This is a genomic window from Streptomyces sp. NPDC001663 (genome assembly GCF_042893105.1).
Classification (GTDB): domain Bacteria; phylum Actinomycetota; class Actinomycetes; order Streptomycetales; family Streptomycetaceae; genus Streptomyces.
In genome coordinates this window covers 1-53839 of record NZ_JBIAUR010000023.1, presented here as the reverse complement: position 1 = coordinate 53839, position 53839 = coordinate 1, and the positions used below count along the sequence as shown (strand labels likewise).

The following is a 53839-nucleotide window of genomic DNA, read 5'->3' as shown; positions in this document are numbered from 1 at the left end:
GCCCAGCGGGGACATGCCGATGCCGCGGGCCGCCTCCAGCAGCGTCGGGTCGTTGGCCTTCAGGCCGGCGATGGTGTTCGACAGCACCGGCAGGATGGCGTAGATCGTGATGCCGATCAGGGCCGACTTCATGCCGGTGCCGAGCCAGATGACCAGCAGCGCCAGCAGGCCGATCGCCGGGGTCGCCTGGCCCATGTTGGCGATCGTCATCGCCAACGGGGTCGCCTTCCGGAAGGCCTTGCGGGTCAGCAGGATGCCCAGCGGGATCGCGATGATCAGCACGAAGAACGTGGAGATCACGGTCAGTTGGATCTGCTGCCACAGGGCCTTCGACACCTGGCCGTTGGACAGGGCGTTCTCGGAGATCGTGTCCAGGTCGGCCTGCTCGAACCACAGCCAGGTCGCGAGCAGCACGGCGACGAGAACGGAGGGGAGGATCGTCAGCCTCTGCCAGCTGATGCGCTGCTTCGGGGGGCTCGGCGGTGCCGGGGGCGCGGCTTCCTCCTCCTGCTGCTCCTCCTGTTTTGCCGGCTCGAGGACGGTCACGCCTTCTGCCCTCCTACGGCGCCCTCCTGCTCGGCGTGCGTCTGGGCGGACCGCAGCTCCTCCAGCTCGTGCTGGTGCTCCAATGCCTCGAGCCGGTCGGCCTCCAGGAGGTCGTGCACGGAGTTCATCAGCGTCTCCATGTCCACGACGCCGTCGTACTCGCCGCGCCGCCCGGTGACCGCGACCCGGCCCGCGTTGTCGGTGAGCACGGCCTCCAGGGCGTCCCGCAGGGTCGCGTCCCTGGTCACCGTGTCGCTCACCAGCGTCCCGGCCCGCGCCAGCGAGCCCCGGGCACGCATGAGGTCGCCGCGCCTGAGCCACTTGTAGGGCCGGCGGCGCTTGTCGAGCAGCAGGATCTCGTTGGTGCCGCTGCCCCGGAGGCTGTTGAAGATCTCCTGGAGCGGGTCGTCGATGGTCACGGTCGGGTAGTCGTTGATCTCGACGTCCCGTACGCGGGTGAGGTTCAGCCGTTTCAGGGCCGCCCCGGCGCCCACGAAACCGGACACGAAGTCGTCCGCCGGGTTGGTGAGGATCGCCTCCGGGGTGTCGAACTGCGCGATGTGCGAGCGCTCGCGCAGGACCGCGATGCGGTCGCCGAGCTTGATCGCCTCGTCGAAGTCGTGCGTGACGAACACGATCGTCTTGTGCAGCTCGTGCTGCAGCCTGATCAACTCGTCCTGGAGATGGTCGCGGGTGATCGGGTCGACCGCGCCGAACGGCTCGTCCATCAGCAGCACGGGCGGATCGGCGGCCAACGCCCGAGCCACACCGACGCGTTGCTGCTGGCCGCCGGACAGCTGGCGCGGATAGCGGCCGTGGAACTCGCCCGGGTCCAGGCCCACGAGGTCGAGCAGCTCCTCGACCCGGGACTGGATCCGCGCCTTGGGCCAGCCGATCATCTTCGGTACGAGGGAGACGTTCTGGGCGACCGTCATGTGCGGGAAGAGACCGGCCGACTGGATCGCATAGCCCACCTTGCGGCGCAACTTGACCGGATCAATGTCGGTCACGTCCTCACCGTTGATCCGGATACGGCCACCGGTCGGCTCGATCAACCTGTTGATCATCTTGAGCGTCGTCGACTTACCGCATCCGGATGGACCAACAAAGATGACGATCTCGCCCGCCTTGATCTCCATGTTGACGTTGTCGACGGCGGGGGCGTCACTGCCCGGGTAGCGCTTGGTGAGGTTGTCCAGCTCGATGGAAGCACCCGATGTGCTGGAGTCAGGCACGGATCCCCCTCGGAATGGTCAGCCGTCCGATCAGGACGTACGCCGCGTCGAACAGCAGCGCCAGGACGATGATCCCGAGCGTGCCCGCGAGCACCTGGTTGAGCGCGTTCCTGCTGCCCAGCGAGCCGATGCCGCGGAAGATCTCGTTGCCGAGCCCGGGCCCGGAGGCGTACGCGGCGATCGCGGCGATGCCCATCAGCATCTGTGTGGAGATCCGGATCCCGGTCAGGATCGGCGGCCAGGCCAGCGGCAGCTCGACCCGCACCAGCCGCGCCGGCCGGGACATCCCGATGCCGCGCGCCGCGTCCACCAGCGTCGGGTCGACCCCGCGCAGCCCGACGATCGCGTTGCGCACGATCGGCAGCAGCCCGTACAGCGTCAGTGCGATCACGGTGGGCGGCACGCCCAGACCCACGATCGGGATGAGCAGACCGATCATGGCGAGCGACGGCATGGTCAGGATGGTCGAGGTGGTCGTGGTCGCCAGGTTGCCGGCCCACTCGCTCCGGTAGGTGACGACCCCGATCAGCACGCCCAGCACCGTCGCCACCACCATGCACTGGAACACGGCGCTGGCGTGCTGGTAGGCATCCGTGAGCAGCTGCTGGTGCCGGGTGCTCAGGTACTCCCAGAAGCTCACACGCGCTCACCCCCGCCGGTAGGGCTAGGTCCTCTCGACGTCCTCGGCGGCCTGCTCCACGAGCGGGATGATCCGCAGCGGAACGGGGTTCTCCATCACGATCGCGGTGGCGGCCCGGACAATGCCATCAAAACCGACAACCAGGTCGATGACCCGCTGGAGATCCGCGTTGGACCGGGCGACCAGCCGGCACAGCATGTCCCCGTTGCCCGTGGTGGTGTGCAGCTCCAGCACCTCGGGCACGGTCGCCAAGTGCGCCCGGACGTCGGCCCCTTGGCCCTGCCGGATCTGGAGGGTGGCGAAGGCGGTGACGGGGTACCCGAGAGCCGCCGGGTCCACCTGCGGTCCGAACCCGCGGATGACGCCATTCGACTGAAGCCGGTCCAGCCGCGCCTGTGCCGTCCCGCGCGCCACCCCCAGCCGCCGGGACATCTCCAGCACCCCGATCCGCGGCTCCCGTGCCAGCAGCACGATGATCCGGCCGTCCAGATGGTCGATCGCCACAGCAGCCTCCCTGGTGTGGTGGTCATCCTGTACAGAAGGCTCGTAGATCCACGCCTTCCGCTGAACAAAATGCCCAGCAGAAAAGCAAACTATTGCGCACCTTGCCGTGCGAGGACCAGGCTGCCGCTATGACGCAGACCACACACCACACTCCCGACACCGCCCGGCAGGCCGACCCCTTCCCGGTCAAGGGAATGGACGCGGTCGTCTTCGCCGTGGGCAACGCCAAGCAGGCGGCGCACTACTACTCCACCGCCTTCGGCATGAAGCTGGTCGCCTACTCCGGTCCGGAGAACGGCAGCCGCGAGACCGCGAGCTACGTCCTGGAGAACGGCTCCGCCCGCTTCGTGCTCACCTCGGTGATCAGGCCCGCCACCACCTGGGGCCACTTCCTCGCCCAGCACGTGGCCGAGCACGGCGACGGCGTGATCGACCTCGCCATCGAGGTCCCGGACGCCCGCCGCGCGTACGCCTACGCGATCGAGCACGGCGCCCGCTCGGTGGCCGAGCCGTACGAGCTGAAGGACGAGCACGGCACGGTCGTCCTCGCCGCGATCGCCACGTACGGCGAGACCCGCCACACCCTCGTCGACCGCTCCGGCTACGACGGCCCCTACCTCCCCGGCTTCGTCGCCGCCGACCCGATGGTCGAGCCGCCGGCCCAGCGCACCTTCCAGGCCATCGACCACTGCGTCGGCAACGTCGAGCTCGGCCGTATGAACGAGTGGGTCGGCTTCTACAACAAGGTCATGGGCTTCACGAACATGAAGGAGTTCGTGGGCGACGACATCGCCACCGAGTACAGCGCGCTGATGTCGAAGGTGGTGGCCGACGGCACGCTCAAGGTCAAGTTCCCGATCAACGAGCCCGCCATCGCCAAGAAGAAGTCCCAGATCGACGAGTACCTGGAGTTCTACGGCGGCGCGGGCGTCCAGCACATCGCGCTCAACACCAACGACATCGTGCAGACGGTACGCACGATGCGGGCGGCCGGCGTGCAGTTCCTCAACACCCCGGACTCGTACTACGACACCCTCGGCGAGTGGGTCGGCGACACCCGCGTCCCCGTCGAGACCCTGCGCGAGCTGAAGATCCTCGCCGACCGCGACGAGGACGGCTACCTGCTGCAGATCTTCACCAAGCCGGTCCAGGACCGTCCGACCGTCTTCTTCGAGATCATCGAGCGGCACGGCTCCATGGGCTTCGGAAAAGGCAACTTCAAGGCCCTGTTCGAGGCCATCGAGCGGGAGCAGGCCAAGCGCGGAAACCTGTGAGTTGCGTAAATTCACAGAATAGTTGATCAGTGAACTTGCAACCGATGAACGCAGGTTGACACTCTCAAGTCCTGCGGGTGCCGAAGGGGCGCCCCCAGGACTCGGGGGAGAGAGTGACCACCCACATCAACCTCACCGTGCCGTCGGGCCGTTGGCTGTGGCAGAAGAGCACGCTCAAGGAGCCGACGGTGCTCCAGTCGTTCGCCTTCGACGAGGCGAACAAGCATCTGTACGTCCTCCAGGTCACCGCGACCGGACATGCGGCCGGCGACCTGTGCCTCAACAAGCTGGACTACAAGGGCAACCGGCTCGGCCACATGTACCTGAAGGGCTTCGGCCACGGGGTCAGCATGGGCATCCAGCGCGACGCCGCCGACGGCAGCACCTGGATCTGGACCGAGGCCGACGCCGAGAACGGCTACGGGCAGGGCGTCACCCGCTTCCACTTCAAGGACGGTGCCGTCCGCACCGGCGCGGACGTGAAGATACGCAAGCCCATAGCGGACTCCACGAACAACCAGCCGTCGGTCTGCATGGCGTCCAAGCGCATCGCCGTCCGCTACCGCGACAAGGCCAACAAGCCCCGCTACCGCATCTGGGACCTCGACGCCTTCACGGCCCGCGACTACGACAACCCGATCGCGGACGTCGCCCAGGTGGGCGCCCACCCCGACCCCAAGATCCCCTTCCAGGGCTACGCCCTGCACGGCGACGTCGTCTACCAGCTCGCGGGCACGGCCTACGAGGCCGAGACCAACCCGGTGACCAAGCGCGGCAACGCGTACGCGTCCAGCATCGACATCACCACCGGCAAGCTGCTCCAGCAGGAGCGCACGGAGGCCGGGTACACGCTCACCTACCGCGAGCCGGAGGGCGTCGCCGTGCGGGGCGGCTCGGACCCGAAGGTGTATCTCGGCTTCGCGTCGGGGGTGTTGGGCAACCGCAGCTTCTCGATCTTCGTCAAGGGCGACGAGTCGTAGGAAGGTCCCCGGCAGCAGTCGTAGTCTGACCGCATGGCCAGGATCAACGACGTGGGCGGCACCCAGGGCTTCGGCGCGATCGACGTCGCCGAGGACGCCGAGCCCTTCCACGCGGACTGGGAGGCCCGCGTCGTCGGGCTCTTCAACGCCCTGCGCGCACAAGGGATCTTCAACACGAACGAGTTCCGGGACGCCATCGAGTCGATGCCGCCGGCGGAGTACCTGTCGACGTCGTACTACGAGCGCTGGTTCCGGGCGATCTGCACCCTGCTGGAGCGCAAGGGCGTGATCAGGCCGGGCGAGTTGGAGGGCCTCGATGGCTGAGGACCGTTTCCCGCCGGGCACGCGCGTGCGTACCTTCCACCACGACCCGCCGCACCACACCCGCCTGCCGCGGTACGCACGCGGCAAGCGGGGCGTCGTGGTCGAACCGGAGGGACCGGCGCAGCTGGCCGACGTCAGCGCACAGGGCCGTACGGACGCGCCGGTCGAGCAGATCTACGCGGTCCGGTTCGCGGCCCGCGACCTGTGGGGCGAGGGCGACCACCACGTCGTACTGGACCTGTGGGAAAGCTACTTGGAAGAGGACCGTGACTCATGAGCGGTGACCACTCCGACGCGACGGTCGCACAGCGGGTACGGCGGCTGGAGACGCTGCTGGAGGAGAAGGGCGTGCTGTCCGGCGCACAGCTGGACGAGATCATCGACGCCTCCCTCTCCGGGGCTTCGCCGGCGAACGGGGCGCGGGTCGTGGCACGGGCATGGCTGGACCCGGCCTTCAAGTCCCGTCTGCTGGCCGACGGTACGGCGGCGGTGCGGGAGTTGGGCTACATGGAGGGCTCGTACCAGCGTCTGAGGGTGGTGGAGAACACGGACACGACACACAACGTCATCGTCTGCACCCTCTGCTCCTGCTATCCGCTCCGCCTGCTCGGACCGTCCCCCAGCTGGTACAAGTCCGAGGCGTACCGCTCGCGCGTGGTGCGCGAACCCCGGGCCGTGCTCGCCGAGTTCGGGCTGGAGCTGCCGCCGGCGACGGAGATCACGGTGTGGGACTCCAGCGCCGAGACGCGCTACATGGTGCTGCCGCGCCGCCCCGAGGGCACGGAGGACCTGGGGGAGGAGCGGCTGGCGGCGCGGGTGACGCGCAATGCGCTGATCGGGACGGCGGCGGTGTGAGTCAACCGGCGTCCTCCTCGTCGGGGGCGTCCTCGGTCTCCGTGGGGAGGGGCGCGTCGGGCGGCGGTTCACCCAGCGCGGCCAGGGCCTCCTTCGCGAGCGGAACCCGGAGCGGTGAGAAGTACGGGTTGATCCGCAGGGCTTCCTGCAGATGCCGCCGCGCGGGTGCGGTCCGCTCCAGGTCCCGTTCGATCATGCCCAGGTGGTAGGAGTACAGCGCGCTGCGTACGGCGCCGCCGTGCACCCGGTCCGTCGCAATCGTGGCGAACCGCAGTGCTCCCTTGTCGTCGCCGGCCCGGTGCAGCGCCCAGCCCAGGGCGTCGGCCACGGCGATCCCCGGCTGCCGCTGCCACTCGGCCCGCAGCCGCCGTACGGCGGAGTTCGGATCGCCGTGGTCGGCCTCGAACAGCCCGAGGACCAGCTCGTCGTCGACACCCCCGGCCGCGTCCTCCCGCACGCGGGCCTGCAGCAGGTCGTACTGCACCTGGGCGGCCTGTGTGAGCCCGAGCGACTCGTACAACTCGCCCAGTTCCAGGGCGTATTGAGGACAGGGCTGCTTCTCGAGTGCCACCCGATACTCATTGAGCGCCTCGGTGGTCCGGCCCAGTGCGGCCAGGGTCCGCCCCTGTCCGGCCTGCGCAGCCCGCTGATCGGGATCGATGCGTACGGCTTCCTGAAAGCGCCGCAGGGCGTCCTCGAGATCCCCGCGCTCCCAGCTCAACTCTCCGGCCCGCTCCAGCCAGGCGGCCTGTTCGGCGGGGGAGCGGGCGCCGGCGGCCGCGTCGGAGAGGGCGGCCGCGGCGTCCTCGCGCCAGCCGCGGTCGCGGTAGACGCCGGCGGCCCGGGCCTGCACGTCCGGACCGGAGTGCAGCTTCAGCAGCCGGTCCAGCGTGCGCTTGGCCGCCTTGTAGTCGCCGAGGCCGGTGTAGGCGTCGATCAGCAGCGGGTACGTCGTCCAGCGCTTGGGTTCGACCTTCAGCGCGGCCTCGCCCCAGGTCCGGGCGGCCCGGAAGTCCCGGCGGGCGTTGGCCAGGGCGACCATGCCGTCCAGCGCGGCGGCGTTGCGCTTCGGCCGCACTCTCAGGGAGGCGCGCAGCGCGCTCTCGGCCCGCGGATAGTTGGCGGCATCGGCGGTCCGCCGCCCCTGCTCCACGTACGCGGCTCCGAGCACCGCCCAAGACCGCGCGTCCTTGGGCTGCACCCGAACCCGCGCCTCACGCGCCACGATCAGCCCGGCGAGATCGGCGAGGGATGCCGGCACCCCGGCGGCAACAGCGGACACGGCCTGCGCCCCGGCGGCCGGCGCCACGGGCCGCGGACGGTGAACCTCCCGCTCCCGAGGCCACAAAACCAACACCCCACCAAGCACGACGGCCCCGAGCACCCCAGCCCCGACCACCTGCCGAGCGATTCGGATCACACGCTTCGGAACCGGGTTCTCCGCCTGCGCGACGACGGGGTCCGTTTGTCCGCCCCCTGCCGGCTTGTTCTGTGGCGCGGCGGGTGCCGGCCTGTTCTGTGGTGCGGCGGGCGGGGTCTTCTGCGTGTCCGCGGCCGGGGTCTCGTGCGCATCCTTGGGCGGGATCTTCTGCAGGTCGGCTGTGGGGGTCTCCTGCTTGCTCGCGGCCGGAGATTTCTGCACGTTGACTGCGGGGGGCTTCTGCTTGTCCGTGGGCGGGCTCTGCCGTTCTGCTGCCGCGCTGCCCTGGCGGCCCGCCCCCGAGCCCTCCAGCCGGTCCTCCGCGAGGCCGCTCTGCTCATCCTCCGCCGACGCGTCGTCCGGCTCCTCCGCTGACGCATCCTCCCCAAGCACTGCGGATACGTCCCGCCGCTCCTCCGCCGAGACGCCCTCCCCACTCACCCCCGACGCGCCCCCCGGCTCCTCCACCGCCGCACCCTCCGCGCCCCCAACCGGGTCATCCCGCTCGCCCCCCACAAGACCCCCCACCAGCGCGTCCTCCCCACGCCCCACCGCGCCCCCCGTCGCCCCAACCGCCCCACCGGCCCGTCCCGCCAACGCCCCCTGTTGTCCCGCCCCGTCCCCCAGGGCGGCATCGCGTAGCTCGTCCATGGCGATCACTGTGCGTCAATACGACGACCGCATCACGGGTTACGTCCGGTGCCGTAGACGGGGTTCACACCGATGGCCCCGGGTGCGAGGCTGTGATCATGAGCCGTATCGAAGCGCCTCGCGACGAAGCGACCGGCAACCTCGTCGACCGTCTGCTGAGCGGTCTGCCCGTCGAGGCCGTCCTGACCGACCCGGACGTCACGGCCTCCTACGCCAACGACATGGCCAGCTTCTGCCCGGCCGGTGCCCCCGCCGTCGTGGTCCTTCCGCGCACCGTCGAGCAGGTCCAGCACGTCATGCGCATCGCCACCGAGCTGCACGTGCCCGTCGTCCCGCAGGGCGCCCGTACCGGACTGTCCGGCGGCGCCAACGCCTCCGACGGCTGCATCGTGCTGTCACTGACGAAGATGGACCGGATTCTTGAGATCAACCCCGTTGATCGGATTGCCGTCGTCGAGCCCGGCGTCATCAACGCCGCCCTCTCGCGGGCGGTCGGCGAGCACGGCCTGTACTACCCTCCCGACCCCTCCAGCTGGGAGATGTGCACCATCGGCGGCAACATCGGCACCGCCTCCGGCGGCCTGTGCTGTGTGAAGTACGGCGTCACCGCCGAGTACGTCCTCGGACTGGACGTCGTCCTCGCCGACGGGCGGCTCATGTCCACCGGTCGCCGTACCGCGAAGGGCGTCGCCGGCTACGACCTCACCCGCCTCTTCGTCGGCTCCGAGGGCTCGCTCGGCATCGTCGTACGGGCGATCCTGGCCCTGCGCCCCCAGCCCCCGCAGCAGCTCGTGCTCGCCGCCGAGTTCGCCTCCGCGGCCGCCGCCTGCGACGCCGTGTGCCGGATCATGGCCGGCGGCCACGTGCCGTCGCTGCTCGAGCTCATGGACCGTACGACCGTCAAAGCCGTCAACGACCTCGCGCACATGGGGCTTCCGGAGACCACGGAAGCGCTGCTCCTGGCCGCCTTCGACACCCCCGACCCCGCCTCCGACCTCGCCGCCGTCGGTGCGCTCTGCGAGGCCGCCGGTGCCACCCAGGTCGTTCCCGCCGACGACTTCGCCGAGTCCGAGCTGCTGCTCCAGGCCCGGCGGCTCTCCCTCACCGCCCTCGAAGCGGTCAAGGGCACGACGATGATCGACGACGTGTGCGTGCCCCGGTCCCGGCTCGGCGACATGCTCGAAGGCGTCGATCGGATCGCCGAGAAGTACCAGCTCACCATCGGCGTCTGCGCGCACGCCGGCGACGGCAACACCCACCCCACCGTCTGCTTCGACGCCCAGGACCCCGACGAGTCCCGGCGCGCCCGCGAGTCCTTCGACGAGATCATGGCCCTCGGCCTGGAACTCGGCGGCACCATCACCGGCGAGCACGGCGTCGGCGTACTGAAGAAGGAGTGGCTGGCGCGCGAGATCGGCCCGGTGGGGGTGGAGATGCAGCGGCAGATCAAGCAGGTCTTCGATCCGCTCGGCCTCCTCAACCCCGGCAAGCTCTTCTGAGCCGCCGGCCGCCGAGGTCACTGGGCGAGCAGCTGGTCGAGCGCGTCGTCGATCCCCAGCTGCTCGCCCTCACTCCCCGGGGGCACCACCCGCAGCGTCCGCTCCAGCCAGGCGGACACCTGGGCGGCCGGTGCCTCGAGCAGGGCGTCGCCGTCGGGCGAAGTCAGCGCCATCAGCACGACGCTGCGGCCCTCCGACTTCGTCGGCCACACCCGCACGTCCCCGTGCCCGCACGCCCGGAACACCCCCTCCACCAGCAGGTCGCGGGAGAACGTCCAGTACACGGGCTGCTCGGAGTTGATGTGGAAGGCCACATGGACGGCGTACGGGTCGTCGGTGCGGTAGCTGAGCCGGGCCGGGACCGGGATGCTCCGCTCCGGGGACAGGATGAGCCGGAGCTCCAGCTCGCGTTCCACCACGGTGTAGTGCATGTCGTTCGGTTCCTCTCTCGGGCAGGTGTACGGGGCCCTGCGAGTGGGCCCGTACGAGTGGAGAGCGGAGAGAGGGCACGACCATTACGCGGGTTCGGAGAAGTTTTTTTCCGAAGGTGTGAAGCCGGTGCGCGAGCTTGCCCGGAAAGGGGTGGGTAGTAAGGGACTGGCGGTGGGGGTTGCGCACGTCTGATAGATGTGGAGACCCCCCTATTCACCCCCGAGCAGATACGGGACGACGGACATGAGCGCCCCAACCCCGGCCCCCGGTGACGACAGGCCCCGCGAAGGGTATTACCCGGACCCGTCCATTCCTGGATATGTCCGGTACTGGAACGGTGCCGCCTGGGTTCCGGGCACCAGCCGTCCGGCACCGACGGACGGCGAGCCGCTCGCCCCGCCGTCCGGCGCGGGCCCGGCTCCGGTCGAGGAGACGGGACCGCACTTCTTCGACGAGGACCCCGAACCCTCCCCGGCCCAGGCCCAGCACGGCAGCCGTCCCGAACCCGCCTCCGCCTGGGGTGCCGACCGCTCCCACCAGTCCGGCTTCGGCGGCGACCAGGACCGCCGCGTCTCGTGGGGCTCCCCGCAGGCCGCGGACCCGAGGGTGCCGTCCGACAACCCCGCCCGCCCCGCGCAGCCGGACGGCCGTGTGGCCGGCACGGACGGTACGGCGACGATCCCGCCGGCGGACGGCGACTCGGCCGACGTGGTCTCCGGCGGCACATTCGTCTTCCGCAGGCCCACGGCGAACCCCGGCGCAGCGGCCGCGGCGGGCCCGTCCACTCCCGGCATCCCCGGCCCCGGCGGCCCCACCGCCGACGAGGGCACCATGACGTTCCGCGCGCTGTCCCCGCGCACGGGTCAGCAGGGCCGGCAGGGCGGGGCGCAGCCCGGGAGCACGGGGGCGCCCGGCTTCGGCGCGGGCAAGGCGGCCGCCGACCGCGCCGCCGCGGCACAGGCGCAGCCCTCCGCGGCTTCCCCCGCCCCGGCCCCGCTCTCCGGCCCCCAGCAGCCCTCGCCCACGGTCCCGCCACAGTCCGCCGGCCCCCAGGCGATGGCGGCGGGCAGGCCGCCCGGAGGTCAGGCCCCCGCCGCACAGGCCCCGGTTGCCCAGGCGCCCGTCGGGCAACCCCCCGTCTCCGCCACCCCCGTGACCAGCGGCCCCGGCGGCGGTCAGCCGTCCTGGGCGCAGCAGGTGCACCGGCTCGCGGGCGCGCCCGGCGAGGAGCAGCCCGTCGCGCCCTGGAAGCCGCCCGTCGAGGACGTCTTCACGGCCGCCGCCCGGCGTCAGGCCGCCGCCCGCCCCGCGGGGCTCGGCAAGCGGCTCGCCGCACGGCTGCTGGACACGGTCGTCCTCGTCGGCGTCACCGCCGCTGCCGCCGTACCGCTCGGCACCAAGGCGATCGACCACGTCGACGAGAAGATCGACGCGGCCAAGCTCAGCGGCGAGACCGTCACCGTATGGCTGCTGGACGGCACGACCTCGGTCTACCTGGGCATCGTCCTCGCCGTCCTGCTGGTCTTCGGTGTCCTCTACGAGGCGCTGCCCACCGCCAAGTGGGGCCGCACCCTCGGCAAGAAGCTGCTCGGTCTGGAGGTGCGGGACATCGAGGCCCACGAGCCCCCGACCTTCGGCGCGGCCCTGCGCCGCTGGCTCGTCTACAGCGTGCCCGGCCTGCTCGGCATCGGGGTCGTGGGTGTCCTGTGGTGCCTGTTCGACCGCCCGTGGCACCAGTGCTGGCACGACAAGGCGGCCGGTACGTTCGTCGCGGGATGACCGTGTACGTCGTATGCACCAGCTGATTCGGTACTCCGGACGGCCGTTTGCCGGATGCGGAGTCGGGGGGTTCGCGGTCCACTCGGGCCATGAGCACCGATCCGCCCCCCGGCTCCGGCCAGCCGCCGGAAGACGACCCGTTCAGGAAGCAGCCCCCGCCCGGTGAGCCAGGAGCGGGCTCGGGCTCCCCGTACGACACCCCGCCCCAGGGCGGCCAGCAACCGCCGTACGGCCAGCCGCCCCCGTACGGTCAGCAACCCCCGCCCTACGGCGGTGGCGCCCCCTACGCCGGCGGCGCCCGCCCCGACGACCCCCTCGCCGGCATGCCCCCGCTCGCCGAAAGCGGCAAGCGGACACTGGCCCGGATCATCGACATGATCCTCGTCGGCATCGTCGTCTGGCTGCTCACCTGGGCCTTCAACGTGCACGAGTACGACGTGAACGCCGACAAGGTCTCCTACGCCAAGTCCTTCGGACAGTCGCTGATCGCGGCCGTGCTCTACATCGGCTACGACACCTTCATGATCAGCAAGTCGGGACAGACGCTCGGCAAGAAGTGGCTGAACATGCGGGTGGCCAACCTCAACGACGGCGCCACGCCCTCCGTGCAGACGACGCTGGCGCGCTCGGCGGTGCTCTGGCTGCCGTTCGCGTTCTGCTGCGCCTGCATCTGGACCGCGATCTCGGGCGGCTGGAGCTTCTTCGACCGGCCCTACAAGCAGGGCCTGCACGACAAGGCGGCCAAGACGGTGGTGGTCAGCACCAACTGACGTACGCCACCGACCGACTTGTGTCAGGCGGCCTTCGACGAGCCCGTGGCCGCGACCGGCACGGGCTCTTCGGCTTTCTGTGCCGCCGGTGTCTGCACCGCGACGACCCGTGCCTTCGGCAGCGGGACGGTCATGGCGACCAGGAGCCCGAGGGCGAGCGCCGCGACGGCGATGATCGCGATCCCCACGCCCGAACTCGTCTGTGACAGCAGCAGCATGGCAAGCGTTGAGAAGATCACGGTGCAGGAACCGTAAAGGAGCTGTGCGGCAGTCGGACGAGGCATGGCAATCGTGTCCTCGGAAGTGGGGGTCCACGGGGGTGTCGGCCTGGCTTTCCGCCGATTTTCGGGCGTGCCGCCAACCGACTCTATTCGCGTGCATGCCCGAGTGGAACGAACGGTAAGCGTGACCTAACCAACAGTGCCGGTGCACAGGGGGCGCACGGAGTCATGGCGTCCATCACGTGGACGTTCGAACGCGCCGGTCAGGGCGTCCGCAATGCGAACTCTGTCTCCGCATAGTGCAGTTGATGTGCTCAAGTCAAGGTCTGTTTTTTCTTACCGACCTCTAGTCAAATTGCGTCACTTGACTTACCACCTTGACCAAGAGGAACTCAAGTGACCCCAAAACCCTGGACGTTCAGAGCGACCGCGATCGGTGTCGCACTCGCGGCGGCCACCGCCTCGTTCTCGACGTTCGCCGTGGCGCAGGCCGCAGACAGCGCCAAGTCCGCCACAGTGCACCGCCACGACCCGGCGGCGGTCAAGAGCAATCAGGAGCACGACCTTGACGGTCCGCTCTCCAAGACCCAGGAGGCCCAGCGGCAGGAGGCGTTGAACCAGGTCATATCCGGCAAGGCCCAGGTCAAGGACCGCAATGGTTCGCAGGTCGTCCAGCTCAAGAGCAAGAAGGGCGACAGCAAGTACGTAGAACTGGGCCGGGAGAAGACCGACAAGATCTTCACGATCCTGGTCGAGTTCGGCGACAAGACGGACCCCGCCTACGGCGGCACGGCAGGCCCGGCGCACAACCAGATAGCCAAGCCCGACCGTACGAAGGACAACTCGACGGCCTGGCAGGCGGATTACAACCAGAAGCACTTCCAGGACCTCTACTTCGGCACCGGCAAGAACGTCGAGTCGATGAAGAAGTTCTACGAGAAGCAGTCCTCGGGCCGCTACTCGGTGGACGGCGAGGTCGCCGACTGGGTCAAGGTCCCCTACAACGAGGCCCGTTACGGCAACAACGCCTGCGGCTCGACCAACTGCCCGAGCGTGTGGAACGTCGTCAGCGACGGCGTCACCGCCTGGGTCGCCCAGCAGAAGGCGGCCGGCAAGTCGGACGCCGCCATCAAGGCGGACCTGGCCAACTTCGACCAGTGGGACCGCTACGACTACGACGGCGACGGCAACTTCAACGAGCCCGACGGCTACATCGACCACTTCCAGATCGTGCACGCCGGCGAGGACGAGTCCGCGGGCGGCGGCGTCCAGGGCACGGACGCGATCTGGGCCCACCGCTGGTACGCCTTCGGCACCGACGCGGGCGCCACGGGCCCCACGGGCAACAAGCTGGGCGGCGCGCAGATCGGCGACACCGGCATCTGGGTCGGCGACTACACCATCCAGCCGGAGAACGGCGGACTCGGCGTCTTCGCCCACGAGTACGGCCACGACCTCGGTCTGCCCGACCACTACGACACCACCGGCGCGGGCGAAAACTCCACCGGCTTCTGGACGTTGATGTCCTCCGGCTCCTGGCTCGGCCGGGGCAAGGACACCATCGGTGACCTGCCGGGCGACTTCAACGCCTGGGACAAGCTGCAGCTGGGCTGGCTGAACTACGACACGGCGAAGGCCGGCAAGCAGTCCACGCACAAGCTGGGCGTCGCCGAGTACAACACCTGGGACAAGCAGGCCCTCGTGGTCTCCCTGCCCGACAAGGCGGTCACCACCGAGGTCGTCACCCCGGCGCAGGGCTCGACCCAGTGGTGGAGCGGCAGCGGCAACGACCTCAAGAACTCGCTGACCCGCTCGGTGGACCTCACCGGCAAGTCCTCGGCGACGCTGACCCTCGACGGCTACTACGACATCGAGGCGAACTACGACTACCTCTACACCGAGGTGTCGACCGACGGCGGCGCCAACTGGACCGCGCTCGACGGCACGGTGGACGGCCAGGCCATCCCGCGCGACGGCAGCGACAAGCCGGCGCTCACGGGCACGGTCGACGGCTACAAGAAGCTGTCGTACTCGCTCGACGCCTACGCGGGCAAGAAGATCGACCTGCGCTTCCGCTACCAGACCGACAGCGGTGTGGCGCAGAAGGGCTTCGCGGCCGACGAGATCACGGTGACCGCGGACGGCTCGGCGGTCTTCTCCGACAACGCCGAGGCCGCTGACGCGAGTTGGACCGCTGCCGGCTTCTCCCGCATCGGTGCGTCCTTCACCAAGGACTACAAGCAGTACTACATCGCCGAGAACCGCCAGTACGTGTCGTACGACAAGACCCTGAAGGTCGGCCCGTACAACTTCGGCTTCTCGACGACCCGTCCGGACTGGGTGGAGCACTACCCGTACCAGAACGGCCTGTTGATCTGGAAGTGGGACACCTCCCAGCAGGACAACAACACCAGCCAGCACCCCGGTGTCGGCCTGGTCCTGCCGGTCGACTCGCACCCGACGGCGCTGAAGTGGGCCAACGGCACGTTCATGCGCAGCCGCATCCAGGCGTACGACTCGACGTTCAGCCTGTACCGCACGGACGGCATCACGCTGCACAACGCGGACGTCGCCACCAAGATCCCGTCGTCGAAGGGCGTGCCGGTCTTCAACGACCACACGAGCACGTACTACGACGCGAACACCCCGTTCGCGGGCGTCAAGATCACTGACACCAACACCAAGATCAAGATCGTCAAGGAGGCCAAGGATGGCTCGACGATCAAGCTCGAGGTCGGTCCCGCAGTGAAGTAGTTCTTAAAACTGCAGGTCAGAAGCGTATCGGCGGTGACCCCCTGGCGGGTCGCCGCCGATCGTGTTTAGGTGCGTCCTGTGCCCTGCTTATTGACAGTCTCATTGACGCCGACTCGCACGGGGGTGTGACCTGCATGGCCGCAGGAGGTTTCTGCAAGCTGCCGACCGGCAGCGTGGTGGTGGCTCTGAACCTGCCCAGACCCACCGCCGACGGCACGGGCTGCGTCCGTGTCCTCGTCCATGCCCGCAACCGGGCGCGCGCCCTGACCAGGCTGCGCAATCTGGGCATGCGTGCGGTCTATCTGCGGGGCAACGCGGCCCCGCCGACCCCGGACGAGATCACCGCGGTCCTGCACCACCCCGACGGCCTGATATGGCGGACGGCACCTGACAACGGTGTCGTTCCCGGCCCGGAGCTGCCCCAGGAGCTGTGGCATCCGATCAGGGCACTGCTGCGGCGCCCGGCGGCACCGGCGTGAGCCGGGGGCGGCCCTAGGCGACCACGGGCTTCCCGGAGAGCTCCACGCCCGCCTCGCGCAGCTCGTCCAGCGCCCGCTCGGTGGTCGCCTCGGCGACCCCGGCGGTCAGGTCGAGCAGCACCTGCGTGCGGAAGCCCTCTCGCACCGAGTCCATGGCGGTGGCGCGCACACAGTGGTCCGTGGCGATCCCGACGACGTCCACCTCGCCGACCTCCCGGGCGCGCAGCCAGTCGCCCAGCTTCACGCCGTTCTCGTCGGCGCCCTCGAAGCCGCTGTACGCCGCCGCGTACGCCCCCTTGTCGAAGACGGCGTCGATCGCCCCGGAGGCGACGGCGGGCGCGAAGTTCGGGTGGAAGCCGACGCCCTCGGTGCCCGCGACGCAGTGCGCGGGCCAGGAGTGCCGGAAGTCGGGGTTGTCGGCGAAGTGACCGCCGGGTGCGATGTGGTGGTCGCGGGTGGCCACCACGTGCTGGTAGCCGGAGCCGCCCGCCTGACCGATCAGCTCGGTGATGGCGGCGGCCACGTCGGCACCCCCGGCCACGGCGAGGCTGCCCCCCTCGCAGAAGTCGTTCTGCACGTCTACGACGATCAAGGCGCGGCGCATGGTGGATTCCTTCTCGACTATGGGGTCGGGGGAGGGGTGCGGGCCCGGCCGTTGAACTTCCGAGCCTATTGACTTCGGGGGGCGTAGGGGAGGGGGCATTACAGGGCGTATCCACGGGCACGTCCGTGGACCCCCGCTTTTGAGACGCTGACTAGCTACCCGAGCGGTCTTGTACGTACTCCGTCGGAATGACCGGTTCCCCGCGCGACAGCTGGGTCGCGGACAGCGGCAGGTTGGCCCGGGCGGCCGTGTGCCGATCGCGTACGGCGTCCAGCGGCTCGCGGGCCACGACGTCGCCGCCCTTGATCAGCTCGACGAGCAGCTGCTGGTCGGCGAGCGCGGCGGGAGCCGTACCCGTGCCGACGACCTCGGCCTCCGCGACCCCGTCCGCGTCCAGGCGCCGCGCGGCCCACTTGCGGCCGCCGATGGACGTCTTGCCGCCGCTGGACTTCTTCGCCACCGGCACCAGCGGCGCCTTCGGGTCGGCGGACTCGGCGCGGGCGACCAGCTTGTAGACCATCGAGCAGGTCGGGTGCCCGGACCCGGTCACCAGCTGTGTGCCGACGCCGTACGCGTCCACGGGCGCCGCGGCCAGCGAGGCGATGGCGTACTCGTCGAGGTCCGAGGTCACGATGATCTTCGTCTTGGTCGCGCCCAGCTCGTCCAGTTGCTGCCGCACCCGGTGCGCGACCAGCAGCAGGTCACCCGAGTCGATGCGCACGGCGCCCAGCTCGGGCCCGGCCACCTCGACGGCCATCCGGACGGCCTCGGCGACGTCGTAGGTGTCCACGAGCAGGGTGGTGCCCCGGCCCAGCGAGTTCACCTGGGCCTGGAAGGCGTCCCGCTCGCGGTCGTGCAGGAGCGTGAAGGCGTGGGCGGAGGTGCCGACGGTCGGGATGTTGTAGCGGAAGCCGGCCGCCAGGTCGGAGGTGGAGGTGAAGCCGCCGAGGTACGCGGCGCGGGAGGCGGCGACGGCCGCCAGTTCGTGCGTACGGCGGGCGCCCATCTCGATCAGCGGGCGCGTCCCGGCGGCCGAGGACATGCGCGAGGCGGCCGCGGCGATCGCGGAGTCGTGGTTGAGGATGGACAGGATCACGGTCTCCAGCAGCACGCACTCGGCGAAGGACCCCTCCACCCGCATGATCGGCGAGCCCGGGAAGTACACCTCGCCCTCGGGGTAGCCCCAGACGTCACCGCTGAAGCGGTACGAGGAGAGCCACTCCAGGGTGGCCTCGTCGACGATGCCGCGCTCGCGCAGGAAGCCGAGGACGTCCGCGTCGAAGCGGAAGTTCTCGACGGCGTCCAGGACACGCCCGGTGCCCGCGACGACGCCGTAGCGGCGCCCCTCGGGCAGCCGCCGGGTGAAGACCTCGAAGACACTGCGCCGGTCGGCGGTACCGGCCCTGAGGGCGGCCTGCAGCATCGTGAGCTCGTACTGGTCCGTGAAGAGCGCCGTCGAGGGAACGTCCACCGGCAGCCCAAGGTCCGCTGTGTTCATGGCAACAGATGCTACACCCCTTTGCGTCAGTGTGACGATTTGTGGGGCCCGTGGCAGCATGGGCTTTGTGACGTCACCCGCTCCCCTTGAGATCGAACGCACCGAGTCGGCGGAGGAGGTCTTCGCCGTACCCGAGCCCGACGTCCCGTGGGTCACGATCGTGCACAACGACCCGGTCAACCTCATGAGCTATGTGACGTACGTCTTCCAGACGTACTTCGGCTACACCAAGGACAAGGCCACCAAGCTCATGCTCGACGTCCACCACAAGGGCCGGGCGGTCGTCTCCAGCGGCACTCGCGAGGAGATGGAACGCGACGTGCAGGCCATGCACGGCTACGGTCTGTGGGCCACCCTCCAGCAGGACCGGAAGTAGCTGAACTCACCTTCATGCCAGGACACTTCGAACCGCTCCCCGGCGGCGGCGCGGCCGTCGCTCTCGACGACGTCGAGATCTCCATCATCCGGTCGCTGGCCGTCCAGCTCCTGGAGCTCGTAGGGCCCGGTCCCGCCGAGGACGCCCCGGACGACCCGCTGGCCGAGCTCTTCGCCGAGGGTCCGAGCGAGCCGCCCAAGGACCCGGTGCTCAGGCGCCTCTTCCCGGACGCCTATGTCGACCCGGAAGGGACTCCGGGACCCAAGGACGCCGAGGAGCAGCAGGCCCACTCCTCCGAGTTCCGCCGCTACACCGAGAACGACCTGCGCGCCGGCAAGCGGGAGAACGCCCTCGCGGTGATCCGTTCCCTGGACGCCCTCGCGCCCGGCGGCGACGGCGGCGCGATCCTCAACCTGTCCGCCGAGGAGTCCCGCCAGTGGCTCGGCGCCCTCAACGACCTGCGCCTGGCGATCGGCTCCCGTCTGGACATCACCGACGAGGACGACACCGACCTCCTCTACCGCCTCCCCGACGAGGACCCGCGCAAGCCGATGGTGATGGCCTACCTGTGGCTGGGCGGCCTCCAGGAGACGCTGGTCTCGACGCTCATGCCCTGAGGTTCTGAGCCGGGAGCGGGCCCCGTCGCCGGGTGCGACGGGGCCCGCTCCATGTGTCCGGTCGGCTCAGCTGCTGACGAGAGCCGTGATGCAGCTCGTCGCGCCCGCGCCCACGGCCTGCTTGGCGACCTTGCTCGCCAGGTCCTTGTTGATGCGGCCGACGATGAGCGAGATTGCGGCCGCAACGGAAGCGTTGACGAGGCAGTTCTTCGTCTTCTTGCTCATCTTGAGGCCCCCGACGAGCAGTTCGCAGGACTCCTTGTCGCCGTAGTAGCACTTGCCGGCGGCGATGTCCTGCCAGGTGTCGATCTTCGGCGTGACGACCGTCTTCGTCGAGGACGTCCCGGTCTCCTGCGTCTGCGCGACCGCCGGAGCGGCGCCGAGAGCGAGGGAACCGAGAACGGCGACGGAAACGAGCTTGAGCTTCATTGCTGGATTTCCCCTTGAGCGTTGAACTGTCGGTCGTGCTCCGTGCGAGCGCCCGCGGTGGCTGGTCGGTCCACCGCGCCGTGGCGCTCACGGGGAAGGACGCTAGGGATCTTGACCGTCCCGGGGCCATGGAATTGATCAAGATCTGAGCTTCTTCTTCGCAATAGCCAACGGCTCGTTGGGCTCGGTTCCCGTTCGCTCAGAGGACGCTCAAATCCGGATAACGATGAGGTCACCAGGGTCGCCTTCTATGCGCCCCTGGAGTGGTCTTTGTCCGGTTCTTCCTGTGGTGTGCGCCACACGCCGCCCGGATGATCAATATTGCGGCCGTGATAAATCTTCACGACCGCCCGGCGAACACCACCCATGTTCGGCCGGGTGCGCCACCGAGCCGGTAACCGCCGGCCAGGCAACAGCTCCAGCAATCCGGGGGGATCGAGACCCGATCCGAGGCCGACAACGGCCCGGGTCGGCATGGAGAAAGGCGCACCAACATGACCTCGTCGCAGGTCGACCAGCAGCACGACAGCAGTGCGGCGCTGGATGGCGAGGCCCCCGCAGAGGGGTACCAGCGCGGGCTCAACGGCCGTCAGGTGCAGATGATCGCCATCGGCGGCGCCATCGGTACCGGCCTGTTCTACGGATCAAGCACCGGCATCGCGAACATCGGTCCCAGCCTGATCGCCTGCTATGCGATCGCGGGCGTCGTGATCTTCTTCATCATGCGGGCCCTGGGTGAACTGCTCACCTACCGCCCGACCTCGGGCAGCTTCGCCGACTACGCCCGGGAGTTCTTCGGCCCCTTCGCGGGCTTCGTCACCGGCTGGTCGTACTGGGCGCTGTGGGTCACCGCCTGTATGTCCGAGGTGACCGCGGCCGGCCACTACATCAACTACTGGTGGCCCTCCGTGCCGGTCTGGACGACCGCCGCGGTCGCCCTGATCGTCCTCTTCGCCGCCAACCTGGTCTCGGTCAAGATCTTCGGTGAGCTGGAGTTCTGGTTCTCCACGATCAAGGTCACCGCGATCATCGCCATGATCGTCATCGGCGTCGGCATCCTCACCTTCGGCTTCTCCTCCGTCGGCGACACCGCCTCCGTGAGCCACCTGTGGGCGGACGGCGGCTTCGCGCCCAGTGGAGCCTGGCAGGCCATGCTGGCGATGCAGGGCGTCATCTTCGCCTACCTCGGCGTCGAGCTGGTCGGCATCACCGCGGGCGAGGCCGAGAACCCCAAGCAGACGCTGCGCAAGGCGATCAACACCCTCCCGGTCCGCATCGGCATCTTCTATGTCGGCTCGCTGGTCGTGATCCTGTCCGTGTACAGCTGGACGAAGTACACCCCGGGCGTCAGCCCCTTCGTGCAGGTCTTCGCGGCCGTCGGCATCCCCGGTGCCGCCGGGATCATGAACTTCGTGGTGCTCACCGCCGCGCTGTCCTCCTGCAACTCGGGCATCTACTCCACCGGCCGCATGATGCGTGGCCTGGCCGTCAACGGCGAGGCCCCCAAGGCCGCGGCGAAGCTCAGCGGCCGTCAGCTCCCGCTGCCCGCGCTCATCGCGTCCGCGCTGTTCATGGGCATCGGTGTGATCGTCAACATCGTCTCGCCGGACAAGGCGTTCGTGTACATCACCTCGGTCGCCACCTGCGCCGGACTGTGGACCTGGATCATGATCCTCGCCGCGCACCTGCGCTACCGCTCCAAGGTCCGCGCCGGACTGCTGCCGGCCGCCGACTTCCGGATGCCCGGCGCCCCGGTCACCAACTGGATCGCCATCGCCGCGCTCGTCTCCGTGGTCGGCCTGATGGCCTCCGACAGCGACACCCGGCTCGGCCTCTACGTGTTCGCCGTCTGGTTCGCCGTGCTCGTGGTCGGCTTCCAGGTCGCCAAGCGCACGGCCGCAGCGGACTCCGACCTGGCGCTCCAGCGCCGGTAGGCCTCGCGTCCGAGGCGTCGTACGCGAAGGGCCCGCTCCGCAACCGCCGGGGCGGGCCTTTCGTATCCTTGCCGCATGTCGCTCACCATCACCCAGGCCCTGTACGACCAGATCGTCGCGCACGCGCGCAAGGACCACCCCGACGAGGCGTGCGGTGTCGTCGCGGGCCCGGCGGGCTCGGACCGCCCCGAGCGCTTCATCCCGATGCTGAACGCGGCCATGTCGCCCACGTTCTACGAGTTCGACTCCGGCGATCTGCTCAAGCTCTACCGCGAGATGGACGACCGCGACGAGGAACCGGTGGTCATCTACCACTCCCACACGGCGACGGAGGGCTACCCGTCCCGCACCGACATCTCGTACGCCAACGAGCCGGGCGCGCACTACGTCCTGGTCTCCACCGCGGACACCGACGGCCTCGGCGACTTCCAGTTCCGCTCGTTCCGCATCGTGGAGGGCGAGGTCACGGAGGAAGAGGTCAAGGTCGTGGAGACCTACTGATCTCGCAATCCGGTCAGAATCCGTCCAGCATGCGATATGCCACTCCGGGTGACCGACCGGGAATCGATACGATGAGCCCATGGTTCTGAACGACGTGAGCGACAAGACGCCGGGCATCATGCTCGTGGCGCGGCTGCACGTCGACCTGTGCAGGCTGAACAGCGCCATCTGTTGACGCTGCCCTGCCGCCGTACGGCCGTGAGCCGCGGCGCCCCAAGCATCACCCGCTCTTTGCGCTGCCGCGCGCCCACAGACCCGACATCATCCGACAGGAGCCCGCAGACATGGCCATCGAGGTCCGCATCCCCACCATCCTCCGCACCTACACCGGCGGCCAGAAGGCGGTGGAGGGCAACGGGGACACCCTCGCCGAGCTCTTCGCCGACCTCGAGACCCGGCATGCGGGCATCCAGGCCCGCATCGTGGACGGCGGCGAGCTGCGCCGCTTCGTCAACGTCTACCTGAACGACGAGGACGTCCGCTTCCTCGAGGGCATCAACACCAAGCTCGCCGACGGCGACAACGTCACGATCCTGCCGGCCGTGGCCGGCGGTATGGCCTGATCCCCGATGCGCTACGACTCCCCGCTGGCCGCGGTGGGCAACACCCCGTTGGTGCGCCTGCCGCGGTTGTCGCCGTCCGAGGACGTGCGGATCTGGGCCAAGCTGGAGGACCGCAACCCCACCGGCTCGGTCAAGGACCGCCCGGCGCTGCACATGATCGAGCAGGCGGAGAAGGACGGCCGCCTCACCCCGGGCTGCACCATCCTGGAGCCCACCTCCGGCAACACCGGCATCTCGCTGGCCATGGCCGCGAAGCTCAAGGGCTACCGCATCGTGTGCGTGATGCCCGAGAACACCTCGCAGGAGCGCAGGGACCTGCTCGCCATGTGGGGCGCCGAGATCATCTCGTCCTCGGCCGCGGGCGGCTCCAACACCGCCGTACGCGTCGCCAAGGAGCTCTCCGCCGAGCACCCCGACTGGGTGATGCTCTACCAGTACGGCAACCCGGACAACGCGGGCGCGCACTACGCCACGACCGGCCCGGAGATCCTCGCCGACCTCCCGTCCATCACCCACTTCGTTGCGGGCCTCGGCACCACGGGCACCCTGATGGGCGTCGGCCGCTACCTCCGCGAGAACAAGCCGGACGTCAGGATCGTCGCCGCCGAACCGCGTTACGACGACCTGGTGTACGGCCTGCGCAACCTCGACGAGGGCTTCGTACCGGAGCTGTACGACGCCTCCGTCCTCACCACCCGCTTCTCCGTCGGCTCGGCGGACGCCGTGACCCGCACCCGTGAACTCCTCCAGCAGGAGGGCATCTTCGCGGGCGTCTCGACCGGCGCCGCCCTGCACGCGGCGATCGGCGTCGGCAACAAGGCTCTCAAGGCGGGCGAGAGCGCGGACATCGTGTTCGTCGTGGCCGACGGCGGCTGGAAGTACCTCTCGACGGGCGTCTACACGGCGGCCACGACGGAGGAAGCGATCGAGACGCTGCACGGCCAGCTCTGGGCGTAAGCCCTGTTGGAAGGCTTCACGTAGCCAGGTGACGGACCTGGTCCCACAGGATCGGGTCCACCACCCCCACCCGCCGCCGGAACTCCCACACCGGCACCTCGCGCAGCTCGTCCGTCTCCAGGAAGCTCGCGCGCCCCTGGGCATCGCCGACGGCACCCGGCGGCAGCGGGATCACCCCGGCCCGCTCGTCGTGGTACTTGCTGGTGATCTTGGCGACCGTCGCCCGCTCGCCGTGCACCACGAGCACAAGACAGGGCCGGTCCTTGGTACCCGGCCCGTCCTCGAACGGCACTTTCGCCCACCAGATCTCCGCCGGTTTGGGCCGCCCGCCGCCACTTCTCGCGCCCGGCCGCCCCGGCGGACGCGTCCGGCGCCCCTCGGGTCGTCGTCCCCGTCCCCAGCCGTCGACGAGCGTGGCGACCAGCGCGAGCAGTACCACCGCCGCGAGTGCCAGCCACCAGGACGTGTCCATACGATGACGTTACCGGCGCACGATCAGCGCCGCGCGCCTTCTCTCGAACCCGTGCTCGCCACCTCACGCCACACGCGCCCCGCTTCCAGCCGAACGCGTGACACCACAGGTGAGTTCGCCCACAACAGCCCCTGGTGGAGGAGCGACGGGGGGTTTTGCGCCTTACGCTCGACGGACCGCACGACCCCCGTCTCCCTTCCAGAAATGTTTTCCGCCAGCGGAGGTTTCTGCTTCATGAAGCTCACCGTCGTCGGTTGCTCGGGGTCGTTCCCGTCCGCGGAATCGGCCTGCTCGAGCTACCTCGTAGAGGCCGACGGCTTCCGGCTGCTCCTCGACATGGGCAACGGCGCCCTTGGCGAGCTGCAGCGCCACTGCGGTCTCTACGACCTCGACGCGATCTTCCTCAGCCATCTGCACGCCGACCACTGCATCGACATGTGCGCGTACTTCGTCGCGCGCTACTACCGCCACGACGGCGGCCGCTGCGACCCGATCCCCGTCTACGGACCCGAGGGCACGGAACACCGGCTGACCACCGCCTACGCGGACACTCCCACCGCCTCCTCCATGAGCGAGGTCTTCGACTTCCACACGGTCAAGCCGTCCACGTTCGAGATCGGCCCGTTCACGGTGCACACGGAGCGCGTGGCCCATCCCGTGGAGGCGTACGGCATCCGTGTCGAGCACGGCGGTAAGTCCCTGACGTACTCCGGTGACACGGGCGTGAGCACCTCGCTGGACGAACTCGCCCACGACACCGACCTGTTCCTGTGCGAGGCCGCGTTCACGCACGGCAAGGAGAACATCCCCGACCTGCACCTCAACGGCCACGAGGCGGGCCAGACCGCGGCCAGGGCGGGTGCCCGCCGCCTGGTCCTCACCCACATCCCCCCGTGGACCGACCCGCAGGTCAACCTGGTCGACGCCCGAGCGGTGTTCGACGGCCCGGTCGAACTGGCGGCGCCGGGGGTGTCGTACGAGATCTAGCCGGTACGTGCACGAAGGCCCCCGGAGCCGCATGGCTCCGGGGGCCTTTCTGTACCGCGTCGGACTCACGCCTTGGTGAGATCCTCAATCTCCTCCTCGGGCTCGCGGCCCGGGGTGGGGAGGTTCCACTTGGCTATGGCGAAGCGGAAGACGAAGTAGTAGATCGCGCCGAAGACGAGGCCTATCGGGATGATCAACCAGGGCTTGGTGGCGAGGTTCCAGTTCAGGCCGTAGTCGATGGCGCCCGCCGAGAAGGTGAAGCCGGCGTGCACGCCGAGCGCCCAAGTGATCGCCATGGACAGGGCGGTGAGCACCGCGTGGATCCCGTACAGCACCGGGGCGATGAACATGAAGGAGAACTCGATCGGCTCGGTCACACCGGTCACGAACGAGGTCAGCGCGAGCGAGATCATCATGCCCAGCACGGCCTTGCGGCGCTCGGGGCGGGCGGAGTGGGCGATGGCGATCGCGGCGGCCGGGAGGCCGAACATCATGATGGGGAAGAAGCCCGACATGAACTGTCCGGCGGTCGGGTCACCGGCGAAGAAGCGGGTGAGGTCGCCGTGGACGACGTCGCCGGCCGCATTCTTGAAGTCGCCGATCTGGAACCAGGCCACGGAGTTGACGAACTGGTGCATGCCGACCGGGATCAGCGCGCGGTTGATGAGGCCGAACAGACCGGCACCGAAGGCGCCGAGACCGGTGATCCACTCGCCGAAGTTCGAGATGCCCTCACCGATCGGCTCCCAGACCAGGCCGAAGAAGACGCCCATGAGCGTGCCGACGAAGGCCATGATGATCGGCACCAGACGGCGGCCGTTGAAGAAGCCGAGCCAGTCCACCAGCTTGGTGCGGTGGAATCGCTGCCAGAGCACCGCCGACAGCAGACCCATGATGATGCCGCCGAGCACACCGGGGTTGTTGTAGGTCGCGGCTATGTCCGCGCCCTTCTGGATCTTCGCCTCGGTGACCGGGAACGCCTTGAGGACATTGCTGTAGACCAGGAAGCCGACGAGCGCGGCGAGGGCGGTGGAGCCGTCGGACTTCTTCGCGAAGCCGATCGCCACACCGATACAGAACAGCAGCGGCAGGTTGTCGAAGATCGCGCCGCCCGCCGTGGCGAACACCGCCGTGACCTTGTCGGGCAGGTGCAGCTTGTCGTGGATGTCCTGCTGACCGAAACGCAGCAGGATGCCGGCCGCCGGAAGCACGGCGATCGGGAGCTGCAGGCTGCGGCCAACCTTCTGCAGGCCCTGGAACAGGCCTGATCCCCACTTCTTCGTGGGGGCCGCCGTGGGCGCGGTGGCGGTGCTCATAGACTTCCTCCATCGGGTGGTGGTCTACACCACTCAGTGGTGTAGACCTGTTGTAGCACGATGAAGGTGACATAAGGAACCCACGATTCCCGTGACCGTGGGGTTACGCTGCGCAGGCGCCCGGGCTAGGCCTTCGTGACGTCCTCGCGCTCGTCCTCGGGCTCCCTGCCCGGGGTCTTCAGATCGAACCTCGTGATCGCGAAACGGAAGATCGCGTAGTACACGACGGCGAAGCACAGACCGATCGGGATCATCGCCCACGGTTTGGTCGCCAGGTTCCAGTTGATGATGTAGTCGATCAGACCGGCCGAGAAGCTGAAGCCGTCGTGCACCCCGAGCCCCCAGGTCACCGCCATCGACACACCCGTCAGCAGCGCGTGGACCGCGTACAGCAGCGGCGCGACGAACAGGAACGAGTACTCGATGGGCTCGGTGATGCCGGTGACGAACGAGGTCAGGGCGACCGAGAGCATCAGCCCGCCGATCTCCTTCCTGCGGCTGGGCTTCGCGCAGTGCGTCATCGCCAGCGCCGCGGCCGGCAGCGCGAACATCATGATCGGGAAGAAGCCCGAGGTGAACTGCCCCGCGTTCGGATCGCCCGCCAGGAACATGTTGATGTCGCCGTGCACCACCGTGCCGTCCGGCTTGGTGTAGCTGCCGAACTGGAACCAGATGGGCACGTTCAGGAACTGGTGCAGGCCGAACACGAGCAGCGCGCGGTTCGTGACACCGAAGACGCCCGCACCCCACGAGCCCAGATCGCTCAGCCAGTCGCTGAAGCTCTCCAGCGCATCACCGACCGGCGGCCAGACCCACAGGCACAGCACGGCGAACGCGATCGCGACGAACGCCATGATGATCGGCACCAGCCGCCGCCCGTTGAAGAAGCCGAGCCAGTCCACCAGCTTCGTACGGTGGTAGCGCGCCCAGAAGAACGCGGCGAGCAGACCGATGACGATGCCGCCGAAGACGCCGGGATTCTGGTACTCGAACACGGTCACCGTGCCGTCGGACACCTGGCAGCCGACCCCGGCCACCGCCTTCGACCCGCCGGGGCAGTCCTTCGGGAACTGGCGCAGCACGTTGTAGTAGACGAGGAAGCCCGCGACCGCCGCCAGCGCCGTCGAGCCGTCCGACTTCTTCGCCATGCCGATCGCGACGCCGACGCAGAAGAGAAGGGGAAGGCCGAGAGAGCCGTCGAGGAGGGCGCCGCCCGCGCCGGCCATCACCTTCGAGACGTCCGTCCACCCGAGGCCGTCGTCCCCGAACACGTCGGGCTGGCCGAGACGGTTGAGGATGCCCGCCGCCGGCAGCACCGCGATGGGGAGTTGGAGACTGCGACCCATTTTCTGCAGACTCTGGAACAAGCTGTTCCAGCGGCGCCGCGCGGGGGAGATCTCGGTCTCGGTGCTCATGGGTTGGCGACCGCCTGTCAGGTGGTGTAGACCAGTTACGGGCGATATGGCTGCTGTGACGTCATCCTTCGGTACGCACGACGCAATCGCTCGCGAAGTTGAGCCAACCGTGCGTGAGGAGAATGCAATGGCCACCAAGGCTGAGAAGATCGTTGCCGGGCTCGGCGGCATCGACAACATCGAAGAGGTCGAGGGCTGCATCACGCGCCTGCGGACCGAGGTCGCCGACGCAAGCCTGGTCGACGACGCAGCCCTGAAGGCCGCCGGCGCCCACGGCGTCGTCAAGATGGGCACCGCGATCCAGGTCGTCATCGGCACCGACGCCGACCCCATCGCCGCGGAGATCGAAGACATGATGTGAGTCACCGCGCTCGCTCACTCGAGGGGTCCTTCCCACCGCGGGAGGGGCCCTTTCCGCTTGTCCCGATAGGCTCAGCGGCATGTCTCGAATCGACGGCCGCACCCCCGAACAGCTCCGCCCGATCACCATCGAACGCGGGTGGAGCAAGCACGCAGAGGGCTCCGTCCTCATCTCCTTCGGCGACACCAGGGTCTTCTGCACGGCCTCCGTCACCGAGGGCGTCCCCCGCTGGCGCAAGGGCAGCGGCGAGGGCTGGGTCACCGCCGAGTACTCCATGCTGCCCCGCGCCACCAACACCCGCGGCGACCGCGAGTCCGTCCGCGGCAAGATCGGCGGCCGTACCCACGAGATCAGCCGCCTCATCGGCCGCTCCCTGCGCGCGGTCATCGACTACAAGGCGCTCGGCGAGAACACCATCGTCCTCGACTGCGACGTCCTCCAGGCCGACGGCGGCACGCGCACGGCAGCCATCACCGGCGCGTACGTGGCACTCGCCGACGCCGTCGCCTGGGCCCAGGGCAAGAAGCTGATCAAGGCCGGCCGCCAGCCGCTCACGGGCACCGTCTCGGCGGTCTCGGTCGGCATCGTCGGCGGTGTCCCCCTGCTCGACCTCTGCTACGAGGAGGACGTGAAGGCCGACACCGACATGAACGTCGTCTGCACCGGCGACGGCCGCTTCGTCGAGGTCCAGGGCACCGCCGAGGCCGAGCCCTTCGCCCGCGAGGAGCTCAACTCCCTGCTGGACCTGGCGGTTTCCGGCTGTGAAGAACTCGCTGTCCTTCAGCGCAAGGCACTTGATACGGTCCTCGAAAAGTAAAGGGCGCACCAAGAAAGGGCGGCCGCCGGGGCAACCTCCGGCACCCGCCCGGGCGTCACTATGAGTGCGGGCGCACGGACAACACCGTGCGCCCGACCAGTTACGGGGGGCCTCTGAACGGGGCCTGGACATGGGAGGGACCACAGTCATGGCCGTGAGCCGAGGCCGCCGCAGTCGTCGGAGCCGTCGTATCGCCATCGCTTTCACCGCAGTGGCGGCCGTCGGACTGACGGCCGGACTGACCACCGGCTGCGACGCCGTCGACAAGGCCCTGGACTGCGTCCAGACCGCCGACACCATCGCCGACAGCGTCACCGATCTCCAGCAGGCCGTGGAGAACGCGTCGAACGACCCGACCCAGCTCGACGAGTCGCTCGCCTCCATCGACAAGAACCTCGACAAGATCGGCGACAAGACCGACAACGCCGACGTCAACAAGGCGGTCGACGACCTCAACAAGGCCGTGGACAACGTCCGTACGTCCATCAAGAACGGCGACAACACACCGGACGTCAGCCCGGTGACGGACGCGGCGGGCGAGCTGACGAAGGTCTGCACCTCGTAACCCGGTGGGGGACGGGCCCGGAATACTGTTGGCCCATGACCCGCTTGATCCTCGCCACCCGCAACGCCGGAAAGATCACCGAACTGAGGTCGATCCTCGCCGACGCAGGTCTCCCGCACGACCTCGTCGGCGCGGACGCCTACCCGGAGATCCCCGACGTCAAGGAAACCGGCGTGACCTTCGCCGAGAACGCGCTCCTCAAGGCCCATGCCCTCGCCCGGGCGACCGGCCTGCCCGCCGCCGCCGACGACTCGGGCCTGTGCGTCGACGTCCTGAACGGCGCGCCGGGCATCTTCTCCGCCCGCTGGGCCGGCAAGCACGGCGACGACCGCGCCAACCTGGACCTGCTCCTGGCCCAGCTCGGCGACATCGCGGACGAACACCGCGGCGCCCACTTCGCCTGCGCGGCGGCGCTTGCGTTGCCGGACGGCACGGAGCGGGTGGTCGAGGGCCAGCTGCGGGGCGTACTCCGCCACTCCCCGACGGGCACGAACGGCTTCGGCTACGACCCGATCCTGCAGCCGGAGGGGGAGTCGCGGACCTGCGCGGAGCTGAGCGCGGAGGAGAAGAACGCGATCAGCCATCGGGGGAAGGCGTTCAGGGCGTTGGTGCCGGTGGTGCGGGAGCTGTTGGGCTGACGCTGAAGGGCGCCTCACCTGTTGGTGCGGCGCCCTTTGCAGGGTGGGCCCGGTGGGACTCGAACCCACGACATACCGGACCTAAACCGGCATCCTCTAGCCAGCTGGGATACGGGCCCGCGGCGCTGACTACTCTACTGGGCGCTGCGGACCGCTTGTCGCCGTCGCCCCCCTCGGCACCATGTGGTGGTGATCGCGTGGCAGTTGGGGCACAGCAACCGTAGGTTCTCTCGCCGGTTGTCCCGCCAGTCCCCGTTGATGTGATCGACCTCCAGCGTCATGGGTTTTCCGAGCCACTCCGCGCCGCCCCCGCACCTGGCGCACTCCTCTGGCACACCGACGTCGCGAAGCGCGCGGCGCAGGAGCGAGGTCTTCGTCCGCTGTTTTGCGTCGTGCTGGACGAGAACCTCCTCGGGCCGTTTGGCGGTCGCGCTCGGCTTACCTCGCTGGTGTGCCTGCCCCAGGAAGTGCGAGGTCGTGATCTGATGCTCGGTGATCCACTTGCGCAGCTGGGTACGTTGCGAGCCGTTGCCCGGGCGACCCAGGCGGCGCAGCACCTCGGCGAGGGAGGATGACTCGGCGACGGCCGATCGCAGCTCGTCCTCCGTTGGGCGAGGGCGTCTGCCGCAGGGGCGGAAGTGCGAGATGTCGATGCCGAAGTGAACGAACCGTTTCGCGAGGTAGCGGCGAAGGTTCCCGTATGGCCGAGTACCGAAGAGGGCGATGACCTCGTCGATGTCGGCACATCTCTCGGCGGCCTCGGCCAGTCGCTCGCGGGTGTACTGCACGCCAGCGGTCATGAGGTGCGCCCCTTGTTGCGCCCCCGGTAAGTGTCCGTCGTTGAGTGGCAGTTGGGGCACAGCAGCCGCAAGTTCTCGATGCGGTTGTTTCGCCAGTCGCCGTCGATGTGGTCGACCTCAAGGGGGAGCGGTTCTCCGAGCCACACCGCTTCGGTACCGCACAGGGAGCATCGCTCCTCCATGCCCAACTCGCGCATCGCCCGCTTGAGACGGCTGCTCGGAACGCGCGTGGCGCGTGCCGAGGTCTCCTCGACGAGGATCTCCTCTGCTGTTCGACGGCGCTGGTTGTGCCGCTGCCGCTCCGTGCGGATCACCGGCGTGAAGTGCGAGGTGTCGAGGCCGTACGCCTTGATGCGCCGCGAGATGTTCGTGTGGTGCCCGCCGACCGGGTCGAGTCCGAGCCGCCGTAGTACCTCGTTCACGCTCGTCGATCGGGCGACCACGGGCTCGAGGATCTCTCTCGTCCACTTGGCCCCCTCGCGCTCGAATAGCGAGACATCCACCCCGAGCTTCTTCATCCGTTCATAGATGTATCGCCGCCTCCAGCTCTTCGGCTCCACCCCCAACCTCCCCAACGCCTCCGACAACGTCCGCGCCCCCCGAGCCGCCTCCTCCAGCCGCTCCCTGGTGTACGCACTGGCCCCCATGAGCCCCTCCGTTCCGACCACGCGTTCGTGGCATCGCACGGAGTAACGAACCGCTAATCGGACAGTCACGCCCGAAACGTAAAGCGGCCCGCACCAGGTCACCCCGGTGCGAGCCGCTCGCTCAGCGGAAATGGGCCCTCAGATACCCAGATCCTTGATGATCTTGGCCACGTGGCCCGTCGCGCGGACGTTGTACAGGGCCCGTTCGACCTTGCCCTCCTCGTCCACGATCACCGTGGAGCGGATGACGCCCATGTACGTCTTGCCGTAGTTCTTCTTCTCGCCGTAGGCGCCGTACGTCTCGATGACCGTCTTCTCGGGGTCGCCGGCCAGCGTGATCTTCAGGGATTCCTTGTCGCGGAACTTCGCCAGCTTCTCGGGGGCGTCCGGGGAGATGCCGATGACGTCGTAGCCGGCGCCGGTCAGCAGCTCCAGGTTGTCCGTGAAGTCGCAGGCCTGCTTGGTGCAGCCGGGCGTCAGGGCCGCGGGGTAGAAGTAGACGATGACCTTGCGGCCCTTGTGGGCCGACAGGGACACGTCGTTGCCGTCGGCGTCGGGGAGGGTGAAGTCGGGGGCCACGTCCCCGGGCTGGAGTCGCTCGCTCATTGGGCCAGCGTAACCGGGGGTCCTGACAGTGCAGGGGCGGGCGGAGCTGACAGACTGTCCGCAACAAGCAGCAACAGGCATCAGCTGACTTCGGAGGCCCTACGGTGGCGGACACGTCGGACACCAGAACCCCGGCGCAGATCGAGGCGGACATCAGGCGCCGCCGTGACGTGCTGGCCGAGACGCTCGACGAGATCGGGGTGCGGGTGCACCCGAAGACGATCGTCGGCGACGCCAAGGCCAAGGTTGTGTCCAATATTGATCACACGCTGGGGCGGGCCTACGTCGGTGTCAACAAGGTCGTGACCGATGTGAAGGCCCAGTTCGTCGACGAGGAGGGCGCGCCCCGGCTGGAGCGGGTCGTGCCCGTCGCCCTCGTGGTCGTCGGGGTCGTGGGGCTGCTCGCCCTCGGCACCCGGCGGCGCAAGGGCTGAGCGAGAGCTGTAGGTTCAGGGCGTGAGCGCCAACAGAAACAGCACCCAGCACGACAAGTTGCCCATCCGGATGCTGCACGACCGAGTCCTCGTGAAGCAGGAGACCGGTGAGGGCGAGCGTCGGTCGGGCGGGGGGATCCTGATTCCCGCCACCGCGGCGGTCGGGCGGCGGCTGGCCTGGGCCGAGGTCGTCGCCGTCGGGCAGAACGTGCGGACCGTGGAGCCCGGCGACCGCGTCCTGTTCGACCCGGAGGACCGTGCCGAGGTCGAGGTGCGGGGCGTGGCGTACGTGCTCATGCGCGAGCGTGATCTGCACGCCGTGGCCGCCGACCGTTTCGAGGGGTCCGAGGACACGACGGGCCTCTACCTGTAATTCAACGGTTCAAGCAGTTCCAAGGGGCTGGTGACCATCGTCACCAGCCCCTTTTGCCGTTCCTTTGCTAGCTTTGAAGGAGCCCGACGAGACGCGCCGTACCGGGTCTGCAGCAACAGCCAGTCAGTGACAGCAAAGACGACGCACCCCCTGTAACGCCTGTTTCCGGAGGTGCCGTCATGGCCTGGGTTCTGTTGCTCGTCGCCGGTCTGCTCGAGGTCGGCTGGTCGATCGGGATGAAGTACACGGACGGGTTCACGCGGTTCGTGCCCAGCGTGCTCACCGGCGCGGGCATCGTCGCCAGCATGCTGCTGCTGTCGTATGCCGCCAGGTCCCTTCCCATTGGTACCGCCTACGGCGTGTGGGTCGGGATCGGGGCGGCCGGTGCGGCGGTGCTCGGCATGGTGGTGCTGGGGGAGCCGGTCACCGCCGCGCGGATCTTCTTCGTGTCTCTGCTGCTGGTCGCCGTGGTGGGGCTGAAGGCGACCTCGGGTCACTAGGTCTGCGGGCCTCCTGTGCCCGCGGACACTCCTCCGGTGTCGGTGCCTGTCGTGCCGCCGGTCGTGCCCCCGGTGTCCGTGCCTCCCGTGGTGCCGCCGGACGTCGTGTCGCCGGTGGTGCCGCCTGTGGAGGTCGTCCCGCCGTCGCCGGTGGTGCCGCCGGTCGTCGTGCCGCCCGTCGTGCCGCCGGTCGTGTCCGTGCCGCCGGTCGTGGTGGTTCCGCCGTCGGTCGTGCCGCCGTTGTCCTGGCCCTGGGTCTGGCCCTGGTCGTCCTGGCCGCCCGTGGTGGCGCCGCCGTTGTCCTGGCCGCCGGTGCCCGGCTGCTGTGTGGTGGGCGGGAGGGTGGGCTGCGCGGTCTGTTCGGCGCCCGGCTGCAGCTGGAGGTCGAAGTCCGTGGCCGGCTTCCCCTTCAGGGCGGCCTTGGTGTACTGGGCCCAGATCTGGGCGGGCGGGCCGCCGCCGTTGACGCGCTGCAGGCCCATCGCGCCGTACAGCGACTTGTGCGCGGCGGTCACCGGGTCCTGGCCCATGACGGAGACGACGGTCGCGAGGTCGGGTGTGTAGCCCGCGAACCAGGCGGCGGTGTCCTCCTCCGCGGTGCCGGTCTTGCCGGCGGCGGGGCGGTCGGCGGCCTGGGCGGCGGTGGCCGTGCCGTTCTCGACGACGCTCTGCAGGATCGAGGTCGTGGTGTCGGCGGCCTCGCGGCTGACGGCCTGCGTGCCAGTGTTCTTGGGCAGCTCGACGACGTCCTTGCCGTCCTTGGTGATCGAGTCGATCATCGTGTACGTGCCGTGCTTGCCGTGGTTGGCGAGGGTCGCGTAGGCCTCCGCCATGTCGAGGACGCTGGCGGTGTTCACGCCGAGCGCGATGGAGGGGGTGCCGGTCAGGTCGGGGGTGTCGGACGGGACGCCGAGGGAGATCGCCGTCTGCTTCACCTTCTCCGGGCCGACGTCCACGGCCATCTGTGCGTACACCGAGTTGACGGACTTGTCGGTGGCGGTGCGCACGGTGATGTTGCCGTACGACGCCTCGTCCTCGTTCTCCGGTGCGTAGCCGCCGCCGCTCCAGCCTTGTACGGGGCGCTTGTTGGTGCCGTCGTAGTAGGTGTTCGGGGTGATGGTCTGGCCGTCCTGCGTCTCGGAGTGGTTCTGGACGGCCGAGGCGAACACGATGGGCTTGAAGATGGAGCCGACCTGGAAGTCGCCGCGGGTCGCGCCGTTCGTGTACTGCTTGACGTAGTCGATGCCGCCGTACATGGCGACGACCTTGCCGGTCTTGGGGTCGACGGAGGCGCCGCCGGCGCGGACGTAGTTGTCGACCTTGTTGTTCTTCTTGTCGAGCTTCTTCATCACCTGGTCGTTGACCGCCTTCACGAAGGCGTCCTGCTTCTTCTTCTGCAGGGTGGTGGTGATGCGGTAGCCGCCGGCCTCCAACTCGTCCGTGGTGACGATCTTGTTCTTGGTGAGGTAGTCCTTGATGGCCTGGACGATGTAGCCGCGCTGTCCGGACATGCCGGTGGAGACGGTCTGTTCCTTCGGCATCGGGAACTTCAGGCCGGCCCGCTCGGACTCGGTCAGCCAGCCCTTCTTGACCATGCCGTCCAGGACGTAGTTCCAACGCGCCACGGCCGCGGCCTTGTTCTCGGGGTGCGCGATGACGTCGTACTCGCTGGGGGCGTTGACCAGCGCGGCGAGGTAGGCGGCGTGGGCCGGGTCGAGGTCGGTGGCGTCCTGGCCGTAGTAGGCCTGGGCGGCGGCCTGGATGCCGTAGGCGTTGCGGCCGAAGTAGCTGGTGTTGAGGTAGCCCTCGAGGATCTGGTCCTTGGACTCCGTGCGGTCCAGCTTGATCGAGATGAAGAACTCCCTGGCCTTGCGGGTGACGGTCTGTTCCTGGGCCAGGTAGTAGTTCTTCACGTACTGCTGGGTGATCGTCGAGCCGGACTGGGTGCCCTTGCCGGTGGCGGTGTTCCAGGCGGCGCGGACCATGGCCTTGGGGTCGATCGCGGACTCGGTGTAGAAGTCGCGGTCCTCGGCGGCCAGGACGGCGTGCTGGGCGTCCTTGGAGACCTGGGCGAGCGAGACGTTCTCCCGGTTGACCTCGCCGTCGCGGGCGAGTTGGGAGCCGTCGGCGTACAGGTAGACGTTCGACTGCTTGGTGGCGAGGGCGTTGGCCGGGGGGATCTTGACCATGGAGTAGCCGAGGAAGAACAGGCCGATCAACAGGAGTATGCCGATCACGAAGGTGCCGAGCACCATGCGCCAGGTCGGGATCAGCCGACGCCAGCCGGTGCGCTTGGGCCGCCCCGGCTTCTTGCCGCTCGGCTCGGGAGCACCGCCCGGCTGGGGAGCGTTTTGCGGCTCTCTCGGTGCCCAGCCCTGGGTCGGCTGCTGCGGCTGCGGCTCGTCGCTCATGTTGTGCACGGACTCCTGTTTCGCGTCGTACGTTCCCGTACGCCCTCGTACGCCATCTGCGTCCCCTCTTGAAGACTCTCGCACCATGCGTTCCGTTCCCGGATCACGGCACGCACCGGGGCCGGAAAATGCGTGGCGTACGTCACTACCAGCGGACTAGGCTCCTGCGCTTCGGTGTCGGGCGGTCCGGGAGGTTGACTGACGTGGGCTCGGGACGGTTGTACGGGGCCGTCGCGGCGGGTGGTTTCAGACGGTACGCGACGTATCGGGCGGCCACGGCGGCCGGGGTGTTCACGAACACGGTCTTCGGCGTGATCCTCGTCTACACGTATCTGGCGCTGTGGGACGAGAAGCCGCACCTCGGGGGGTACGACCAGGCGCAGGCGGTGACCTATGTGTGGCTGGGCCAGTGCCTGTACGCGACGCTGGCGATCCAGGGCGGTGGCGCGGAGAAGGATCTGATGGAGCGCATCCGCACCGGTGAGATCGCCGTGGACCTGTACCGGCCGGCCGACCTCCAACTGTGGTGGCTGGCAAGCGACTTGGGGCGGGCGCTGTTCCAGATGCTGGGGCGGGGCGTGGTCCCGTTCGTCTTCGGCGCGCTGTTCTTCCCGATGGCGCTGCCGACGGCGCCCACCGCCTGGGCGGCCTGTCTGGTCGCGCTGCTGCTGGCGATGGTCGTCAGCTTCGCGATCCGCTATCTGGCGGCGCTGAGCGTGTTCTGGCTGATGGACGGCATGGGCGTCAGCCAGGCCCTGGTGATCACGGGCATCTTCTTCTCGGGCATGGTGCTGCCGCTGAACGCCTTCCCGGGTGTGTTCGGCGAGATCGTGCGGGCGCTGCCCTGGGCCGCGCAGATCCAGATGCCGGCGGACGTGCTGATGGGGGAGACCGATCCGCTCGGGGCGTTCGCCTTCCAGGCGGCGTGGGCGGTGGCGCTGCTGGCGGCCGGGCGGCTGCTGCAGTCGGCGGCGACGCGGCGGGTGGTGGTGCAGGGTGGGTGAGCGCAGTGCCCTTGCCGAAGGGCTGCGGGCCTACGGGCTGATCGCCGGGATGTGGGTGCGGTCCAGCATGACCTACCGCGTCTCCTTCGCCGTCACCGTGCTGGGGAACGGTGTGGTGACCCTCCTGGACTTCGTCGGGATCCTGCTGATGTTCTCGCAGGTCGACTCGCTGGGCGGCTGGTCGCTGCCCGAGGTCGCCTTCCTGTACGGGCTGTCGGCGACGTCGTTCGGGATCGCCGACCTGGTGCTCGGCTCGATGGACGTGCTGGGCGCCCGGATCCGCGACGGCTCGTTCGACACGCTGCTCGTGCGGCCCGCGCCGGTGCTCGCCCAGGTGGGTGCCGACCGCTTCGCGCTGCGCCGCCTGGGCCGGATCACGCAGGGTGCGCTGGTGCTGGGCTGGGCACTGACGGTGGTCGACGTCGACTGGAGTGCGGCGAAGGTGCTGCTGGTGCCGGTGATGGTAGTCAGCGGGGCGGTGATCTTCTCGGCGGTGTTCGTGGCGGGCGCGGCCTTCCAGATCCTGGCGCAGGACGCGGCCGAGGTGCAGAACGCGTTCACGTACGGCGGGACCACGCTGCTGCAGTACCCGCCGACGGTGTTCGGCAAGGACCTGGTGCGCGGTGTGACCTTCATGCTGCCGCTGGCCTTCGTCAACTGGGTTCCCGCCGCCTATGTGCTGGGACGGCCGTACCCGATCGGTCTGCCGCAGTGGGCGGCCTTCGCCTCGCCGCTGGTGGCGGTGGCCTGCTGCGCGCTGTCCGGGCTGGCCTGGCGGGCGGGGCTCAGGTCGTATCGGAGTACAGGGAGTTAGCGGACAGTGGACAGTGACTTCATCGAGCTCGACCGCGTCGAGAAGGTCTTCGACGTGCGCAGGAAGACCGGGTTCCTCAAACGGGAACGCCGTCAGGTCCGTGCCGTCGACTCCATCTCCTTCACCGTGGCGCGCGGCGAGATGGTCGGGTACATCGGGCCGAACGGCGCCGGCAAGTCGACGACCATCAAGATGCTGACGGGAATCCTGACCCCGAGCGGCGGCCGGCTGCGGGTCGCGGGCATCGACCCGTCCCGTGAGCGTACGCGGCTCGCGCATCGCATCGGGGTGGTGTTCGGGCAGCGTACGACGCTGTGGTGGGACCTGCCGCTGATCGACTCGTACAAGCTGATGCACCGCATGTACCGGATCCCGGACGCCCGTTACCGCGAGAACCTCGACCGCTGTGTCGAACTCCTCGAACTGGGCGAGCTGTTGGAGGTTCCGGTACGGCAGCTGTCGCTGGGCCAGCGGATGCGCGGCGACATCGCGGCGGCGCTGCTGCACGACCCGGAGGTGCTGTACCTGGACGAGCCGACGATCGGGCTGGACGTGATCTCGAAGGCCAAGGTGCGGGGGTTTCTGCGGGAGTTGAACGTCGAGCGGGGGACCACGGTCCTGCTGACCACCCACGACCTGCAGGACATCGAGCAGTTGTGCTCGCGGGTGATGGTCATCGACCACGGGCGGCTCATGTACGACGGCCCCCTCGCCGGGCTGCACGAGGTGGGGGAGAGCGAACGGACCCTGGTGGTGGACCTGGAGCGGGAGCTGCCGCCGATCGACGCGGCGCCCGCGCGGGTGGTGAAGGTGGAGGGGCCGCGGCAGTGGCTGGCGTTCCCGGCGGCCGAGTCGGCGGCTGCGCTGGTGGCGCGGATCGCGGCGGAGTATCCGCTGGTGGATCTGTCGGTGCGGGAGCCGGACATCGAGGCGGTGATCGCGAAGATGTACGCGGGTTCGGCGGCCGGCGAGGCGGAGAAAGCGGTCTCGTAGCCTCCCGCCGGGTGAACTCGTAGGCTGCTGTCCATGACCGACGACGCCGCAGTCCCGGAACTTCGCGCATCCGACGCCGATCGTGAACGAGTCGCCGAGGTCCTGCGGGACGCCCTCGCGGAGGGCCGTCTCGACATGGAGGAGTTCGAGGAGCGGCTGGAGGCCACCTACAAGGCGCGGACGTACGGCGAACTGACGCCGATCACCCGTGACCTGCCGGTCGCCGGTGTCACGCCGCCGCCTCCCGTGTCGCTGGCCAAGGAGCCCGTGCCGAGCGGGAGTTGGGCCGGGCGGATCGTCGGCGGCGAGGGGTCGTCGACGTGGGCGGTCGCCGTCATGTCGGGGTTCCAGCGCAAGGGGCGCTGGACCGTGCCGAGGGTGTTCAACTGCTTCGCCTTCTGGGGCGGCGGGGAGATCGACCTGCGCGAGGCGAACTTCGCTGCCGGTGAGGTCGAGATCAACTGCGTCGCGATCATGGGCGGGATGAACATCATCGTGCCGCCGGGGGTCGAGGTCGTCGTGCGCGGCATCGGGATCATGGGCGGCTTCGACCACCGTGAGGAGGGCGTGCCGGGGGAGCCGGGTGCGCCGCGGGTGATCGTGAACGGGTTCGCCTTCTGGGGCGGTGTCGGTGTCGAGCGCAAGCTCACCAAGGAGGAGCGGCGCCGCCTGAAGGAGGAGCGCCGCCAGGAGAAGCTGGACCGCAGGACCGGGCTGTCACTGGACGAGGGGTACGAGGGCCACCGCCGGATGCTCGAGGAGCACCGCGAGTGGCGGAGCGACCTGCACGAGGAGCGGCGGCAGCGGCACGAGGAGCGGCGGGAGCGGCACCGGGAGCGCAGGGAGGAGCGGGACCGGCGCCGGCACGGCGACTACTGAGCGGCCGAGCTGCGACTACAGCTGCGCCGGTGCCGAGCCCTTCAGTTCGTCCAGGTCGAAGACCTCCGCCATCCGCGCGTACCCCTTGTCGCTCGGGTGAAGGTGGTCCCCGGAGTCGTAGTCCGAGCGCAGCTTGCGCGGGTTGTACGGGTCCCTGAGCGCCTTGTCGAAGTCGACCACCGCGTCGTAGACCCGGCCCGAGCGGATCTCGGCGTTCACGGTCTGGCGTACCGCCTCGCGTGCCGGTGTGTAGCCCCGGTGGCCCTGGAACGGCATCAGGGTCGCGCCGATGACCTTGATACCGCGGGCGTGGGCCTGGCCGACCAGCGTGTGCAGGCCGGCGAGGATCTTGTTCGGGTCGGCGAGCTTCGGGTTGCGCAGGATGTCGTTGACGCCGAGGTCGATGACGATGACCTTGACGTTCGTACGGGAGAGGACGTCGCGGGAGAAGCGGCCGAGGCCGCTCTGGTTGTCGGCGGGGCGGCCCAGGCCGTTGGCGAGGACCTGGTTGCCGCTGATGCCCTGGTTGACGACGCTGTAGCGGGGCACGTCCTGGCCGGACTCGACCGCCGTGCGCAGCCGGTCCGAAAGGACGTCCGTCCAGCGGTGGTTGGCGCCCTGGGTGGAGGTGATGCCGTCGGTGAGGGAGTCGCCGAAGGCGACCACGGTGCCGTCGGCGTCGTTGCTGAGCACGTCCAGCGCGGTGATGTAACGCCAGTACGGCGTCTGCTCGGTGTACCCGGTGCCGGTCACGTCCTCGGTGAGGTCGCCCTGGCCGACGTAGGAGATCTGGCGGGCGTGCGGGTGGAAGGTGACCGGGCCGGAGGCGGTGGGGGAGTACGTGGTGACCAGGACGTCGCTGCCCTGCGGGATGACGATGCGGACCGCGTCGCTCAGGATCTGGCGGCCGGCCGGGATGACCACCGCGGTGTTCCCGCCGAACGTCAGCCGCCGCATGGTCTCCGCGGTCGCCGCCGCGCTGTCGGAGGTGACGGCCACGGCGATCGAGGCGTGCGTGATGGTCAGCGCCGACTGGCCGTAGAGATTGGAGAGCGTGATGCGGGCACTCGTACCGCCGACGCTCGTGTGCACGACGTTGCGGACCGAGCGGCCCGCCATCCCCGACGTCTCGGTGCCGGGCTCGGCCCCGGCCGGGGAGGCCGACCAGGCGCCGACCCAGATGCCGGTGGAGGCGGGGGCAGCCGGGCCCCGCGCGGCGCCGCCCTTGGCGAGGGCGTTGGTGCTGGTGCTGCCGTTGTCGGCGGCGACGCCGACGTATATGGCTGTGGAAAGGCCCACGATCAGGGCGATGATCGCGGAAAGCAGGGCATAACCGTGACGCCTGGTCATGCGGTGCGTGTCTCCTCGGGCAGTGGGAGCCCGAGGCTCCGATGTGATCATCCCAATGATGCGGCATGGGATGAGGGGTGGTTGAACAGGACCCCCCATTGGGCCACCGGAGTTCACGATGAGCTCCCCCCTCCCGACAGACGCCGGGAACTCTTGTTCCGTTCCAGTAGTCGGTCAGGAAGGGACAATGTGTGCAGGGGATCACGAACGGGTGGAGTGGATGGAACGCACTAATCCGGATGAAACGGGAGCGAGTGACGTAGTTCAGCATGCCCGGGAGGCCCCGGCGGGTAACCGCTCGGCTCCGCCCGGTGACCGGACCGTGCCCGCCGCGGCCGTGCGTGCGATGACGACGTTCAGCGCCGCCGACGAGGAGAAGCAGCGCGGGGTGCGCCGGATGAAGCTCACGGCGGCGGGGCTGCTGCTGTTCGTGGCGCTGGTGTACGTCCTCGCCAAATGGGCCTCCCATGAGGGCGCCGGTGCGTGGGCGGGCTATGTGGCCGCGGCCGCCGAGGCCGGCATGGTCGGCGCGCTCGCCGACTGGTTCGCGGTCACGGCCCTCTTCCGCCACCCGCTGGGCCTGCCCATCCCGCACACCGCGATCATCCCGACGAAGAAGGACCAGTTGGGCATCTCCCTGGGCGAGTTCGTCGGGGAGAACTTCCTCTCGCAGGATGTCGTACGACAGCGACTGCGCGCCGTCGGCATCGGCAGCCGGCTCGGCGCATGGCTCGCCGAGCCCGAGCACGCGGACCGGGTGACGGCCGAGCTGTCGGCCGCGCTCAGGGGCGCGCTGACGGTGCTGCGCGACTCCGACGTCCAGGCGGTCGTCGGCGAGGCGATCACCCGACGGGCCGACGCCCAGGAGATCGGGCCCGGCATAGGCAAGATGCTGGAGAAGATCGTCGCGGACGGCGGCCACAAGCGGGCCGTCGACCTGATCGTCACGCGCGCGCACGACTGGCTGGTCTGGCACGACACCGAGATCATGGACGCCGTCCAGGGCGGCGCCCCCGGCTGGACGCCGCGTTTCGTCGACAAGAGGGTCGGCGAGCGCGTCTACAAGGAACTGCTGCGCTTCGTCACCGAGATGCGCGACATGCCCTCCCACCCGGCCCGCGGCGCCCTCGACCGCTTCCTCACCGACTTCGCCTCCGACCTCCAGTCCGACACGGACACACGCACGCGTGTCGAGCGGCTCAAGGGCGAGGTCCTGGGCCGCGGCGAGGTCCAGGACCTGATCGCCTCAGCCTGGACCGCCGTACGATCCATGATCGTCTCGGCGGCGGAGGACGAGCGCAGCGAGCTGCGGCTGCGGGTGCGGGCCTCGCTGCTGTCGCTGGGGGCGCGGATGGCCGTCGACCCGAAGGTGCAGGCCAAGGTGGACGGCTGGGTGGAGGGCGCGGCCGTGTACGTCGTCACCACCTACCGCAAGGAGATCACCTCCCTGATCACGGACACGGTGGCAGGCTGGGACGCCGAGCACACCACCCGCAAGATCGAGGCCCACATCGGCCGCGACCTGCAGTTCATCCGGATCAACGGCACGGTGGTGGGTTCGCTGGCCGGCTTGTTGATCTACACGGTGTCGCGGGCACTGGGGGCGTGAGGGGGCGCCGTACCGGCACCCGTGGCGCCGGGTTGCGCACCCCACTCGCCCACCGCTGCCTACGGCCCCTACTGAGCGCCGTCGCGTCGAATCCGGTCCCGGCGGCGCATGAAGAGCAGGCCTCCGGCCACGGCGGTCACGCCCGCGGCGGCCGTCCACCCGATGGCGTCACCGGAACCGGTCGCGGCAAGGTCACCCCCGGCCGGTGAGGCGGACGCGGATGCGGACGAGGTGGCCGCGCTCTGGGGCCGCGGGTCGGACGCACCGCCCGACCCCGACGCCGAGGCCGAAGCAGCCGGCGTGGGTGTCGCCGTCGTACCCGCCGACTTGTCCCTCGTGAACGCCAGCGTCCCGAACCCGAGTTGGTCGTATCCACCGCTGTTGGGCCCGTAGTCCCCGCCGCCCCCCTCGGGTGCGGTCTTGGCCGCGATCCGGGTGAGGTACGTCGCGGACAGCCCTCGCCGCTTGGTGTAGTGGTTGGCGATCATCGCCCAGATCGGCCGCTGCATGTTCGGGTCCACACCGGCGGCCCGGGTGGCCGTCTCACTGCCGGACCAGCCCCCGATCGCCCCCTTCCGGCGGGTGTTGGCGGTGTACGGCACATCCCCGCCCAGGCTCCACTTGGCCACGTACTGCGCGCCCTTGAGGAACCGGCTGTCGTCGTAGCCGTAAAGGTCGATCCCCTGGTTCCACGCCATCTCGCAGAACGTGCCCATCAGCCCGACCCCGAGCAGCGCGTGCCCCTCGTCGCGCCCCGCCTCCAGCCACTCGGCGAGCCCGTCGTCGTGCACGACGGGAATGGCGTGCTTGATCGATCCGAGCCCCTCGCCGTGCTTGAAGTAGTCGACGGCGCGGGCGACCTGGGCCTTGTCGTCGCAGAAGATCCCGGTGGCCAGGACGCCGGCCATCGCGCACAGGTCCCAGTTCGTCCAGTAGTTGGTGACGACGGCGTTGTTGTGGTGGACCAGGAAGTCGTCGTTGAGCGGTGCGAAGACCTTGCTGAGCATCTCCTGGAAGCGGCCGAGCTCGAAGTCACCGTGGTCCCGGACGAGTTCGGCGGCGTTGGCGGCCTGGTAGCCGTAGAGCCCGGCCGCGAGGAACCGGTCCGCGCTCCCGGCGAGCGACGTAAGCTTCGCCGACCAGGCGTTGAGGATCGCGACGGCGGTGTCGGCGTGGGCGCTGTCGCCGCCGACGTGGTAGCGCAGGGCGTTCTGGTAGGCGGCGTGGATGTCGTTGTAGAGGGTCGCGTAGTTCTGCGGCGACCCCGCGCCGCGGTACACGGTGGCCTGCGGATTGGCCGTCCAGCCGCTCTGCGCATGCCGGTTGGCGGTCAGCTTCGCGTATCCCGCGGTGTAGGGGGCGGCGCCGGCCTTCACCTTGGCGGCCATGCGGGCGAGGTCGGTACGGGTGTGGAGGAGCCCGGGGTGCGCGAAGCCGCCGCCCGCCGCCACCGAGGGGGTGGCGAGGGAGGCGATCCCGACGGCTCCGGCTGCGGCGCCCGAGGCCTTGAGCATGGTGCGGCGGCTGATCTGTCGTGTCGCATGCATGCCACGGAGACGGGCAGTGTGGCGAACGATAACGAAAACTGGCTCGGCGGCGTCCGATGCGGTTCGTCGGCGCCCCAAAGGTGCGCGGGGAACTGCGCGACCAGCCCCCAAGGCGCCGCAGACGAAACACGACCCATCGCGGCAGAACCGGCGGAGCCTACGCGTGCCGGTCGGCGACCGCCCAGGACGCCAGCGCCACGGCACCGGCCACCCCGAACACCGCGGGCCAGGCGCCCACCTTCTTGGCCAGCGGATGGGACGCCCCGAAGGCGGCGACATACGCGGCCGTCAGCGCCCCCGCGGCCTTGCCGCCGGCCTGCTGCCGCCACTGCTGCGCGGCCGCGGCCCCCGCGACGGCCAGCACGGCCCCGCCCAGCTGCCGCTTCCTGGTCCAGCGGGCCACGCCGTACCCACCGATGAGCCCGCCCGCGGCGACCACCGCGCTGGGAACCTTGGCCATGCCTGCCTCCTACCGCTTTGACTGATGTGCCCGAGGCTAACTCGCGGCTCGGTGGACGAAGCGCAGGGGGTGAGTCCGGCCGTGACGACCGGTGGCCGCGGGTGCGACACGATCGCGACCTACCTCGGGCGGCTCAGCTCGTCTGCCGTAGATGGGAGTCAATGAGCGCGAGGGTGGCCTCCGGCTGCTCGATCTGCGGAAGGTGACCGGCCTTGGGAATGACCTCCAGCCGCCCGTTGCCGAACGCGGCGGCGTACGCGGCGCCATAGGCAGGCGTCACGATGCGGTCGCTCTCTCCCCAGAGCAGCAGGGCCGGCCGGCGCACCCGCCCCAGCCGGCGCAGCAGCTTCGGGTCGTGCATGTAGGGGTCGCCCGCGAGGACCCGCATCGTGGCCATGTTGCCCTGGCGGACGGCGAGTTGGTCGGCGGGCAGGGCGGCGGGGTCGATGAAGTAGCGGTCCGGTTCGTGCCAGGAGAGCTCGGCGGCGGCGCGCGGGTCGAGGGCGAAGTAGTCCGCGATCGGCTCGGCCTCGACGTACACCCCGACGGCGTCGATCAGTACGAGCCCGCCGATACGGCGCCCGCCGTCCCGTACGGCCATCTCGGCCGCGATCCAGCCACCGAGCGAGGAGCCCACCACCAGCACGTCCCGCAGGTCGCGGTCCTCGAGGAGGTGCAGATAGGCGAGGGCGAGGTCGTCGACGCCGGTGCACCAGTCGGGGCGCGGGGTGCCGTCCCAGCCGGGGTGGACGGGGGTGAGGGTGCGGGCGCTCCGCGACAGGTGCCCGGCGATCCCGGCGACGGTGGCGGGGCCTCCGCCGCCGTGCAGGACGAGGACGGGGCGGCCGGTCTCGGGCCCGGCTTCGGAGACGATGACGGACAGGTCGGCGGACACCTGCGAGGTGTGATCTGTAGGCATGCCACCCACCTTAACTAAACATGCTTATATAAGCTAGCTTAGTTTTCGGTTAGACTCGCGCCATGCACGCTGACCTGCAACTCCTCGGCCGGGCGGTCAAAGAGGCCCAGTACCGCCAACACCGCGCGCTGGACAGCGCATTGGCGGCGGTCGGCACGACGCTCGCCCAGTGGGACGCCCTGCGCGCGATCAGCCGGATGCCCGGAGCGTCGGCGCGCGAACTGGCGGGAGCCACCTTCCAGACCGAGCAGGCCTTCGGCACCCTGGCGGGCCGCCTGACCGCCCAGCACCTGGTGGACCGCCGCCCGGGCCACGGCCGCCGCATCGAACACCACCTGACGCCGGCGGGGGAGCGGGTGCTCGGGGCCGGGCACAGGGTGGCCGACGAGGTGCTGGCGGAGTGCTTCGGGGGGTTGCCGGAGGCGGACCGGGTGATGTTGCTGGAGTTGCTGGGGCGGTTGAACGGGGGTGGAGCCGAGGTCGGGTAACCCCGGCCTCCTGCGCTGTTCGTAAGTCCAGCCTGCCAGTCAGGGCGTCGAATGCCTTGAGCGCATTTGCAGCCCGCACGGCAGGCATCTCGTTCGCCTCACGACTCCCTTGCAGCACAAGCCGTTGACTGCCCGCCCAACCCCGGCCTAGGACCGCCTTCGCATCGCCACCACCACGCCCGTCCCGATCCCCGCTGCCAGCAGCCCGAGCCCACCGAAGACCAGCGGCAGCAGCCACAGCGAGGCGAACCCGTTGATCTGCGCGTCCTCGGGGGAATCCGCGCGGTAGAGCACCTCGACCCGCTCGCCCACGTCGTAAGACGGCGGATTGGAACCCGAGGAGGACGTGAACGTCCTCGACTTGCCGTCCGCCGCCGTGAACTCGACGACCGGGTGCGCCATGGGCCCGTTGTCCGTCCGCGTCTTGTGCGAGACACCGCTGCTACCGCTGCTGCTCTGCTGCCAGTCCAAGCTCACGACCGTGCCCTGGGCACGCTCCCCGTTCGCCAGCAACGAGATCGACATCCCGGCAGTGATCAGCCCGATGACAAGGAACAGGGCTCCGAACGCGATCACCCCGAACGCGATCCACCGACCGGCACCCCGCCCACGCGCCTGAAACCGCACAGCATCCCTCTCACTTGTCCGGAACGAGAGGGCAGTCATCCCGGACACCCCGGTCGCCCCGCTCCCGCCCCGGGCGCTTCGGCGCCGGGCCGCTGTTCAGGAATCGCCCAACCCGCCCCCGGACTGGCCAACTACGACGCACAGTGTGGCCAACCGCCACACTCACCGGCCAATCGAAACGATCAGCAACACGAGGCCCGTACGCCTTCCCGACGAACGTGGCCGAAGTGTGCGCACGGGTCTGGTGATGCGCCTGGCCGCACAGCCGGGATACCGGGCGGCCCGCACAGCGCCAAGGCGGCGGCCGCCCATCAGCGGCGGGATCCCGAACTGCCCGGCTGCTCCAGGTACTTGACGTACCGATGGCACGGGACGGCGATCGCCCCACCAGGACCCTCCGCCGAATACTCGAACGACCCCTCGTCGACCCACCCTTGACGCTCATAGAACCGCCGAGCCCGAGCATTACCGGTAGCCGCGGCAAGCCAGGCCCGAGCACACCCCTGCTCCCGAACCAGCCGCTCGGCCCGCGCGAGCAGCGCGCCCGCGACACCCGTCCCACGGTGAGCCGCGCCGACGTACAGCTGCTCGACCTCGTCCCCGACCACCATCACAAACCCCGCCACCACACCACCGACAACCGCGACCACCGTGTCCCCGACCCGCTCGGCCGCCCGCGACACGAACGACTCGGGCGTGCGGACAGCGACCAACGCATCGGGTACGTGCCCCAGGTGACCGTCGCGCCATCCGTCACGCCAGATATCCGCTACGACCTCTGCGTCGGCGGCAGCCGCGGGGCGGAGGGCGATCGGCTCGTCGTTGCCGTGCAGGGGCATGAGGCAAGGCTAGGCCGCGTTTTGGAAGCCGTCCCTGATCTGGTCGACTCGACGGCCTGGCGTCCCTTCCCGCGGACGGGTGGGGCTCGCCCACCCGGGATCGACCAGGGCCGCGTATCACAGATCCTGGACCAGGTCCACGACTACAAGGACCGGGCGCTGCAGATGCACGTGCGCTGGCTGGAACAGGTACTGGCGGAACTCACCGGGGCAGTGCAGCAGGCTTGATCACCGCAGCACGAATGACGTCTGCGCCTTCCCGAACCCCGGCGCCACCACCTCCACCAGATATGTCCCGGCCCCGGTCGGCCCTGCCGTAGGTGTCGCGCACTGCGGAGCACTCGGCTTGCGGTCCCACTTCACGGTGTACGTGAAGGTGTCGTTGGCGGGCGCCCGGAACAATAGGCTGCCGGAGCCCTTGGGGCAGTCGGCGGAGGACCAGGATGCTTCGTCGCTGCCGGCCTGCGTGATCGTCAACACCGCCTTCTTCGGGCCGAGATCGACCTTGCAGTCGGTACCGGAGGAGTTCTTGGCGGTCAGCAGGAATGCGGGGGTGTCCTCGGGGCCGTAGGTGTTGTGGCGGCTGCGCACGGTCAACTCCACAGCGCTCGGTGTGCAGTTGGGCAGTGTGGAGCCACTGGGCACGGTGTCCTTCTCCGATCCCGAACTGCCGTTGTCCTTCCCGCTGTTCGTGCTCGAAGGCCGCACCGTGGAGGAGCTGGGCCTGACCGAGGTCCCCGATCCGGCCCCGGCTACGGACTTGTCCGGAGTCGCGCCGCGGCCCGTGTTGTCGTCGTGGCCGCCATAGGTGACCGCCGCCCAGGCGGCGACGCCGAGCAGACCGAGCAGGGGCAGCACGGCGAGGAGCCGTCGGCCCGGCCGAACGCCGCGCGGCGGATACGTCGGCGGCAGGGGCGTGTCGGCCCCGACACTCATCGCCGCGCTCTCATACGTCGTCGTAGCGACGTCCGTTCTTACGACAGAGGGCCCGGGCGTACGGCCCGACCACGTCCGGGGCGGCGGAAGGAAGAGGAAACGGTCGGACGCGATGTCGGTGACGACCCGAACCGTCTGGGGCTGCCCGCCCTTGCGGTACGCGCGGTGCAGCTCGGTCATCCGGTCCTGTACGGCGTCCTGGAACTCGCTGAGTGCGAGCGCCGCCGTACCAGGATGGGCGGCGATGACGTCCGACACGGACCGGGAGAAGATGCTGAACGAATCGCCGGGCCGGACACCGGCCACCGGGTCGGCGGACGAGTCGTGCGGGCGCACGAACAGCGCGAACTGCCCCGGCGAGCAGGCGTACACATAAGCCACCTTGCGGCGCAGCGCGGCGCTGACCTTCTGCCGGCTCCACTGCCTGACACTCTCCACGCCCATCGACTCCTGCTCGATTCCCTCCCGGCAGGCGTCGATCAGGAAGACGACGTGACCGGCAGCGGTCTCGTCGAGGTGTTCACGCCAGTCGATGGCCACGCACCCGGACTCGAAGGGGTGAGTGTCCTCGTCGATGTCCTCCGGCACGAGGAAGTCCCGGCCCCGTGCGTGTACGCCATGCCCGCTCAGCAGGATGAGCAACGTGTCGTCCGGGCGGGCGCGCTTGAGAAACCCGGCGACCCGGGCGTTCACATAGTTCGCCGAGACCTGCTTGCCGCCTTCGCGCGCGGCCAGGACCTGGACGTCGTCGAAACCGCGGCCTTCGAGTTCCGACCCGAGGCGGGCGAGGTCGGCGGGGATGAAGGGGAGCGGCGAGACACCACGCATTTCATAGTCGCTGGCCCCGATGAGCAGCGCTCTGTGACGCCCCATCACGCACCGGTCACTGCTTGAAGACCAGCGTGATGCCGTGGCTGCGCTGCACCTGCGCACTGCCGACGAACTGCACGCCACCGCTCGCGGTCACCTGCAAGGACAGATGCGCCTCCCGCAACGGCAACGGACCGCCCCGTGCGGCAGCCTCGGCGAACACCTCCTGCAAGGCGTCCACGGCATCGGCGAGGTTCTTGCGCAGGGGCCCCAGCGGCACGTTCCGCAGCCGCACCTCGGCGTCCCCGCCACCGAACAGGCCCATGGAGTCGCCCCCGTCGTCGGGCCGACCGTCCTGATCGTCGTACGACACCCAGAAGGGCAACACCGGCACATCCGGCGACGGCGTTTCGGCAGCTGAGCTCACGGATCCCCCTGGGTCGGTGACAGTAAGTCAACTGTACGGAGACGGAGGGTGATTGGTGGCCCGGCCGAGAAAACAGGCGTCTTGGATTCCTCGGGTGTCGGCGCCCAGAACTGCCAGTGAGCCGTACGGCGGGCCGCCGGGCCGTGTCGCCCGCGCCGGTCTGGTTTTGCCGACACAGAACGACGCATTTGCATACATGTCGAAGCCATGCAGTCGAGTCCCTCAACTCCCTTGATGTGCAAGCTGTTGACTGCGTAGCATCGCATTCACTATCGCGAATCGATTGTCGTTCCGGTGCAACGGGGGCCTGGCGTGACGTTGATGATGACGGCGGCGGCCGTCTGGGGCGTGCTGCAACTCTTCGCCGTTTCCTGGCCAACCCGTTCGGTGCGCCTGTCCACCGTGCTGCTGGCGCTCGCGGTGGGCGTGTACGGGTGCGGTGTGGCGACGGCGTTGGTGCAGCTCGCCTACACCCGCGCCTACGCCGACTGGTCGGGGCAGTCGCTGCTGACGGTGGTGAACACCACCAGCTACACGGTGGCGCCCTGGGTGGAGGAACTGCTCAAGGTCTCCCCGCTGTTGCTGGTCGGGTTGAGCCCGAAGGTCCGCCGCCAGTGGGGGCTGACCGACTTCGTGGTGCTGGGCGCGGCACTGGGAGGCGGGTTCGGGCTGCTGGAGGCGGTCTTGCGGTACGGCCTCGACGCCGACCGGGCGATCGCCCGCGGCGGTGGCTGGATCATCCCCGACAGCCTCTCGCCGCCCTATGTGCCCGGCCCGGAGCAGGTGTTCACGGCTTGGCTCCCGGCCCCGTTCAGTCAGCTGGACCTGGGCGGCCCCGCGGTCACGGAGACCTTTTCGCACCTGGTGTTCACGGCCATGGCCGGCCTCGGGGTCGGGCTGCTGTGGCGCGCACGGGGGTGGGTGCGTCTGTGGTCGTTGCTCCCGGTCGCGGCCGCTGCCGCGTATCACACGGTCAACAACTACGCCGTCCAGAAACCCGCCAGCCAGGCCGCGCACTGGCTTGACTCCCTGGACGGCAAGGCGTGGGCGGCGCCCCTGGTGTGCCTGGCCGTAGCCATGGCCGTCGACCTGCGTCAGATCCACCGCGGCAAGCGCACCGTGCCGGGCGTCCTGCTGGCTTCCGAACGCACCGACGGCGACAGCCCGGCAGCCCTGCTGCGCTACGCGACCTGGCGCCTGCCCTGGAGCCTGCTGATCGCCCTGCGCTACGTCAGGCTGCGGCGCTCCCTGCTGTACGCCACCGCGTCCGCGCCGCCCGACGACACCGAGGAACTCCGCCGAGTGGTCGCCGGGATCACCGCCCGGATGGAGGCGACCGACAACCCGGGCGCCTGGCGGACGCTGAACATCCGCGCCTGGCTGAAGGCGACCCGAACGGCCCGTGGCCCTCGCCGACGGTGGCTGCTGCTCATTCCGTGCGTACTCGTGCTCCCCTCGCTGCTGTTCCTGGGGGTCGGCTCGTTCACCTCGACCGCCGGGCTGCAGAAGTTCTTCAGCACCGGTTCGGGGCCGAGGATCCTCATGGGCTTCGGCATCGCCGCACTGGTCTGGATCGCCTACCAGCTCACGACCTTGCTGCGCACCTGGCGTATCGCCGCGGCCCAGCCCACGGCCGAATCGCTGGCGGCCCACCGCTTCCGCCTCGGCACCGCCCTGGGCGCGGCAACCACCGGCGTACTCCTGCTGTGGCGGGCGTTCGGGGACGCGGGCCCCGACGGCAGGACCATTCACACCGTCCATCTGCTCGACGCGCTGAACTCCTTCCTCGCCTACCTTGGGTTCGCCCTCCTCCTGCTCTCGCTGCTCGCCCTGTTCCCACCCGGAGGTCTGGCGCTGGCCGGAGGGGGAGCACTGGGCGTCCTCACCACCGAGGCCGCCCTGAACGCCGGCATTCTCGGCACGGCCGGGATCGTCCTGATGGGCTTGGGCGCATCGAATGGCTCCGGTGGGGACTACAACGCGTGGCCGAGGAGCAAACGCAAGGGGCGTATAAAGCCCGAGCACCGGGCAGATGTCCGCGGTGATGAGGGCAAAAGCCTTGGCGGCAAGAGCGAAGCCCACACGATCGACAGGCACGTCGACAAGACCATCCACGGCATGCGCAGGCGCCTGCGCGAGAACCCTGGCCTTGACGAGGACTCACGCTACGTTGACGTCGATGCGGCGCAACGCTTCACCGACAAAACTCTAGCGACCGAACGGAACCAGCGGAAGATATCCGCTTGGCTAGCCAAGGGCGGCAAAGGAACACTGCGACTGGAAGCGGACTTTCAAGAAAACACGGGGCTCTACCTCACACGCTACGACTTCACCCATGGCCAAGGAACGAAGTGGGTGAAGGGCGTTCGTGTCATTCTCAAGGCCGACCCGTCAGCGGCCTCCGGATACCGCGTCCTCACCTCGTTCCCCCGGCCCTAACACACGCGCACTCGGAGCAACTCATGAGCCAGGAATTTCCGCCAGAGCACCGATTCTATGAACTCAGCGACCTGCTGGAAGCCTATGCGAACACCGGCTTCACATTCTCCGACACTGCGGAGACCCCGGGCCCTGGCCTGGCCTCTTACCTCAGGATCGCCGCCCGGGACCCTGCGCGCGCAGAAACGGCCGTCCGTCAAATTGACGACCTGCTCTCCGTCGGACTCTTCTCCGAAGAGATCGCAGACGAGGTGGAAAACCTGCCGCACATCCGCCCTCCGATGGGAACAAGCGTGGAGGACTGCCTCCGCATCACCAGGGATCATCTCTACCGATTCCTGCAAGACCCGTCGCAGATTCCCCTTATTAACCCGCAGAACCATTGGGAATGGAACGAACGATTCCCCGAGCTGGGTCAGCTGCTCGGCGCTTATTTTCACCAGAATTTCTCATACTTCTACAATTCTCGCGATGAGGCTCTCGATGAGTATGTCAGCGAATCCCTACCGGAAGATCTGGCACAGGCAGCGCGAGAGCTCGATGAACTCCTGTCCATGGTGTCCTCGGATCAGGAACTCCACACCGCAGCCAATGCGCTGGGGCTCGGCCTTCTGCCTCCTGAAGGCATGACCCTCCGGCAATGGTTGGAGTTCATCCAGAACAGGGTCGCAACGGCGTAGGCACGCAGCCATGATCTGGTCCTACTGCGAGTGGTGGAACAGCCTCACCGATACGCCGATGCGCCCGCTGACACCCGAGCAGGCCCAGGCCAGACATGATTCCGGTCAGCTGTATACCGCTGTTGCGTCTCCCCGTGGGAACTCCGCACCGGAACTGCGAGTGGAAATGCGCATGGAGACCGGATACAGCTCGGTCATCTTCATGGATGCGCTTGGTCGTGACTCTCTCGACTATACGTTCACTCTGATCAACGGCTCTTTTTTCTTGGAAGCGGCAACCTCGTATGAATACGGCGATTCGCAGGAGCGGGGTGGATATGCGGACGCGGAGAGAATGGAGGTCTACGAATTCACCACCGATGGCATCATTCGAGGCTTGGTAGAGGTTGATGGTGAGGAATCCAAGGAAACTCGGCACGGTGTTGACGTCACTGGCAACTGGGAACCCGTACCGCATTTCGGCGCCTACGACGCACTGATCCGACGAGACCGCACTTGACTCTGGAGCCGGTCCTGCCCCTCGCCAGTGATGGTTGAAATATCGAGTAACTGCCGGTAGAAGACCTTTTCCCTCAGTTCTTCCTCAACTTCATTGAGATCCCCGCTTGCCGGTCTGCAAGATCGTCTCGCCCCGGCTGCCCGCCTCGCCCGTCCGACCAACGGTCCAGAGGCAGGCCCGCGGCGTGCCTGTCTGACCAACGGCACAACTGCTCAACAGCACAAGAGGGGAAGAACGACGTGAGACGCCATCCGCTTATCGATCACGGGGCTGGTCTGGTCGAACAGGGTTCCTGATCGGGTGATCGCGTGCGGGCCGACGCATGGAAGCAGGGC

60 protein-coding genes, 1 tRNA gene and 1 riboswitch (1 of these 62 cut by a window edge) are annotated in these 53839 nt (G+C 69.0%); of the genes, 35 read left to right on the top strand and 26 right to left on the bottom strand.

Annotated features, from left to right (window positions below):
• The 4 genes in view from ACFY1L_RS48220 to ACFY1L_RS48205 are tightly spaced (at most 24 nt apart) and all read right to left on the bottom strand, a layout consistent with a single transcriptional unit that may run on beyond the window.
• Positions 1 to 546 carry the 5' portion of an ABC transporter permease gene (locus ACFY1L_RS48220; protein ID WP_388840664.1) on the bottom strand. 273 nt of this gene lie to the left of the window's left edge, so the window shows 546 of its 819 coding nt (coding positions 1-546); the start codon lies at positions 544 to 546; its stop codon lies beyond the left edge, outside the window.
• Positions 543 to 1781 carry an ABC transporter ATP-binding protein gene (locus ACFY1L_RS48215; protein ID WP_388840661.1) on the bottom strand — a complete coding sequence of 413 codons (1239 nt, stop codon included), beginning with the start codon at positions 1779 to 1781 and terminating at the stop codon, positions 543 to 545. Before ACFY1L_RS48215 ends, ACFY1L_RS48220 begins: the two co-directional genes overlap by 4 nt.
• Positions 1774 to 2421, bottom strand: coding sequence for an ABC transporter permease (locus ACFY1L_RS48210; RefSeq protein ID WP_388840658.1), 648 nt, complete (start codon positions 2419 to 2421; stop codon positions 1774 to 1776). The genes ACFY1L_RS48215 and ACFY1L_RS48210 overlap by 8 nt, the downstream gene beginning before the upstream one ends.
• Before the next feature lie 24 nt (positions 2422 to 2445).
• Positions 2446 to 2925, bottom strand: a complete 480-nt coding sequence (locus ACFY1L_RS48205; RefSeq protein ID WP_388840655.1) for an Lrp/AsnC family transcriptional regulator — start codon at positions 2923 to 2925, stop codon at positions 2446 to 2448.
• Between the two features lie 128 nt (positions 2926 to 3053).
• Here ACFY1L_RS48205 and hppD point away from each other — a divergent pair, with 128 nt between their 5' ends.
• From hppD to nthA, 5 genes are all read left to right on the top strand, one after another.
• A complete protein-coding gene (gene hppD / locus ACFY1L_RS48200; protein WP_388840652.1) occupies positions 3054 to 4199 on the top strand; it encodes a 4-hydroxyphenylpyruvate dioxygenase in 1146 nt (381 codons plus the stop codon).
• Between the two features lie 113 nt (positions 4200 to 4312).
• Positions 4313 to 5179 (top strand): Teichoic acid biosynthesis protein C (Precursor), encoded by an 867-nt coding sequence (locus tag ACFY1L_RS48195; protein ID WP_388840649.1) that lies wholly within the window; start codon positions 4313 to 4315, stop codon positions 5177 to 5179.
• Positions 5180 to 5212: 33 nt separating this feature from the next.
• Positions 5213 to 5503: a hypothetical protein gene (locus ACFY1L_RS48190; RefSeq protein ID WP_388840646.1), complete on the top strand. Its 291-nt coding sequence runs from the start codon at positions 5213 to 5215 to the stop codon at positions 5501 to 5503.
• The gene (locus tag ACFY1L_RS48185; protein ID WP_388840643.1) at positions 5496 to 5780 is read left to right on the top strand and encodes an SH3-like domain-containing protein; all 285 of its coding nucleotides are present in this window, start codon (positions 5496 to 5498) and stop codon (positions 5778 to 5780) included. The genes ACFY1L_RS48190 and ACFY1L_RS48185 overlap by 8 nt, the downstream gene beginning before the upstream one ends.
• Positions 5777 to 6358, top strand: a complete 582-nt coding sequence (nthA, locus tag ACFY1L_RS48180; protein ID WP_388840641.1) for a nitrile hydratase subunit alpha — start codon at positions 5777 to 5779, stop codon at positions 6356 to 6358. The genes ACFY1L_RS48185 and nthA overlap by 4 nt, the downstream gene beginning before the upstream one ends.
• Before the next feature lies 1 nt (position 6359).
• Here the strand turns inward: nthA and ACFY1L_RS48175 are convergent, their stop codons facing one another.
• Positions 6360 to 7778 (bottom strand): tetratricopeptide repeat protein, encoded by a 1419-nt coding sequence (locus tag ACFY1L_RS48175; RefSeq protein ID WP_388840929.1) that lies wholly within the window; start codon positions 7776 to 7778, stop codon positions 6360 to 6362.
• 743 nt (positions 7779 to 8521) lie between these two features.
• On the opposite strand from ACFY1L_RS48175, the gene ACFY1L_RS48170 reads away from it, so the two are divergent.
• The gene (locus tag ACFY1L_RS48170) at positions 8522 to 9928 is read left to right on the top strand and encodes an FAD-binding oxidoreductase (protein WP_388840638.1); all 1407 of its coding nucleotides are present in this window, start codon (positions 8522 to 8524) and stop codon (positions 9926 to 9928) included.
• Positions 9929 to 9945: 17 nt separating this feature from the next.
• On the opposite strand, the gene ACFY1L_RS48165 is transcribed toward ACFY1L_RS48170, so the two are convergent.
• Positions 9946 to 10359: an SsgA family sporulation/cell division regulator gene (locus tag ACFY1L_RS48165; protein ID WP_388840635.1), complete on the bottom strand. Its 414-nt coding sequence runs from the start codon at positions 10357 to 10359 to the stop codon at positions 9946 to 9948.
• A gap of 244 nt (positions 10360 to 10603) precedes the next feature.
• Here ACFY1L_RS48165 and ACFY1L_RS48160 point away from each other — a divergent pair, with 244 nt between their 5' ends.
• Together ACFY1L_RS48160 and ACFY1L_RS48155 are read left to right on the top strand one after the other, a co-directional pair.
• Positions 10604 to 12139, top strand: a complete 1536-nt coding sequence (locus ACFY1L_RS48160; RefSeq protein WP_388840632.1) for an RDD family protein — start codon at positions 10604 to 10606, stop codon at positions 12137 to 12139.
• An 89-nt stretch (positions 12140 to 12228) separates the two neighbouring features.
• The gene (locus ACFY1L_RS48155) at positions 12229 to 12909 is read left to right on the top strand and encodes an RDD family protein (protein ID WP_388840629.1); all 681 of its coding nucleotides are present in this window, start codon (positions 12229 to 12231) and stop codon (positions 12907 to 12909) included.
• A 23-nt stretch (positions 12910 to 12932) separates the two neighbouring features.
• On the opposite strand, the gene ACFY1L_RS48150 is transcribed toward ACFY1L_RS48155, so the two are convergent.
• Entirely contained in the window at positions 12933 to 13193 is a 261-nt protein-coding gene (locus ACFY1L_RS48150) for a hypothetical protein (RefSeq protein WP_388840626.1), read from the bottom strand.
• A gap of 333 nt (positions 13194 to 13526) precedes the next feature.
• On the opposite strand from ACFY1L_RS48150, the gene ACFY1L_RS48145 reads away from it, so the two are divergent.
• A complete protein-coding gene (locus tag ACFY1L_RS48145; RefSeq protein ID WP_388840623.1) occupies positions 13527 to 15884 on the top strand; it encodes an immune inhibitor A domain-containing protein in 2358 nt (785 codons plus the stop codon).
• A gap of 134 nt (positions 15885 to 16018) precedes the next feature.
• Positions 16019 to 16363 (top strand): hypothetical protein, encoded by a 345-nt coding sequence (locus tag ACFY1L_RS48140; RefSeq protein WP_361271206.1) that lies wholly within the window; start codon positions 16019 to 16021, stop codon positions 16361 to 16363.
• Positions 16364 to 16376: 13 nt separating this feature from the next.
• Here the strand turns inward: ACFY1L_RS48140 and ACFY1L_RS48135 are convergent, their stop codons facing one another.
• Entirely contained in the window at positions 16377 to 16967 is a 591-nt protein-coding gene (locus tag ACFY1L_RS48135) for an isochorismatase family protein (protein ID WP_388840619.1), read from the bottom strand.
• A 151-nt stretch (positions 16968 to 17118) separates the two neighbouring features.
• The gene (locus tag ACFY1L_RS48130) at positions 17119 to 18465 is read right to left on the bottom strand and encodes a nicotinate phosphoribosyltransferase (protein WP_388840617.1); all 1347 of its coding nucleotides are present in this window, start codon (positions 18463 to 18465) and stop codon (positions 17119 to 17121) included.
• 58 nt (positions 18466 to 18523) lie between these two features.
• Here ACFY1L_RS48130 and clpS point away from each other — a divergent pair, with 58 nt between their 5' ends.
• On the top strand, positions 18524 to 18841 hold the full coding sequence (clpS, locus tag ACFY1L_RS48125) for an ATP-dependent Clp protease adapter ClpS (RefSeq protein ID WP_388840614.1): 318 nt from the start codon (positions 18524 to 18526) through the stop codon (positions 18839 to 18841).
• Between the two features lie 14 nt (positions 18842 to 18855).
• Entirely contained in the window at positions 18856 to 19458 is a 603-nt protein-coding gene (locus ACFY1L_RS48120; RefSeq protein WP_388840612.1) for a DUF2017 domain-containing protein, read from the top strand.
• Between the two features lie 66 nt (positions 19459 to 19524).
• On the opposite strand, the gene ACFY1L_RS48115 is transcribed toward ACFY1L_RS48120, so the two are convergent.
• Positions 19525 to 19887, bottom strand: a complete 363-nt coding sequence (locus ACFY1L_RS48115; RefSeq protein ID WP_388840609.1) for a hypothetical protein — start codon at positions 19885 to 19887, stop codon at positions 19525 to 19527.
• A gap of 494 nt (positions 19888 to 20381) precedes the next feature.
• Here ACFY1L_RS48115 and ACFY1L_RS48110 point away from each other — a divergent pair, with 494 nt between their 5' ends.
• From ACFY1L_RS48110 to ACFY1L_RS48090, 5 genes are all read left to right on the top strand, one after another.
• On the top strand, positions 20382 to 21821 hold the full coding sequence (locus ACFY1L_RS48110) for an amino acid permease (protein ID WP_388840606.1): 1440 nt from the start codon (positions 20382 to 20384) through the stop codon (positions 21819 to 21821).
• A gap of 75 nt (positions 21822 to 21896) precedes the next feature.
• Positions 21897 to 22322, top strand: coding sequence for a Mov34/MPN/PAD-1 family protein (locus ACFY1L_RS48105; RefSeq protein WP_388840602.1), 426 nt, complete (start codon positions 21897 to 21899; stop codon positions 22320 to 22322).
• 79 nt (positions 22323 to 22401) lie between these two features.
• Positions 22402 to 22497, top strand: coding sequence for a putative leader peptide (locus ACFY1L_RS48100; protein WP_361271224.1), 96 nt, complete (start codon positions 22402 to 22404; stop codon positions 22495 to 22497).
• Between the two features lie 109 nt (positions 22498 to 22606).
• Entirely contained in the window at positions 22607 to 22885 is a 279-nt protein-coding gene (locus tag ACFY1L_RS48095) for a MoaD/ThiS family protein (RefSeq protein ID WP_361271227.1), read from the top strand.
• Between the two features lie 6 nt (positions 22886 to 22891).
• The gene (locus ACFY1L_RS48090; protein ID WP_388840597.1) at positions 22892 to 23842 is read left to right on the top strand and encodes a PLP-dependent cysteine synthase family protein; all 951 of its coding nucleotides are present in this window, start codon (positions 22892 to 22894) and stop codon (positions 23840 to 23842) included.
• Between the two features lie 16 nt (positions 23843 to 23858).
• Here the strand turns inward: ACFY1L_RS48090 and ACFY1L_RS48085 are convergent, their stop codons facing one another.
• Positions 23859 to 24314, bottom strand: coding sequence for a type II toxin-antitoxin system PemK/MazF family toxin (locus ACFY1L_RS48085; protein WP_388840594.1), 456 nt, complete (start codon positions 24312 to 24314; stop codon positions 23859 to 23861).
• 234 nt (positions 24315 to 24548) lie between these two features.
• On the opposite strand from ACFY1L_RS48085, the gene ACFY1L_RS48080 reads away from it, so the two are divergent.
• The gene (locus tag ACFY1L_RS48080) at positions 24549 to 25301 is read left to right on the top strand and encodes an MBL fold metallo-hydrolase (RefSeq protein ID WP_388840591.1); all 753 of its coding nucleotides are present in this window, start codon (positions 24549 to 24551) and stop codon (positions 25299 to 25301) included.
• Between the two features lie 65 nt (positions 25302 to 25366).
• Here ACFY1L_RS48080 and ACFY1L_RS48075 read toward each other — a convergent pair whose 3' ends face one another.
• Together ACFY1L_RS48075 and ACFY1L_RS48070 are read right to left on the bottom strand one after the other, a co-directional pair.
• A complete protein-coding gene (locus ACFY1L_RS48075; protein WP_388840588.1) occupies positions 25367 to 26617 on the bottom strand; it encodes a PTS transporter subunit EIIC in 1251 nt (416 codons plus the stop codon).
• Between the two features lie 125 nt (positions 26618 to 26742).
• Positions 26743 to 28032 (bottom strand): PTS transporter subunit EIIC, encoded by a 1290-nt coding sequence (locus ACFY1L_RS48070; protein WP_388840584.1) that lies wholly within the window; start codon positions 28030 to 28032, stop codon positions 26743 to 26745.
• Positions 28033 to 28159: 127 nt separating this feature from the next.
• Here ACFY1L_RS48070 and ACFY1L_RS48065 point away from each other — a divergent pair, with 127 nt between their 5' ends.
• From ACFY1L_RS48065 to rdgB, 4 genes are all read left to right on the top strand, one after another.
• Positions 28160 to 28393, top strand: coding sequence for a glucose PTS transporter subunit EIIB (locus tag ACFY1L_RS48065; protein WP_043228148.1), 234 nt, complete (start codon positions 28160 to 28162; stop codon positions 28391 to 28393).
• Positions 28394 to 28472: 79 nt separating this feature from the next.
• Positions 28473 to 29210, top strand: a complete 738-nt coding sequence (gene rph, locus ACFY1L_RS48060; protein WP_388840581.1) for a ribonuclease PH — start codon at positions 28473 to 28475, stop codon at positions 29208 to 29210.
• A 148-nt stretch (positions 29211 to 29358) separates the two neighbouring features.
• Positions 29359 to 29775 carry a hypothetical protein gene (locus ACFY1L_RS48055; protein WP_388840578.1) on the top strand — a complete coding sequence of 139 codons (417 nt, stop codon included), beginning with the start codon at positions 29359 to 29361 and terminating at the stop codon, positions 29773 to 29775.
• Positions 29776 to 29810: 35 nt separating this feature from the next.
• Positions 29811 to 30413 carry an RdgB/HAM1 family non-canonical purine NTP pyrophosphatase gene (rdgB, locus tag ACFY1L_RS48050; protein ID WP_388840575.1) on the top strand — a complete coding sequence of 201 codons (603 nt, stop codon included), beginning with the start codon at positions 29811 to 29813 and terminating at the stop codon, positions 30411 to 30413.
• A 44-nt stretch (positions 30414 to 30457) separates the two neighbouring features.
• On the opposite strand, the gene ACFY1L_RS48045 is transcribed toward rdgB, so the two are convergent.
• The 4 genes from ACFY1L_RS48045 to bcp form a co-directional block, all read right to left on the bottom strand.
• Positions 30458 to 30532 (bottom strand) — tRNA-Leu (locus tag ACFY1L_RS48045).
• 15 nt (positions 30533 to 30547) lie between these two features.
• Positions 30548 to 31213: an HNH endonuclease gene (locus ACFY1L_RS48040; RefSeq protein WP_388840572.1), complete on the bottom strand. Its 666-nt coding sequence runs from the start codon at positions 31211 to 31213 to the stop codon at positions 30548 to 30550.
• Positions 31210 to 31860, bottom strand: coding sequence for an HNH endonuclease signature motif containing protein (locus tag ACFY1L_RS48035; protein ID WP_388840569.1), 651 nt, complete (start codon positions 31858 to 31860; stop codon positions 31210 to 31212). Before ACFY1L_RS48035 ends, ACFY1L_RS48040 begins: the two co-directional genes overlap by 4 nt.
• 138 nt (positions 31861 to 31998) lie before the next feature.
• Positions 31999 to 32466, bottom strand: coding sequence for a thioredoxin-dependent thiol peroxidase (gene bcp, locus ACFY1L_RS48030; protein WP_388840566.1), 468 nt, complete (start codon positions 32464 to 32466; stop codon positions 31999 to 32001).
• Positions 32467 to 32570: 104 nt separating this feature from the next.
• On the opposite strand from bcp, the gene ACFY1L_RS48025 reads away from it, so the two are divergent.
• The 3 genes from ACFY1L_RS48025 (at position 32571) to ACFY1L_RS48015 (ending at position 33773) form a co-directional block, all read left to right on the top strand.
• Entirely contained in the window at positions 32571 to 32900 is a 330-nt protein-coding gene (locus ACFY1L_RS48025; RefSeq protein WP_388840563.1) for a DUF3618 domain-containing protein, read from the top strand.
• Positions 32901 to 32970: 70 nt separating this feature from the next.
• Entirely contained in the window at positions 32971 to 33273 is a 303-nt protein-coding gene (locus tag ACFY1L_RS48020) for a co-chaperone GroES (RefSeq protein ID WP_234490819.1), read from the top strand.
• A gap of 55 nt (positions 33274 to 33328) precedes the next feature.
• Positions 33329 to 33421, top strand: a riboswitch (guanidine-III (ykkC-III) riboswitch).
• A 31-nt stretch (positions 33422 to 33452) separates the two neighbouring features.
• Positions 33453 to 33773, top strand: a complete 321-nt coding sequence (locus ACFY1L_RS48015) for a DMT family transporter (protein WP_388840560.1) — start codon at positions 33453 to 33455, stop codon at positions 33771 to 33773.
• Here ACFY1L_RS48015 and ACFY1L_RS48010 read toward each other — a convergent pair.
• Positions 33770 to 36184, bottom strand: a complete 2415-nt coding sequence (locus ACFY1L_RS48010; RefSeq protein WP_388840556.1) for a transglycosylase domain-containing protein — start codon at positions 36182 to 36184, stop codon at positions 33770 to 33772. The genes ACFY1L_RS48015 and ACFY1L_RS48010 overlap by 4 nt on opposite strands.
• A 203-nt stretch (positions 36185 to 36387) precedes the next feature.
• Here ACFY1L_RS48010 and ACFY1L_RS48005 point away from each other — a divergent pair, with 203 nt between their 5' ends.
• From ACFY1L_RS48005 to ACFY1L_RS47990, 4 genes are read left to right on the top strand one after another with little or no spacing between them, the layout of a single operon-like run.
• Positions 36388 to 37188, top strand: a complete 801-nt coding sequence (locus tag ACFY1L_RS48005; protein WP_388840553.1) for an ABC transporter permease — start codon at positions 36388 to 36390, stop codon at positions 37186 to 37188.
• The gene (locus ACFY1L_RS48000; RefSeq protein ID WP_388840551.1) at positions 37181 to 38002 is read left to right on the top strand and encodes an ABC transporter permease; all 822 of its coding nucleotides are present in this window, start codon (positions 37181 to 37183) and stop codon (positions 38000 to 38002) included. Before ACFY1L_RS48005 ends, ACFY1L_RS48000 begins: the two co-directional genes overlap by 8 nt.
• Before the next feature lie 6 nt (positions 38003 to 38008).
• Positions 38009 to 38995, top strand: coding sequence for an ATP-binding cassette domain-containing protein (locus ACFY1L_RS47995; RefSeq protein WP_388840548.1), 987 nt, complete (start codon positions 38009 to 38011; stop codon positions 38993 to 38995).
• Positions 38996 to 39028: 33 nt separating this feature from the next.
• Positions 39029 to 39874, top strand: a complete 846-nt coding sequence (locus tag ACFY1L_RS47990) for a DUF1707 domain-containing protein (RefSeq protein ID WP_388840545.1) — start codon at positions 39029 to 39031, stop codon at positions 39872 to 39874.
• 15 nt (positions 39875 to 39889) lie between these two features.
• Here the strand turns inward: ACFY1L_RS47990 and ACFY1L_RS47985 are convergent, their stop codons facing one another.
• Positions 39890 to 41224, bottom strand: a complete 1335-nt coding sequence (locus ACFY1L_RS47985) for an SGNH/GDSL hydrolase family protein (RefSeq protein WP_388840542.1) — start codon at positions 41222 to 41224, stop codon at positions 39890 to 39892.
• 187 nt (positions 41225 to 41411) lie between these two features.
• On the opposite strand from ACFY1L_RS47985, the gene ACFY1L_RS47980 reads away from it, so the two are divergent.
• The gene (locus ACFY1L_RS47980) at positions 41412 to 42833 is read left to right on the top strand and encodes a DUF445 domain-containing protein (protein ID WP_388840539.1); all 1422 of its coding nucleotides are present in this window, start codon (positions 41412 to 41414) and stop codon (positions 42831 to 42833) included.
• A gap of 68 nt (positions 42834 to 42901) precedes the next feature.
• On the opposite strand, the gene ACFY1L_RS47975 is transcribed toward ACFY1L_RS47980, so the two are convergent.
• The 3 genes from ACFY1L_RS47975 to ACFY1L_RS47965 all read right to left on the bottom strand — a co-directional run bounded on the left by ACFY1L_RS47975 (position 42902) and on the right by ACFY1L_RS47965 (position 45759).
• Positions 42902 to 44347 carry an alginate lyase family protein gene (locus ACFY1L_RS47975; protein ID WP_388840925.1) on the bottom strand — a complete coding sequence of 482 codons (1446 nt, stop codon included), beginning with the start codon at positions 44345 to 44347 and terminating at the stop codon, positions 42902 to 42904.
• Between the two features lie 190 nt (positions 44348 to 44537).
• Positions 44538 to 44840 carry a hypothetical protein gene (locus ACFY1L_RS47970; RefSeq protein ID WP_388840536.1) on the bottom strand — a complete coding sequence of 101 codons (303 nt, stop codon included), beginning with the start codon at positions 44838 to 44840 and terminating at the stop codon, positions 44538 to 44540.
• Between the two features lie 133 nt (positions 44841 to 44973).
• On the bottom strand, positions 44974 to 45759 hold the full coding sequence (locus ACFY1L_RS47965) for an alpha/beta fold hydrolase (RefSeq protein ID WP_388840533.1): 786 nt from the start codon (positions 45757 to 45759) through the stop codon (positions 44974 to 44976).
• 62 nt (positions 45760 to 45821) lie between these two features.
• Between ACFY1L_RS47965 and ACFY1L_RS47960 the strand changes: the two genes are divergently transcribed.
• Positions 45822 to 46247, top strand: a complete 426-nt coding sequence (locus ACFY1L_RS47960) for a MarR family winged helix-turn-helix transcriptional regulator (RefSeq protein ID WP_388840530.1) — start codon at positions 45822 to 45824, stop codon at positions 46245 to 46247.
• Positions 46248 to 46394: 147 nt separating this feature from the next.
• On the opposite strand, the gene ACFY1L_RS47955 is transcribed toward ACFY1L_RS47960, so the two are convergent.
• Together ACFY1L_RS47955 and ACFY1L_RS47950 are read right to left on the bottom strand one after the other, a co-directional pair.
• Positions 46395 to 46823, bottom strand: coding sequence for a DUF3592 domain-containing protein (locus tag ACFY1L_RS47955; protein WP_388840527.1), 429 nt, complete (start codon positions 46821 to 46823; stop codon positions 46395 to 46397).
• A 362-nt stretch (positions 46824 to 47185) separates the two neighbouring features.
• Positions 47186 to 47524: a GNAT family N-acetyltransferase gene (locus tag ACFY1L_RS47950; protein WP_388840922.1), complete on the bottom strand. Its 339-nt coding sequence runs from the start codon at positions 47522 to 47524 to the stop codon at positions 47186 to 47188.
• Between ACFY1L_RS47950 and ACFY1L_RS47945 the strand changes: the two genes are divergently transcribed.
• Positions 47438 to 47941, top strand: a complete 504-nt coding sequence (locus ACFY1L_RS47945) for a hypothetical protein (RefSeq protein WP_388840938.1) — start codon at positions 47438 to 47440, stop codon at positions 47939 to 47941. The two genes, ACFY1L_RS47950 and ACFY1L_RS47945, sit on opposite strands and share 87 nt — an antisense overlap.
• Here ACFY1L_RS47945 and ACFY1L_RS47940 read toward each other — a convergent pair whose 3' ends face one another.
• The gene (locus tag ACFY1L_RS47940; RefSeq protein ID WP_388840524.1) at positions 47942 to 49522 is read right to left on the bottom strand and encodes a caspase family protein; all 1581 of its coding nucleotides are present in this window, start codon (positions 49520 to 49522) and stop codon (positions 47942 to 47944) included. It lies immediately after the preceding gene.
• A 10-nt stretch (positions 49523 to 49532) separates the two neighbouring features.
• Positions 49533 to 49886, bottom strand: a complete 354-nt coding sequence (locus ACFY1L_RS47935; RefSeq protein WP_388840521.1) for a hypothetical protein — start codon at positions 49884 to 49886, stop codon at positions 49533 to 49535.
• A gap of 321 nt (positions 49887 to 50207) precedes the next feature.
• Here ACFY1L_RS47935 and ACFY1L_RS47930 point away from each other — a divergent pair, with 321 nt between their 5' ends.
• Genes ACFY1L_RS47930 through ACFY1L_RS47920 form a run of 3 tightly spaced genes read left to right on the top strand, consistent with a single transcriptional unit; the run spans position 50208 to position 53504 of the window.
• Complete coding sequence (locus ACFY1L_RS47930) at positions 50208 to 52325, top strand: RNase A-like domain-containing protein (protein ID WP_388840919.1); 2118 nt, start codon at positions 50208 to 50210, stop codon at positions 52323 to 52325.
• Positions 52326 to 52348: 23 nt separating this feature from the next.
• Complete coding sequence (locus tag ACFY1L_RS47925) at positions 52349 to 53005, top strand: contact-dependent growth inhibition system immunity protein (protein ID WP_351330791.1); 657 nt, start codon at positions 52349 to 52351, stop codon at positions 53003 to 53005.
• A gap of 10 nt (positions 53006 to 53015) precedes the next feature.
• Positions 53016 to 53504 (top strand): hypothetical protein, encoded by a 489-nt coding sequence (locus ACFY1L_RS47920; protein ID WP_351330793.1) that lies wholly within the window; start codon positions 53016 to 53018, stop codon positions 53502 to 53504.
• The last annotated feature ends 335 nt before the right edge of the window (positions 53505 to 53839 follow it).

Excerpts from the sequence above, each read along its gene's own strand:
- ACFY1L_RS48160 (WP_388840632.1), top strand. The coding sequence starts at position 10,604 with ATGAGCGCCCCAACCCCGGCCCCCGGTGACGACAGGCCCCGCGAAGGG.
- ACFY1L_RS47975 (WP_388840925.1), bottom strand. The coding sequence starts at position 44,347 with ATGCTCAAGGCCTCGGGCGCCGCAGCCGGAGCCGTCGGGATCGCCTCC.
- ACFY1L_RS48055 (WP_388840578.1), top strand. The coding sequence starts at position 29,359 with ATGGCCGTGAGCCGAGGCCGCCGCAGTCGTCGGAGCCGTCGTATCGCC.
- ACFY1L_RS48015 (WP_388840560.1), top strand. The coding sequence starts at position 33,453 with ATGGCCTGGGTTCTGTTGCTCGTCGCCGGTCTGCTCGAGGTCGGCTGG.
- rph (WP_388840581.1), top strand. The coding sequence starts at position 28,473 with ATGTCTCGAATCGACGGCCGCACCCCCGAACAGCTCCGCCCGATCACC.
- ACFY1L_RS48155 (WP_388840629.1), top strand. The coding sequence starts at position 12,229 with ATGAGCACCGATCCGCCCCCCGGCTCCGGCCAGCCGCCGGAAGACGAC.
- ACFY1L_RS48090 (WP_388840597.1), top strand. The coding sequence starts at position 22,892 with ATGCGCTACGACTCCCCGCTGGCCGCGGTGGGCAACACCCCGTTGGTG.
- ACFY1L_RS48010 (WP_388840556.1), bottom strand. The coding sequence starts at position 36,184 with ATGAGCGACGAGCCGCAGCCGCAGCAGCCGACCCAGGGCTGGGCACCG.
- ACFY1L_RS48185 (WP_388840643.1), top strand. The coding sequence starts at position 5,496 with ATGGCTGAGGACCGTTTCCCGCCGGGCACGCGCGTGCGTACCTTCCAC.
- ACFY1L_RS48165 (WP_388840635.1), bottom strand. The coding sequence starts at position 10,359 with ATGCACTACACCGTGGTGGAACGCGAGCTGGAGCTCCGGCTCATCCTG.
- ACFY1L_RS47920 (WP_351330793.1), top strand. The coding sequence starts at position 53,016 with ATGATCTGGTCCTACTGCGAGTGGTGGAACAGCCTCACCGATACGCCG.
- ACFY1L_RS47970 (WP_388840536.1), bottom strand. The coding sequence starts at position 44,840 with ATGGCCAAGGTTCCCAGCGCGGTGGTCGCCGCGGGCGGGCTCATCGGT.
- ACFY1L_RS48035 (WP_388840569.1), bottom strand. The coding sequence starts at position 31,860 with ATGGGGGCCAGTGCGTACACCAGGGAGCGGCTGGAGGAGGCGGCTCGG.
- ACFY1L_RS48150 (WP_388840626.1), bottom strand. The coding sequence starts at position 13,193 with ATGCCTCGTCCGACTGCCGCACAGCTCCTTTACGGTTCCTGCACCGTG.
- ACFY1L_RS47925 (WP_351330791.1), top strand. The coding sequence starts at position 52,349 with ATGAGCCAGGAATTTCCGCCAGAGCACCGATTCTATGAACTCAGCGAC.
- ACFY1L_RS48075 (WP_388840588.1), bottom strand. The coding sequence starts at position 26,617 with ATGAGCACCGCCACCGCGCCCACGGCGGCCCCCACGAAGAAGTGGGGA.
- ACFY1L_RS48040 (WP_388840572.1), bottom strand. The coding sequence starts at position 31,213 with ATGACCGCTGGCGTGCAGTACACCCGCGAGCGACTGGCCGAGGCCGCC.
- ACFY1L_RS48020 (WP_234490819.1), top strand. The coding sequence starts at position 32,971 with ATGCTGCACGACCGAGTCCTCGTGAAGCAGGAGACCGGTGAGGGCGAG.
- ACFY1L_RS48095 (WP_361271227.1), top strand. The coding sequence starts at position 22,607 with ATGGCCATCGAGGTCCGCATCCCCACCATCCTCCGCACCTACACCGGC.
- ACFY1L_RS48085 (WP_388840594.1), bottom strand. The coding sequence starts at position 24,314 with ATGGACACGTCCTGGTGGCTGGCACTCGCGGCGGTGGTACTGCTCGCG.
- ACFY1L_RS48105 (WP_388840602.1), top strand. The coding sequence starts at position 21,897 with ATGTCGCTCACCATCACCCAGGCCCTGTACGACCAGATCGTCGCGCAC.
- clpS (WP_388840614.1), top strand. The coding sequence starts at position 18,524 with ATGGGCTTTGTGACGTCACCCGCTCCCCTTGAGATCGAACGCACCGAG.
- nthA (WP_388840641.1), top strand. The coding sequence starts at position 5,777 with ATGAGCGGTGACCACTCCGACGCGACGGTCGCACAGCGGGTACGGCGG.
- ACFY1L_RS47930 (WP_388840919.1), top strand. The coding sequence starts at position 50,208 with ATGATGACGGCGGCGGCCGTCTGGGGCGTGCTGCAACTCTTCGCCGTT.
- ACFY1L_RS47990 (WP_388840545.1), top strand. The coding sequence starts at position 39,029 with ATGACCGACGACGCCGCAGTCCCGGAACTTCGCGCATCCGACGCCGAT.
- hppD (WP_388840652.1), top strand. The coding sequence starts at position 3,054 with ATGACGCAGACCACACACCACACTCCCGACACCGCCCGGCAGGCCGAC.
- ACFY1L_RS48100 (WP_361271224.1), top strand. The coding sequence starts at position 22,402 with ATGGTTCTGAACGACGTGAGCGACAAGACGCCGGGCATCATGCTCGTG.
- ACFY1L_RS48110 (WP_388840606.1), top strand. The coding sequence starts at position 20,382 with ATGACCTCGTCGCAGGTCGACCAGCAGCACGACAGCAGTGCGGCGCTG.
- ACFY1L_RS48120 (WP_388840612.1), top strand. The coding sequence starts at position 18,856 with ATGCCAGGACACTTCGAACCGCTCCCCGGCGGCGGCGCGGCCGTCGCT.
- ACFY1L_RS48080 (WP_388840591.1), top strand. The coding sequence starts at position 24,549 with ATGAAGCTCACCGTCGTCGGTTGCTCGGGGTCGTTCCCGTCCGCGGAA.
- ACFY1L_RS48135 (WP_388840619.1), bottom strand. The coding sequence starts at position 16,967 with ATGCGCCGCGCCTTGATCGTCGTAGACGTGCAGAACGACTTCTGCGAG.
- ACFY1L_RS47985 (WP_388840542.1), bottom strand. The coding sequence starts at position 41,224 with ATGACCAGGCGTCACGGTTATGCCCTGCTTTCCGCGATCATCGCCCTG.
- ACFY1L_RS47960 (WP_388840530.1), top strand. The coding sequence starts at position 45,822 with ATGCACGCTGACCTGCAACTCCTCGGCCGGGCGGTCAAAGAGGCCCAG.
- bcp (WP_388840566.1), bottom strand. The coding sequence starts at position 32,466 with ATGAGCGAGCGACTCCAGCCCGGGGACGTGGCCCCCGACTTCACCCTC.
- ACFY1L_RS48190 (WP_388840646.1), top strand. The coding sequence starts at position 5,213 with ATGGCCAGGATCAACGACGTGGGCGGCACCCAGGGCTTCGGCGCGATC.
- ACFY1L_RS48065 (WP_043228148.1), top strand. The coding sequence starts at position 28,160 with ATGGCCACCAAGGCTGAGAAGATCGTTGCCGGGCTCGGCGGCATCGAC.
- ACFY1L_RS48140 (WP_361271206.1), top strand. The coding sequence starts at position 16,019 with ATGGCCGCAGGAGGTTTCTGCAAGCTGCCGACCGGCAGCGTGGTGGTG.
- ACFY1L_RS47965 (WP_388840533.1), bottom strand. The coding sequence starts at position 45,759 with ATGCCTACAGATCACACCTCGCAGGTGTCCGCCGACCTGTCCGTCATC.
- ACFY1L_RS48115 (WP_388840609.1), bottom strand. The coding sequence starts at position 19,887 with ATGAAGCTCAAGCTCGTTTCCGTCGCCGTTCTCGGTTCCCTCGCTCTC.
- ACFY1L_RS48070 (WP_388840584.1), bottom strand. The coding sequence starts at position 28,032 with ATGAGCACCGAGACCGAGATCTCCCCCGCGCGGCGCCGCTGGAACAGC.
- ACFY1L_RS47980 (WP_388840539.1), top strand. The coding sequence starts at position 41,412 with ATGTGTGCAGGGGATCACGAACGGGTGGAGTGGATGGAACGCACTAAT.
- ACFY1L_RS48130 (WP_388840617.1), bottom strand. The coding sequence starts at position 18,465 with ATGAACACAGCGGACCTTGGGCTGCCGGTGGACGTTCCCTCGACGGCG.
- rdgB (WP_388840575.1), top strand. The coding sequence starts at position 29,811 with ATGACCCGCTTGATCCTCGCCACCCGCAACGCCGGAAAGATCACCGAA.
- ACFY1L_RS47940 (WP_388840524.1), bottom strand. The coding sequence starts at position 49,522 with ATGGGGCGTCACAGAGCGCTGCTCATCGGGGCCAGCGACTATGAAATG.